The organism is Pyxidicoccus sp. M6, assembly GCF_055568925.1.
Genome location: NZ_CM145714.1, coordinates 12008813 through 12066111 on the forward strand (window position 1 = coordinate 12008813; position 57299 = coordinate 12066111).

48 protein-coding genes and 1 pseudogene (1 of these 49 cut by a window edge) are annotated in these 57299 nt (G+C 70.5%); 19 read left to right on the forward strand and 30 right to left on the reverse strand.

Going from position 1 to position 57299, the window contains the following annotated elements:
- Positions 1–4020 carry the 5' portion of a HAMP domain-containing protein gene (locus ACVTJA_RS47255; protein WP_465840690.1) on the reverse strand. The gene continues 3135 nt to the left of window position 1, outside the view, so only the first 4020 of its 7155 coding nucleotides appear in the window; the start codon lies at positions 4018–4020; the stop codon falls past the left edge of the window.
- A 461-nt stretch (positions 4021–4481) separates the two neighbouring features.
- The gene (locus ACVTJA_RS47260; RefSeq protein WP_465830808.1) at positions 4482–5369 is read right to left on the reverse strand and encodes a hypothetical protein; all 888 of its coding nucleotides are present in this window, start codon (positions 5367–5369) and stop codon (positions 4482–4484) included.
- 189 nt (positions 5370–5558) lie between these two features.
- On the opposite strand from ACVTJA_RS47260, the gene ACVTJA_RS47265 reads away from it, so the two are divergent.
- The 3 genes from ACVTJA_RS47265 (at position 5559) to ACVTJA_RS47275 (ending at position 8917) form a co-directional block, all read left to right on the forward strand.
- Positions 5559–7517 carry a TonB-dependent receptor domain-containing protein gene (locus ACVTJA_RS47265; RefSeq protein ID WP_465830809.1) on the forward strand — a complete coding sequence of 653 codons (1959 nt, stop codon included), beginning with the start codon at positions 5559–5561 and terminating at the stop codon, positions 7515–7517.
- A 39-nt stretch (positions 7518–7556) separates the two neighbouring features.
- Positions 7557–8315: a transglycosylase domain-containing protein gene (locus tag ACVTJA_RS47270; RefSeq protein WP_465830811.1), complete on the forward strand. Its 759-nt coding sequence runs from the start codon at positions 7557–7559 to the stop codon at positions 8313–8315.
- Positions 8316–8752: 437 nt separating this feature from the next.
- Positions 8753–8917 (forward strand): hypothetical protein, encoded by a 165-nt coding sequence (locus ACVTJA_RS47275; RefSeq protein ID WP_465825286.1) that lies wholly within the window; start codon positions 8753–8755, stop codon positions 8915–8917.
- Between the two features lie 62 nt (positions 8918–8979).
- On the opposite strand, the pseudogene ACVTJA_RS47280 reads toward ACVTJA_RS47275, so the two are convergent.
- Positions 8980–9168 (reverse strand): annotated as a pseudogene (locus ACVTJA_RS47280) (hypothetical protein); the annotation flags it as partial.
- 939 nt (positions 9169–10107) lie between these two features.
- Between ACVTJA_RS47280 and ACVTJA_RS47285 the strand changes: the two are divergent.
- Positions 10108–10758 carry a bZIP transcription factor gene (locus ACVTJA_RS47285; protein ID WP_465830813.1) on the forward strand — a complete coding sequence of 217 codons (651 nt, stop codon included), beginning with the start codon at positions 10108–10110 and terminating at the stop codon, positions 10756–10758.
- Positions 10759–10850: 92 nt separating this feature from the next.
- Here ACVTJA_RS47285 and ACVTJA_RS47290 read toward each other — a convergent pair whose 3' ends face one another.
- From ACVTJA_RS47290 to ACVTJA_RS47305, 4 genes are all read right to left on the reverse strand, one after another.
- Complete coding sequence (locus ACVTJA_RS47290; protein WP_465830814.1) at positions 10851–11156, reverse strand: cyclic-phosphate processing receiver domain-containing protein; 306 nt, start codon at positions 11154–11156, stop codon at positions 10851–10853.
- 91 nt (positions 11157–11247) lie between these two features.
- Entirely contained in the window at positions 11248–11583 is a 336-nt protein-coding gene (locus tag ACVTJA_RS47295; protein WP_465830815.1) for a TipAS antibiotic-recognition domain-containing protein, read from the reverse strand.
- 72 nt (positions 11584–11655) lie between these two features.
- A complete protein-coding gene (locus tag ACVTJA_RS47300; protein ID WP_465830817.1) occupies positions 11656–11889 on the reverse strand; it encodes a hypothetical protein in 234 nt (77 codons plus the stop codon).
- Between the two features lie 31 nt (positions 11890–11920).
- The gene (locus tag ACVTJA_RS47305; RefSeq protein WP_465830819.1) at positions 11921–12787 is read right to left on the reverse strand and encodes a 2-oxo acid dehydrogenase subunit E2; all 867 of its coding nucleotides are present in this window, start codon (positions 12785–12787) and stop codon (positions 11921–11923) included.
- A gap of 137 nt (positions 12788–12924) precedes the next feature.
- Between ACVTJA_RS47305 and ACVTJA_RS47310 the strand changes: the two genes are divergently transcribed.
- Complete coding sequence (locus ACVTJA_RS47310) at positions 12925–13860, forward strand: DUF1684 domain-containing protein (RefSeq protein WP_465830821.1); 936 nt, start codon at positions 12925–12927, stop codon at positions 13858–13860.
- 124 nt (positions 13861–13984) lie between these two features.
- Positions 13985–15280, forward strand: coding sequence for a type II toxin-antitoxin system HipA family toxin YjjJ (yjjJ, locus tag ACVTJA_RS47315; RefSeq protein WP_465830822.1), 1296 nt, complete (start codon positions 13985–13987; stop codon positions 15278–15280).
- A 2-nt stretch (positions 15281–15282) separates the two neighbouring features.
- Here yjjJ and ACVTJA_RS47320 read toward each other — a convergent pair whose 3' ends face one another.
- Both ACVTJA_RS47320 and ACVTJA_RS47325 read right to left on the reverse strand, forming a co-directional pair.
- Positions 15283–16458 (reverse strand): hypothetical protein, encoded by a 1176-nt coding sequence (locus ACVTJA_RS47320; RefSeq protein ID WP_465830824.1) that lies wholly within the window; start codon positions 16456–16458, stop codon positions 15283–15285.
- A 189-nt stretch (positions 16459–16647) separates the two neighbouring features.
- Entirely contained in the window at positions 16648–17229 is a 582-nt protein-coding gene (locus ACVTJA_RS47325) for a type 1 glutamine amidotransferase domain-containing protein (RefSeq protein ID WP_465830826.1), read from the reverse strand.
- A gap of 358 nt (positions 17230–17587) precedes the next feature.
- On the opposite strand from ACVTJA_RS47325, the gene ACVTJA_RS47330 reads away from it, so the two are divergent.
- The 3 genes from ACVTJA_RS47330 (at position 17588) to ACVTJA_RS47340 (ending at position 21550) form a co-directional block, all read left to right on the forward strand.
- Complete coding sequence (locus tag ACVTJA_RS47330) at positions 17588–18754, forward strand: PQQ-dependent sugar dehydrogenase (RefSeq protein WP_465830828.1); 1167 nt, start codon at positions 17588–17590, stop codon at positions 18752–18754.
- 79 nt (positions 18755–18833) lie between these two features.
- Positions 18834–20420: a cation:proton antiporter gene (locus ACVTJA_RS47335; protein ID WP_465830830.1), complete on the forward strand. Its 1587-nt coding sequence runs from the start codon at positions 18834–18836 to the stop codon at positions 20418–20420.
- Positions 20417–21550, forward strand: coding sequence for an NAD-binding protein (locus tag ACVTJA_RS47340; RefSeq protein ID WP_465830832.1), 1134 nt, complete (start codon positions 20417–20419; stop codon positions 21548–21550). The genes ACVTJA_RS47335 and ACVTJA_RS47340 overlap by 4 nt, the downstream gene beginning before the upstream one ends.
- 3 nt (positions 21551–21553) lie before the next feature.
- Here the strand turns inward: ACVTJA_RS47340 and ACVTJA_RS47345 are convergent, their stop codons facing one another.
- From ACVTJA_RS47345 to ACVTJA_RS47390, 10 genes are all read right to left on the reverse strand, one after another.
- Positions 21554–23341 carry a cation:proton antiporter gene (locus ACVTJA_RS47345; protein WP_465830834.1) on the reverse strand — a complete coding sequence of 596 codons (1788 nt, stop codon included), beginning with the start codon at positions 23339–23341 and terminating at the stop codon, positions 21554–21556.
- Between the two features lie 168 nt (positions 23342–23509).
- A complete protein-coding gene (locus tag ACVTJA_RS47350) occupies positions 23510–24679 on the reverse strand; it encodes a tetratricopeptide repeat protein (RefSeq protein ID WP_465830835.1) in 1170 nt (389 codons plus the stop codon).
- A gap of 67 nt (positions 24680–24746) precedes the next feature.
- Positions 24747–26465 (reverse strand): aldehyde dehydrogenase family protein, encoded by a 1719-nt coding sequence (locus ACVTJA_RS47355; protein ID WP_465830837.1) that lies wholly within the window; start codon positions 26463–26465, stop codon positions 24747–24749.
- Positions 26466–26548: 83 nt separating this feature from the next.
- Positions 26549–28861, reverse strand: coding sequence for a M56 family metallopeptidase (locus ACVTJA_RS47360; RefSeq protein ID WP_465830838.1), 2313 nt, complete (start codon positions 28859–28861; stop codon positions 26549–26551).
- A gap of 4 nt (positions 28862–28865) precedes the next feature.
- The gene (locus ACVTJA_RS47365; protein WP_465830839.1) at positions 28866–29249 is read right to left on the reverse strand and encodes a BlaI/MecI/CopY family transcriptional regulator; all 384 of its coding nucleotides are present in this window, start codon (positions 29247–29249) and stop codon (positions 28866–28868) included.
- 130 nt (positions 29250–29379) lie between these two features.
- Positions 29380–30045, reverse strand: coding sequence for a hypothetical protein (locus ACVTJA_RS47370; RefSeq protein ID WP_465830840.1), 666 nt, complete (start codon positions 30043–30045; stop codon positions 29380–29382).
- A gap of 30 nt (positions 30046–30075) precedes the next feature.
- Positions 30076–31506 carry a hypothetical protein gene (locus ACVTJA_RS47375; protein WP_465830842.1) on the reverse strand — a complete coding sequence of 477 codons (1431 nt, stop codon included), beginning with the start codon at positions 31504–31506 and terminating at the stop codon, positions 30076–30078.
- A gap of 221 nt (positions 31507–31727) precedes the next feature.
- Positions 31728–32135, reverse strand: coding sequence for a hypothetical protein (locus ACVTJA_RS47380; protein WP_465830843.1), 408 nt, complete (start codon positions 32133–32135; stop codon positions 31728–31730).
- Between the two features lie 157 nt (positions 32136–32292).
- Positions 32293–33894 (reverse strand): phospholipase D-like domain-containing protein, encoded by a 1602-nt coding sequence (locus ACVTJA_RS47385; protein ID WP_465830845.1) that lies wholly within the window; start codon positions 33892–33894, stop codon positions 32293–32295.
- A 64-nt stretch (positions 33895–33958) separates the two neighbouring features.
- Positions 33959–34198, reverse strand: a complete 240-nt coding sequence (locus tag ACVTJA_RS47390) for a chaperonin (RefSeq protein ID WP_465830846.1) — start codon at positions 34196–34198, stop codon at positions 33959–33961.
- A 1105-nt stretch (positions 34199–35303) separates the two neighbouring features.
- Between ACVTJA_RS47390 and ACVTJA_RS47395 the strand changes: the two genes are divergently transcribed.
- Together ACVTJA_RS47395 and ACVTJA_RS47400 are read left to right on the forward strand one after the other, a co-directional pair.
- Complete coding sequence (locus tag ACVTJA_RS47395; RefSeq protein ID WP_465830848.1) at positions 35304–35774, forward strand: hypothetical protein; 471 nt, start codon at positions 35304–35306, stop codon at positions 35772–35774.
- A 105-nt stretch (positions 35775–35879) separates the two neighbouring features.
- Positions 35880–36710 carry a hypothetical protein gene (locus tag ACVTJA_RS47400; RefSeq protein WP_465830849.1) on the forward strand — a complete coding sequence of 277 codons (831 nt, stop codon included), beginning with the start codon at positions 35880–35882 and terminating at the stop codon, positions 36708–36710.
- 79 nt (positions 36711–36789) lie between these two features.
- On the opposite strand, the gene ACVTJA_RS47405 is transcribed toward ACVTJA_RS47400, so the two are convergent.
- The 8 genes from ACVTJA_RS47405 to ACVTJA_RS47440 form a co-directional block, all read right to left on the reverse strand.
- Positions 36790–37236 carry a hypothetical protein gene (locus ACVTJA_RS47405; RefSeq protein WP_465830851.1) on the reverse strand — a complete coding sequence of 149 codons (447 nt, stop codon included), beginning with the start codon at positions 37234–37236 and terminating at the stop codon, positions 36790–36792.
- Positions 37233–37880 (reverse strand): anti-sigma factor family protein, encoded by a 648-nt coding sequence (locus ACVTJA_RS47410; protein ID WP_465830853.1) that lies wholly within the window; start codon positions 37878–37880, stop codon positions 37233–37235. Before ACVTJA_RS47410 ends, ACVTJA_RS47405 begins: the two co-directional genes overlap by 4 nt.
- Before the next feature lie 73 nt (positions 37881–37953).
- Positions 37954–38568 carry an RNA polymerase sigma factor gene (locus ACVTJA_RS47415; protein ID WP_206724052.1) on the reverse strand — a complete coding sequence of 205 codons (615 nt, stop codon included), beginning with the start codon at positions 38566–38568 and terminating at the stop codon, positions 37954–37956.
- A gap of 76 nt (positions 38569–38644) precedes the next feature.
- A complete protein-coding gene (locus tag ACVTJA_RS47420) occupies positions 38645–39550 on the reverse strand; it encodes an Immediate early protein ICP0 (protein WP_465830855.1) in 906 nt (301 codons plus the stop codon).
- Between the two features lie 594 nt (positions 39551–40144).
- Positions 40145–40687 carry a hypothetical protein gene (locus ACVTJA_RS47425; RefSeq protein ID WP_465830857.1) on the reverse strand — a complete coding sequence of 181 codons (543 nt, stop codon included), beginning with the start codon at positions 40685–40687 and terminating at the stop codon, positions 40145–40147.
- 8 nt (positions 40688–40695) lie between these two features.
- Positions 40696–41604 carry an oxygen-dependent coproporphyrinogen oxidase gene (gene hemF / locus ACVTJA_RS47430; RefSeq protein WP_465830859.1) on the reverse strand — a complete coding sequence of 303 codons (909 nt, stop codon included), beginning with the start codon at positions 41602–41604 and terminating at the stop codon, positions 40696–40698.
- 23 nt (positions 41605–41627) lie between these two features.
- Positions 41628–42026, reverse strand: a complete 399-nt coding sequence (locus ACVTJA_RS47435) for a TolB family protein (protein WP_465830860.1) — start codon at positions 42024–42026, stop codon at positions 41628–41630.
- A 14-nt stretch (positions 42027–42040) separates the two neighbouring features.
- Complete coding sequence (locus ACVTJA_RS47440; RefSeq protein WP_465830861.1) at positions 42041–42781, reverse strand: hypothetical protein; 741 nt, start codon at positions 42779–42781, stop codon at positions 42041–42043.
- A 112-nt stretch (positions 42782–42893) separates the two neighbouring features.
- Between ACVTJA_RS47440 and ACVTJA_RS47445 the strand changes: the two genes are divergently transcribed.
- Both ACVTJA_RS47445 and ACVTJA_RS47450 read left to right on the forward strand, forming a co-directional pair.
- Entirely contained in the window at positions 42894–44693 is a 1800-nt protein-coding gene (locus ACVTJA_RS47445; protein WP_465830863.1) for a hypothetical protein, read from the forward strand.
- Between the two features lie 156 nt (positions 44694–44849).
- Positions 44850–45593 carry a hypothetical protein gene (locus ACVTJA_RS47450; RefSeq protein WP_465830864.1) on the forward strand — a complete coding sequence of 248 codons (744 nt, stop codon included), beginning with the start codon at positions 44850–44852 and terminating at the stop codon, positions 45591–45593.
- A gap of 9 nt (positions 45594–45602) precedes the next feature.
- Here ACVTJA_RS47450 and ACVTJA_RS47455 read toward each other — a convergent pair whose 3' ends face one another.
- The gene (locus tag ACVTJA_RS47455; protein ID WP_465840692.1) at positions 45603–45896 is read right to left on the reverse strand and encodes a DUF3467 domain-containing protein; all 294 of its coding nucleotides are present in this window, start codon (positions 45894–45896) and stop codon (positions 45603–45605) included.
- 69 nt (positions 45897–45965) lie between these two features.
- On the opposite strand from ACVTJA_RS47455, the gene ACVTJA_RS47460 reads away from it, so the two are divergent.
- From ACVTJA_RS47460 to ACVTJA_RS47475, 4 genes are all read left to right on the forward strand, one after another.
- Positions 45966–46766, forward strand: coding sequence for an alpha/beta hydrolase (locus tag ACVTJA_RS47460; RefSeq protein WP_465830866.1), 801 nt, complete (start codon positions 45966–45968; stop codon positions 46764–46766).
- 66 nt (positions 46767–46832) lie between these two features.
- Positions 46833–47549, forward strand: a complete 717-nt coding sequence (locus ACVTJA_RS47465) for an ABC transporter ATP-binding protein (protein ID WP_465830867.1) — start codon at positions 46833–46835, stop codon at positions 47547–47549.
- Complete coding sequence (locus ACVTJA_RS47470) at positions 47546–50086, forward strand: FtsX-like permease family protein (protein ID WP_465830869.1); 2541 nt, start codon at positions 47546–47548, stop codon at positions 50084–50086. Before ACVTJA_RS47465 ends, ACVTJA_RS47470 begins: the two co-directional genes overlap by 4 nt.
- Positions 50087–50089: 3 nt before the next feature.
- Positions 50090–51358 carry a lipocalin-like domain-containing protein gene (locus ACVTJA_RS47475; protein ID WP_465830871.1) on the forward strand — a complete coding sequence of 423 codons (1269 nt, stop codon included), beginning with the start codon at positions 50090–50092 and terminating at the stop codon, positions 51356–51358.
- An 11-nt stretch (positions 51359–51369) separates the two neighbouring features.
- Here ACVTJA_RS47475 and ACVTJA_RS47480 read toward each other — a convergent pair whose 3' ends face one another.
- Positions 51370–53010: a tetratricopeptide repeat protein gene (locus tag ACVTJA_RS47480; protein WP_465830873.1), complete on the reverse strand. Its 1641-nt coding sequence runs from the start codon at positions 53008–53010 to the stop codon at positions 51370–51372.
- Positions 53011–53322: 312 nt separating this feature from the next.
- Between ACVTJA_RS47480 and ACVTJA_RS47485 the strand changes: the two genes are divergently transcribed.
- Positions 53323–54168: an AraC family transcriptional regulator gene (locus ACVTJA_RS47485; RefSeq protein ID WP_465830875.1), complete on the forward strand. Its 846-nt coding sequence runs from the start codon at positions 53323–53325 to the stop codon at positions 54166–54168.
- Here the strand turns inward: ACVTJA_RS47485 and ACVTJA_RS47490 are convergent.
- A complete protein-coding gene (locus ACVTJA_RS47490) occupies positions 54143–55108 on the reverse strand; it encodes an MBL fold metallo-hydrolase (protein ID WP_465830877.1) in 966 nt (321 codons plus the stop codon). The two genes, ACVTJA_RS47485 and ACVTJA_RS47490, sit on opposite strands and share 26 nt — an antisense overlap.
- Before the next feature lie 487 nt (positions 55109–55595).
- On the opposite strand from ACVTJA_RS47490, the gene ACVTJA_RS47495 reads away from it, so the two are divergent.
- Complete coding sequence (locus ACVTJA_RS47495) at positions 55596–57263, forward strand: ligand-binding sensor domain-containing protein (RefSeq protein ID WP_465830878.1); 1668 nt, start codon at positions 55596–55598, stop codon at positions 57261–57263.
- Positions 57264–57299: the final 36 nt, after the last annotated feature.

Genomic DNA, 57299 nt, shown 5'->3' on the forward strand with positions numbered 1-57299 from the left:
GGCGAAGGTGCCCAGCGTGTCCGTCATGTTGTTGATGGTGTCCGCGAGCGCCGCGACTTCACCCTTCGCGTCGACGATGAGCTTCTGGGTCAGGTCGCCGTTCGCGACCGCCGTCACCACGCGGACGATGCCGCGCACCTGCGTGGTGAGGTTGGACGCCATGAAGTTCACGTTGTCGGTGAGGTCCTTCCACGTGCCGGCCACACCGGGCACGCGGGCCTGACCGCCCAGCTTTCCTTCGACGCCCACCTCACGGGCCACCGTGGACACCTGCTCGGCGAAGGTGCCCAGCGTGTCCGTCATGTTGTTGATGGTCTCCGCGAGCGCGGCCACCTCGCCCTTCGCCTCGACGACGAGCTTCTGCTTCAGGTCGCCGTTGGCGACGGCCGTCACCACCTTGACGATGCCGCGCACCTGCGTGGTGAGGTTGCGGGCCATGAAGTTCACGTTGTCCGTCAGGTCCTTCCAGACGCCGGACACGCCGCGCACTTCCGCTTGCCCTCCCAGCTTTCCTTCCGTACCCACTTCGCGGGCCACGCGAGTCACTTCAGAAGCGAAGCTGTTGAGCTGGTCCACCATGATGTTGATGGTGTCCTTCAGCTCCAGGATTTCGCCCTTCGCGTCGACCGTAATCTTCTTGGACAAGTCGCCGTTGGCGACCGCCGTCGTCACCAGCGCGATGTTGCGCACCTGCGCGGTGAGGTTGGAGGCCATGCTGTTCACGTTGTCCGTGAGGTCCTTCCACGTACCGGCGACTCCCGGCACCGCGGCCTGACCGCCCAGCTTGCCGTCCGTACCCACTTCCTTCGCGACGCGCGTCACTTCCGCGGCGAACGCACGGAGCTGGTCCACCATCGTGTTGATGGTGCTCTTCAGCTCGAGAATCTCGCCGCGCGCCTCGACGGAAATCTTCTGCGACAGGTCGCCATTCGCCACCGCCGTCGTCACCTTGGCGATGTTGCGCACCTGGTCCGTCAGGTTGCCGGCGAGGACATTCACGTTGTCCGTGAGGTCCTTCCACACGCCCGCGACGCCGGGCACCGCGGCCTGACCTCCCAGCTTGCCTTCCGTGCCCACTTCCTTGGCGACGCGAGTCACCTCGGAGGCGAACGCGCGGAGCTGGTCCACCATCGTGTTGATGGTGTTCTTCAGCTCCAGCACCTCGCCCTTCACGGACACCGTGATTTTCTGCGACAGGTCGCCGTTGGCGACGGCCGTCGTCACCTTGGCGATGTTGCGCACCTGGTCGGTGAGGTTGCCGGCGAGGACATTCACATTGTCCGTGAGGTCCTTCCACACGCCGGACACGCCCTTCACGTCAGCCTGACCGCCCAGCTTGCCTTCCGTACCCACTTCCTTGGCGACGCGAGTCACTTCCGCGGCGAACGCGCGGAGCTGGTCCACCATCGTGTTGATGGTGCTCTTCAGCTCGAGCACCTCGCCCTTCGCGTCGACCGTGATCTTCTTGGACAGGTCACCATTCGCGACGGCGGTGGTGACCTCCGCGATGTTGCGCACCTGCGCGGTGAGGTTGTTCGCGAGCAGGTTCACGTTGTTCGTGAGGTCCTTCCACGTGCCCGCGACGCCCGGCACCTCCGCCTGGGCGCCCAGCTTCCCTTCCACGCCCACCGTGCGGGCGACGTCCGTCACCTGCTGGGCGAAGATGGACAGCGTCTGCGTCATCGCGTTGATGGTGTCCGCGAGGGCCGCGATTTCGCCCTTCGCTTCCATCGTCAGCTTCTGGCTCAGGTCGCCGTTGGCCACCGCCGTCACCACGCGGACGATGCCGCGCACCTGGCTGGTGAGGTTGGAGGCCATGAAGTTCACGTTGTCCGTGAGGTCCTTCCAGACGCCGGACACGCCCTTCACGTCGGCCTGACCGCCGAGCTTCCCTTCCGTACCCACTTCCTTCGCGACGCGCGTCACTTCCGAGGCGAAGGCGCGGAGCTGGTCCACCATCGTGTTGATGGTGTTCTTCAGCTCGAGCACCTCGCCCTTCGCGTCGACCGTAATCTTGCGGGACAGGTCGCCCTTCGCGACGGCCGTCGTCACCTCGGCGATGTTACGGACCTGGTCGGTGAGGTTGTTCGCGAGCAGGTTCACGTTGTTCGTGAGGTCCTTCCACGTACCGGCCACACCGGGCACCACCGCCTGGGCGCCCAGCTTCCCTTCCACGCCCACCGTGCGGGCAACGTCCGTCACCTGCTGGGCGAAGATGGACAGCGTCTGCGTCATCGCGTTGATGGTGTCGGCCAGCTCGGCCACCTCGCCCTTGGCCTCCATCTTCAGGCGCTGGGTCAGGTCACCATTCGCGACGGCGGTCACCACCTTGGCGATGCCGCGCACCTGCGTGGTGAGGTTGACGGCCATCACGTTCACGTTGTCCGTGAGGTCCTTCCATGTGCCGGAGACGCCGCGCACCTCGGCCTGGCCACCCAGCTTGCCGTGCGTACCCACCTCGCGAGCAACGCGAGTCACCTCCGAGGCGAACGAGTTGAGCTGGTCCACCATCGTGTTGATGGTGTTCTTCAGCTCGAGAATCTCGCCGCGCGCGTCGACCGTAATCTTCTTGGACAAATCACCGTTGGCCACCGAGGTCGTCACCAGCGCGATGTTGCGCACCTGCGTGGTGAGGTTGGAGGCCATGTAGTTCACGTTGTCCGTGAGGTCCTTCCACACGCCGGCAACGCCCTTCACGTCGGCCTGACCGCCCAGCTTGCCGTCGGTGCCCACCTCGCGGGCGACGCGCGTCACTTCGGAAGCGAAGGCTCGGAGCTGGTCCACCATCGTGTTGATGGTGTCCTTCAGCTCCATCACCTCGCCCCTCACGTCCACCGTGATTTTCTTGGACAGGTCACCCTTGGCGACGGCCGTGGTGACTTCGGCGATGTTGCGCACCTGGGCCGTGAGGTTGTTGGCCATCAGGTTCACGTTGTCGGTGAGGTCCTTCCACGTGCCGGCGGCGCCGGGCACCTGGGCCTGGGCGCCCAGCTTGCCCTCGACGCCCACCGTGCGGGCGACGCTGGTCACCTGCTGCGCGAACACGTTGAGCGTGTCCGTCATGTTGTTGAGCGTCGCGCCCAGCGCGGCAATCTCACCCTGCGACGGCACCATCAGCTTCTGGGTGAGGTCGCCGTTGGCGACGGCCGTCACCACCTTGACGATGCCGCGCACCTGGGTGGTGAGGTTGGACGCCATGAAGTTCACGTTGTCCGTCAGGTCCTTCCACGTGCCGGACACACCGGGCACCGCGGCCTGACCGCCCAGCTTTCCTTCCGTGCCCACTTCACGGGCCACGCGCGTCACTTCCGAGGCGAAGCCGTTGAGCTGGTCCACCATCGTGTTGATGGTGCTCTTCAGCTCGAGCACCTCGCCGCGCGCGTCCACCGTAATCTTCTTGGACAGGTCGCCGTTGGCGACGGCGGTGGACACCTCGGCGATGTTGCGCACCTGGGCCGTGAGGTTGTTGGCCATCAGGTTCACGTTGTCGGTGAGGTCCTTCCAGACGCCGGACACGCCCTTCACGTCGGCCTGGCCACCCAGCTTGCCGTCGCTGCCCACCTCGCGGGCCACGCGAGTCACTTCCGCGGCGAACGAGTTGAGCTGGTCCACCATCGCGTTCACGGTGGTACCGATGCGGAGGAACTCGCCCTTGACCGGCTGGCCGTCGATTTCGAGGGCCATCTTCTGGGTGAGGTCTCCCTCGGCCACCGCTACCAGCACGCGCGCGACTTCCGTGGTGGGCTGCACCAGGTCGCCGATGAGGGCGTTGATGCTGTTGATGCTCGTGGCCCAGTCGCCCCGGACGTCGCCCAGGGAGACGCGCTCGCCCATGCGGCCCTCTCGGCCGACGACGCGCTCCACGCGGACCATCTCCTGCGTCATCGCGGAGTTGAGCGTCACCACCGCGTTGAAGGCGCGTGCAATCTCGGCCATCACCGCGTCGGCGCCGCCGCCAGGCAGACGCACGGAGAAGTCACCGGCCTGCACGGCGCGGAGCGCGGTGAGCAGCGGCTGCATGGGGTGGCCGTTGCGCGTGCGCGCCCCCGTGGAGGGCGTGCGGCCGCCACGGCCACCGCCGATGGCGGGCTCCTCGGGCTTGGGCTCGGCGGCACGGGCGCGGGTCCGCTCGGCGCGCAGCCTGTTCGCCGCGACATTCTCTCGCTCGGAGCCGGCGCTGGCGGGCGACTCGGCATGGGAGGCCCCATTGTTGGGAGCCTTCCGCGAGGCGCGCTTGCGGCCGTTGGCGTTCGGGTTGGGGAGCTTGGTGTCGTCGTCCACGCGTGAGACCTCTGATCGGGATGAGCGCTGCAGCAGACTTCTGAGCGACGCCCGGCGGCCCGCGAATCTCCAAGGAGTTCGCGGGCTTGTCGATTCAAAGCCGGGTGCTTACGGGCCTGTCCGTCAAGTAGTGAACCCTGAGGGCCCACGTGCTCGGACGCCCCGTGAAGGCACGGTGCCCGGAGCCTTTCTCCAACACCTCAAGGGGCCGGAGCCGTGCACGGAAAACCGTCGCACCCCTGGACATAGAGGGCACGCCCGAGGAGCCGGCGAGCAGGCACCGTCGGCGTACTCGGCTTCGGGGCATGCGCCCCCGTGCGGACGTCCCAGGTGAAGGCCTGCGTCCCTTCGGGGGTACAGGCGATCAGCAGCCGGTCCGGCGCATCCAGCCACCAGAGGGTGGAGACGGGGCACGGGGGCTCGGCGGGCAGTGGGGCGAGCGTGCGGGCCTCGAAGAGGCGCACGTGCCCGTCGGAGAGCACGGCGGCCAGGGTGCCGGCGGCTCCCACGGAGAGCCGGGCACCGGCGCCCGGGACGGTGGCCTGCCCGAGCACGCCCCCCTCGGACGAGACGGAGACGAGCTGCCCGGCCTCGTCCAGCGCCAGCACCCCTCCGGCATGGCCCACGAGTGAAACCGGCGCGAAGTCGCCTACTGAACGAAGTGCGCCGTGCTCTTCGCGGAGGAGGCGGCCTCCGGCGGAGACCCAGAGCCGGTTGTCGCCGCCGAAGGTGGCGGCGAGCGCGCCCGTCACGTCCATGCGCGAGCCGGTGCCGTCGGTGCCGCACACGGCCACGGCGCGCGGGCCGTAGACGGCGGCGCGCGAGCCATCCGGCGACACGGCCCAGCCGAGCCGGGGCGCGGGCAGCGCGCGGGAGAGGCAGTGGTTGAGCGCGCCGAAGTGCGGGTCCGTGGTGGGCGAGGAGATGAGGTACGGCAGGCTGGTGGTGGCGGTGTAGACGAGCAGCCCGAGCGTGGCGGCGATGGCGATGGTGAGCGGCCAGGGACGGGCGCTGAGGGCGCGCACGGTCCTCGCGGAGGCCCGGCCTCCCTTCCTGCTCCCTGTCACCGGGCCTTCCCGTCCACCCACGGCGGGTCCTCCATCACGTCCCCTGCGCCACCCCAGGACAGCACAAAAAAGTCTCGCGCGCCTTCCGTGGGAGCCGGTGCCCATGGCCGGCTGGCCGCTTGCGTGTTTCGTGTAGCAACCGTGATGCAACGGTGAGGAATGCGCCCGGTGCGCGGGGGCACGCTCGCGGCTCGAGGAAGGGATTCGAGCATGCGCGTGAAGAAGATGTTCCGGGCCGTGGGAGTCCTGGCGGTGTTTCTGATGGCCTCGGCGTCAGGAGCCGAGGAACGCGGGGCCAGCTTCGCCGGGCTCGACCGCTACCGTGTCTTCGGCAGGACCTCGGGTTCTCGCGATGCGTTGCGCTCGACCGAGGACCTCGCGCCCTTCATCCCGGGAGTGCTGGAGGAGGCAGGAGGGCTCTCCATCAACGGCGCCTCCCCCTTCGAGAACGAGTACCAGTTGGACGGGCTGTCCCTGCGCGACGCGGTGCTGGGGCTCAACGCCCTCTCCCTGAGCACCGAGTTGATTCAGGACACCAACATCGTCTCGGGTGGATACCAGCCGATATACGGCCATGCCACGGGCGGAGTCCTGGAGGCGATGACCCGGTCAGGCGAGAACGCGCTGTACGGCTCGCTCTTCGCCTTCTGGACGCCGGGGCTGCTGGAGGGGCGCCGCGAGAGCGCGGGACTCGCGAGCCAGGATGCGCTCAAGCACCAGGGAGACTTCGGGGCCATCCTGGGCGGCCCCCTCCTCAAGGACAAGCTCTGGTTCTTCGCGGGAGTCACTCCGGTGCTGAGCCGGGTGGAGCGCACCCTCCAGGCTCCGGGCTCGGAGGAGAGCGCCCCGCGGACCTTCGACGACGCGCGCAGCCTCCAGGCCCTGGGCAAGCTGACGTACCTCATCAATCAGGACCACAACGTGTCGCTGGCGCTCGTCACCGCGCCGTCCTCGCAGGAGGGCGGGAGCCTCGATTCGAGGCTGACCTCGCTTCACTACTCCGGCGGGTTCATGGACAAGAAGCTGCTCCTCGATGTCAACGCGGGCTGGCTGTCACAGCAGGTGACGCCCCGAGCCGACGCCGCCGAGGAGCTCACGATGGACCGCTACCAGGCCAATGCCAGGGTCATCTTGCTGTCTCACTGGCTGGGCTTGCACGTGACGAGGGCGGGCGTGGACTCGGAATGGCTCGCCTACGAGCGCGGGGACGTGAGGACTCCCAGCCAGGTCTTCGGAGGCTACGTGCAGGACAGCATGTCCCTCTCCAACCGCTTCACCCTGAACCTGGGCACCCGCTACGACGTGCAGCGCATCGACGAGGCGAGCCGTGGCCGCATCACCAGCGCCCGGCTTTCGCCTCGCGTAGGGCTCATCATCGACCCGTGGGCCAACGGCCGGATGAAGGTGTTCGCCCACTATGGGAGGTTCCAGGGGCTGATTCCGCTGGGGTTCCTGGATGCGACGGCGGACGTGACGTTGGACGCGGACCTCGAGCCCCTGTCCTCACGCGAGGCCATCGCGGGGCTCGAATACGAGTTCCTGGCACAGAGGGTCTTCGCCGCGACGTATACGCACCGGACGCTGGAGAACGGGCTCGCGCTCGTGTCCAGTGAGGACGACAACGGCGTCGTGCTCGTCAATCCCGGCTCCGGGCTCGCCGCAGAGTCGCCTCGCGCGGCGCGCGACTACGACGCGCTGACGGTGGAGCTGCGCCACATCGTCGTGGGCCCCTGGCAGGGGCAGGTGAGCTACACGTGGTCGAAGCTGACGGGCAACTACGTGAGCCCGTTCGCCGCGTGGGATGGGCTCGAGTCCGGACAGCGGCTGCCGATGGACAGGCCCCATGTCGTGCGCGTCTACGTGACGCGGGAGTTCTACTTCCGCGCATTCCGTCAGTGGGGAGCCGATATCGGCGCCTCGTACCTGGGGGCGTCGGGCCTGTTGCTGGAGGACTCGGGGAAGCGCACGCCGTGGATGCATTCGTTGGATGCGTTCATCGACGTGCGGTACGCGCCAGGCAGGGGGCAGGAAGTGACGTTCCGCCTCGACGTGTTCAACGTCCTCAACTCGCAGGAGCCCATCCGGGCGGAGACGGGTGACACCGGCTTCGCGTCCGCGCGCTACCAGGTTCCGCGTCAGGTGCGCCTCGGCGTGCGGTACGACTTCTGAAGAGGCTGTTGGCCCGGAGACTGCACATGGGCTGCGGCCATGTCCTGGAGACGCGTTACGAAGTGGGTGATGTGGCTGCTGTGCCTCGGATGGATGGGGTTGGTGGCCGCATCGGAGTGTCTCCACCAGACCGCGCTCGCGCGAGTGCCCGTGCTTCCCCGTCCCACCGAGGAGGCTCCACTGCCTCCGTTGTATGTCCAGATGCGGTGGACGTCGCTCGAGGGGACGACGACCCGCCAGGTGGAGCCCATCTGGCTGGGAACGTACGTCGGTGACTGGGTGCGCTTCTCTCTGATGAAGCAGCGTCCCATGGGTACGTCGTGCCGGGGCTCGAGACTGGCGGACCGGGTCGCCTGGCAATGGTTCAGTCAGCTGAGCCAGATGGGGCACCCGCACCTGAAGAGGTTCGAGGAGTTCGGACTGCTCGTCTGGCTCACCCGGAGCTGGAGCGCGGAGGAGTTGCTCGCATTCGACGCGGAGCACACCTACCTCGGTCACCGTGTCGTTGGCATGAGAGCGGGTGCGAGGGTGTTGCTCGGGAATGAGTGGGCCCAGTTGGACGCGGCGGGCACCGCCTTGCTGCTCGCGGTGGCGGATGCGCCCGGCAGCAGGAGGGACCCCTGGTGTTTTCCGGACCCGATTCGCAAGAGGCGCGACTGGATATTGAAGCGGATGGGCGAGACAGGCGTCCTCTCCTCGGAGGAAGCGGACGCGGCGCTCCGGGCTCCACCGGTCCTGGCGCCACGGCCCATGGACTGGGAGCCCTGTCCCGTCCCGGGTCAGCAGACTCCCGAATGAGCACAGATGTCGCGGGAGCATGGACCTGGGACGCGAGGACGTGTTGCCCGGGTGCGCGGGCCTCGTGGCTCATGAGGTCCAGGGACTCTGACTGAACAGGGACAGACACAGCTTCGACCCGCTGTGAGCCAAGGGACTCTGACTGAACAGGGCCTGGAGGGACTCCGCCGCGCCGTGAGCCACCGGAGTCCTCCCTGGCCAGTGCGAGCCAGAGAGCCTCTCCCGACTCGGCGATATCCTCCAGGTACACCGGCTCGTTGCGCTCCGCCGACGCCCGCGCCAGCTCCGTCAGCGTGCCCCAGACCAGGGCTTCACCCGCCCTGACGCAGCCGGGTCTCAGCGCTTGTTCCTGCTCGCCGTGCTGGAGAACTTCGCGAACCAGCGCCCGCGCCGCGCCGCCGGGCACCTGCTGGCCGGGGACCCTCGGATGCAGGAAGGTGAAGCTGAAGGGGCCGGGCTTGCCCAGCGCCCACTTCGCCATCGCGTTCCAGAAGACGAAGAAGGCCTCGCGGAAGGTGACGCCCTCCGCCCCGTGCTTGCAGATGTACGCCCAGTCCACGTCCTGGCAGAAGACATTCTCGCTGAAGTCGCGCACCTCTTGAGCGAAGCGCGGCTTGCTGCCGTAGCGTCGGTACAGCGAGCCCACCGACATGCCCGCGGCCCGGGCCAACTGCTCGGCCTTCACGTGCTCGTAGCCGTGCTGGCCCAGCACCTCCGCCGAGCTCTGCATCATCCCCGACAGGAAATACTCCGTGAACCCCATGCCCCTGCCCCTTCCCGCCCCCTCCGGGGCGGCCGTCCCGTGGAAGGAACGTTCCTTCCATGAAACCCTTCTACCGGAGGGGGCTGACATGGGTTGGGATGCAGAGCCCCTCCTCCCGGGTAGGCACTCCTTCAGGTGGACCGGGCAGGAGGCGTGACCTGGAGCTTCAAGCCCATACCCGCTCACGTGGCGCTTTCCCGAAGCTCGGTTGACATGAGTGTGGCCAGGTTCGATCCACGATCCTGATAGCCGGCGGAGGGCAACGTCTCGTCCCTTCCTTCACTTCAATGGGATTGGGTTGTAGCCGGGCGAAGAAGGCGCGACGGGCACCAAACCGGGCCGCCTTGAAGTGCCTATGCATGCAGCGAGCTCTACGCCGCTGGATGGCTCCCGCTCCGGGTGCTGGCGTGCGGCCGTGCTTTCGCATGGCTCTGTCGCTCCGTGCTTGTCGCCTCGTCCTCGGACCTCACCTTTGCGTGGGGAAGGGAAAGGGAACCGACCATGCGACGCGCGATTACCACTGCTGCCCTGGCCTTCAGCTTCTTGCTCTCGACCGCGGGGCTCGCCCAATCAGCAGGCGGAGGCTCAGGCGGAGGCGCGGCGGCAGGCGGGGCCACGAGCGGCGGTACCACTGGTGCGCAGGGTGGCGCGGGGACAGCGGGCGGAGGCACGGGAGCTTCCCAGACGACGGGGACCTTCTCGCCGGGGACGACCGGGGGACAGCAGGGCACCACGGGCACGACGAATGAGAACGGTACCGGTGGTAGCGGACAGACGGGAACCGCGACGGGTGCGACCACCGGCGGAACCGGAAGCACGGGCGGCATCGAGACGAACACGGGTGCCACCACTGGCGCTGGGGGCACGGGTGGCTCCGGCACGACAGGTGCCACGACGGGTGGCACAGGCACGGCGACAGGAACGGGCACGACGGGGACCGGTGGAACCGGTGGCGCGAGCACGACTGGCACGGGTAGCTCGGGTGTTGGTGGCACCGGCGGCTCGGGCACGGGGGCCTCGAGCTCGGATGTGAGCGGCACGGGTGGCTCGGACGTAAGTGGCACCGGTACAGGTGGCGCGTCCGGCACGAACTCGATGGGCACGGGCACCGGTGGTGGTGGCACCGGCGGAGCGGGCGGAGGAAGCGCGAGCGCCGCGGGCGCGGGCACGGCCGGCACAACCCATGACGCTCAAGAGGTGAAGCGCCTCCGCGCGCAGGTCGAACAACTCCAGCGGGAAATCGCGACCCTGCGCCGCACCAGCGTCCCCATGGACAACACGGGTACGGGCGGCTCGGGCTCGGCGAGCTCGGCGCCGGCGGCGGACCCGAACACCACAGTCGTGGCGAGCGTCCTCATGCAGGGCCAGGTCACCGGCACCACGAAGGACCGCATCCAACTCCGGGACTCAGAGACCGGTGACCTCTACACGCTCTTCGTCGGCGACAGGACGCGCGCCACCCGCGGCAGCCAGAGCATCTCCGTGCAGAGCATCCCCGCGGGCACTCCCGTCGAGGCGGCCTTCAACCTCGCCGCCGACGGCGACGGCTACGCGACTCGCATCCAGGTCGTCCCCCAGCCTCCGCAAGCGTCGCAGGTCCGACAGCCCCAGCAGCAACAGCGGCAGCCTCAGCAACAGCAGCAGCAGCCCCAGCAGCAGGTCCAGCCGCGCACCCGCTGACGTGAAGCGCGCCCCACGCGCGTCCCACTCCGGGCCGCCAGGCGGGAGTCGTTGACCCTCCTGGCGCCCCGGAGGCTTCTTTCAGCACACCGTCATGTGCTGCCGCGCTCACGGGCGAAGCGCTCGATGCGCGCAATCGCCAGCCCCATCTTCTGGCGCGCGGAGCTGTTCGCGGAATGCACGCGCACGCGCGGCGGCACGAAGCCCCGCGTCGCCACCGCCTCCTCCAACCAGAGCAGGACGTGGTACCCCGTGCCGTGCGCGTCATCCCCGAGGTCATGGTCCAGGCTCAGGTCCGTCACCTGCCCGCCCTCGAGCAGCGAAATCGCCTCCTCGGGCCAACGCACCGCGACCCAGCCCTCGGGCGTGGGGCGCTCGTCGTCCAGGTAGACCTTCATCGCAGCCCGTCCTCCATCAAGGGCATCACGCGCCCGCGCACCAGGGACGTTTCAGCGTACAGGGGCTGACCCTTCGGGCCCGCGAGGCGCCCTACTCCGACTCATCCAGGCTCGCCATCGCCTTCCCGAGATACCCGAAGAGCTTCGGGTCCACCCCATGCCTCGCGTTCCCACCAGGCTCCCGCTGGTGCAGCGCGCGCAGCCAGGATTCGAGCCCGGGGTCGCCGCCAGTGAAGATTCGCACCAACTCCATCCACCGCTCGGCCAGGGAGCGCACCGAGGCATGCGAGGGGTCCGTGCCCCGGTCCATCTCCTCGCGGACGCTCGCGATGACCTGGGGCCACTCGGTCATCACCTCGTGCAGGGACGCTTCGTCCAGCACCTCGCCACGGGCCTCCCTCGCGGAGGCTTCGTGCTTCTCGAACATGGTCGCCACCTCATCCCGCCACGACTCGGCGGAATGACTGGCTACACCCTCACGTCACGTGAGGCGCAAGGGCTAGCGCTGCTCGTCGTCCGGTGGCGTACCGCCCGCGAGCCGCCGCAGCTTCGCGGCGAAGGGGCTCTCCTCGCCCGCCTTCACGGGCCCACCGGAAAGCCGCTGCCGGCGCGTCATGGCGAGCGCCCCCTCGGCCGGCCCCTCGACGGCTTCCTTCTCGTAGCGGTCCTGCCCACCCAGCGCGCGGCCCACGGGGCGGGCAGAGCTGATGCGTCGGTTCGTATCCACGGGCATGGCGGTACCTCCAGGAGCAGCGAGCCCCTTTCTACCCCACCGACGTGCCGCTCGCAGCCCCCGGGGGATTCGTCGGAGCCCCCCACGCCGCTTCCGGGTCCTCCAGCGTGGCGCCAATGTGGCGCAGGACACAGGCCACCAGGTCCACGTCGAGGAGGCGCGCGTCCCACGTGCAGGTGAGCGCGAGCTGCCGGCCCGGTATCAGCTCGCCCCCCTCCACCACGGGCACGCGCCGCACCGCGCCCGGGGCCAGCAGCAGGGGCACCCGTGTGTACGGCACCATGGCCACGTAACCGCGCTCCAGCCCCAGCGAGCCGAGGCTCGTCACCGCCACCGAGCCGAACGGGTCTCTCGGCATCCCCACCCACCGCAGGTCCACGTTCAGCGTGTACCAGACGAAGGAGAGCAGCCGCAGCGCCAGCCCCATGAGAATCCCAGGGATGCGGTACGAGCGGCGCTTGCCCCGCTCGATGACCGCGTCGCGGCGCGCTCGCACGTCGGAGATACGCGACTCCATCCCCTCCACGAACTCACCGAGCGACAGCGCATCCGCGCGGTGCACCGTGGCCGTGGTGAGGTCCGCGCGGCCCGTCTCCGCCGGCTGCACCACCAGCACGCAGACGCCCACGTCCCTGCGCAGGGAAGGACGGTTCCAGCGAAGGAGCACGTTGGCCTCGGGGTACTGGCGGAGCGCGTCCGCGGCGGCCTTGGCCACCAGGTGTGTCACCGTGAGGCGGCATCCGGTGCGCGCGCGGTACGCCTCGAGGTATGCGAGCGCCCGTTCCATGCGTACCTCCAGCGCCGCGTACGCGCTGGGGTCTCTTGGCGAGCGCCACGCGCCCAGCGCGAGCTTGCGGAAGGCGCCGGGCGGCGGCGCTGGCGTCAAATCGAGGTCCACGTCGGGGCCCGGCTTCGCACGGAGGGTGTGCGCCGTGCAACCGGGGCGGGCAACGTGCGCCTGCGCCGGGCGCCGTGTCCTGTTAGACAGGGGCCACCGGAGCCGACAGAGAGGCTCCCCCTTCCGAGGCATCCGACATGACGCCGTTCGCCCTGGCCCTGTCTCTCGCCCTCCACGCCACGCCGGCCGCCAAGGCCGCGCCCGCGCAGCCCCGTCCCGCCGACAAGAACATGACCTCCGCTGCCCCGAAGCCCGCCGCCGAAGACATCGCCACCGCCACCCGTGCCTGGCACGAGCAGCGCCTGAAGAACCTCCAGTCGGACGAAGGCTGGCTCACGCTGGTGGGCCTGTTCTGGCTGAAGGAGGGCGAGCAGACCGCCGGCTCCGCGCCGGAGAGCGACCTCGACTTCCCCGAGGGCACGCCCGCGAAGCTGGGCACCTTCACGCGCAAGGGGAGCACCGCCAGCTTCCAGCCGGCGCCCGGCGTCGCGCTGACGCTGGATGGGAAGCCCTTCACCGGGGGCGCGCTCAAGTCGGACGAGAATGGCGCGCCGGACGTGCTGAAGCTCGGCAGCCTGAGCCTCCAGGTGATTCTGCGTGGGGACAAGCTCGGCGTGCGCGTGAAGGACAGCCAGTCAGCGATTCGCAAGCAGTTCCACGGCATCCCCACGTACCCGGCGAGCGCGGCGTGGCGCGTCGACGCGCGCTTCGAGCCATCGGAGACGCCGCGCACCATCCAGGTGCCGAACGTGCTGGGCACCGAGGAGGCGATGAAGGTGCCGGGCACGCTGGTCTTCACGGTGAACGGCAAGGAGTACAAGCTGACGCCGGTGGAGGAGGGCGACAAGCTCTTCATCATCTTCGCGGACGAGACGAACCGCGACGCCACCTACGGCGCGGGCCGCTTCCTGTACGCGGATGCGCCGAAGGACGGGCACGTGGTGCTGGACTTCAACCGCGCCTACAACCCGCCCTGCGCCTTCACGCGCTTCGCGACGTGCCCCCTGCCTCCGCGAGGCAACCGGCTCGCCCTCCGCGTGGAGGCCGGCGAGAAGCGGTTCGGGGACCACTGAGCGCGCGATGAGAAATCACCAGCGCGTCACGGCCGGTTGGCTCCGGTAGATACGTACGTGCTGGTCCCGGGACATGCGTTCGTATTGGTTCCTGTAATACGTTTCGTATTACAGGAACCCGTACATGGTCTCCGTGGCGCAGCTCCTTTCCCTGCTGGGCCGTCAGGCCCTGGTGCCGGCCGATGCGCTGGCCCGCCAGTTCGGCGCCTCCGAGGCGGAGCTGGCGAGGCTCATTGTCGAGGCGGGTGACGCGGTCCTGCGAATCGGCCACGGTCCCGAGGCGCAATACGCGCGCACCCGTACGCTTCCTGCGCTGGGGACGCGGCTCCCCATCCATCAGGTGGATGAAGCGGGGCACGCGCGGAAGTACGGAGTGCTGCACCTGCTCGCGGCGGGCCGCCACTGGCTCGAACGCGAGCAGGGCGAGGGCGAGCTCTTCGAGGGACTGCCTCCATTCGCCGCGGACATGAGCCCGCAGGGCTATGTGGGCCGGAGCTTCACGCAGCGCTACCCGGAGCTGGGCCTTCCGGTCCGAATCACCGATTGGAACGATGACGACCGCCTCGTGGCCCTCGCGCGGCGGGGCGAGGACTGCGTTGGCAACTTCATCCTGGGTGATGAGTCGCTGAGCCGGTTCCTCGCGGAGGAACCAGGCCCCGTCCACCGCGACAGCTACCCGGAGCTGGCCCGGGCGTCCCTCGCGGGGCAGCCCGGCTCCTTGGCGGGAGGTGAGCAACCCAAGTTCCTCACGTACGCGGAGGGCCGTCACGTCCTGGTGAAGTTCGCGGAAGGCGATGACGGCTCGGCCTCGCGGCGGTGGATGGACCTGCTGACCTGCGAGCACCTCGCGCTCGAAGCGGTCCGCGCCGCGGGGATTCCCGCTGCATCCGCACACACGCTGGAAGTGGGTGGCTTGCGCTTCCTGGAGGTCGAGCGCTTCGACCGTGTCGGCGTGCGAGGCAGGAAAGCGCTGCTGTCGCTCGGTGCCATCGACGATGAGTCCTTCGGCCACCGCGATACGTGGACACGCGCGGCCCGGCGGATGCTCGAAGGCGGGCTCATCTCCGAGGAGGATGCCCGGCGCATGCGGTGGCTCGACACCTTCGGTCAGCTCACCGGCAACACCGACCGGCACTTCGGCAACCTGTCCTTTTTCGTCGAGGGCCCGAAGCAGTTCAGGCTCGCACCGGTCTACGACATGCTGCCCATGGTCTTCGCGCCCGTGGGCACGAATGTCATCGAGCGCATCTTCGAGCCGTTGCCGCCCACCCCGGACACCCTCGACGTCTGGCCCGACGCCGCCCGTCACGCGGTGGAGTACTGGACCCGACTCGCCCGCGAGCCATTGCTCAGCGACGCGCTTCGAGAGCACTGCGCACGGAATCGCGATGCGGTCTCGGTGCTCGCGCAACGAGCCTGACCTCACTTCCCGAGCCGGAGGATGAAGGCGTCGTAGTCCCCCTCCGGCGCCACCTTCCCGCCGCCGAAGTCCGTGGGCCCGCCGAAGGCTCCCACGATGACACCCTCTCCTTCACGCGTGACGGTGACGTCCAGCGCCAGGGCCGCCGTCGAGGGGAAGTCCTTCACCCACCGCAGCGTCCCGTCGATGCGGTCCAGCTTCGCCACGAAGACGTTGTCGAGCGAGCCCGCCGTCCCTGGCAACCCCCGGCTCCCCACGCGGTTGCCATGCACCGCGATACCCGAGCAGTCCCCGTCCTCCAGCGAGCGCGTCCACACCACCGCCCCCGTCTCCGCGCCGAGCCGCCGCAGCCCCGTCCGCGTCCCCGTGCTCGGGTCCTCCGGCGCTTCATCCGGCGCCGTGCCGCAGAAGTACGCCTCGCCCTGCTCGTCCAGCGCGACGCCGCCGCCCTGCGTGGACTCGGCCTCCGCGTGCAGCCACTTCAGCGTCCCGTCCGGCCCGTACTTCGCCAGGAAGGCCCGCAGCCCGTCCGCGTGCAACACCCGCCCGCCGAAGTCCAGGCGCCCCTCGAACAGCGAGCCGGACACGAACACGTTGCCCGCGCGGTCCGTCGCCACGCCATTCGCCAGGAAGGCGCCGTGCCCCTCCAGCGTCTTCGTCCACACCGTCCTCCCGGCAGAATCCAGCTTCACGAGGAAGGCCCCCTCCACCTTCGCGGGCGCCGCGCCCTCATTCGAGCGCAGCTCGGCGCCCCGCTCGCTCCAGCCCGCGAGCAGCACGTTGCGCTCGCGGTCCGTGCCCACCGCATTCACTGACAACAGTCCACCCCTGCGCCCCTGGAACACGCGCGTCCAGAGCAGCCGCCCATCCGGCGCATGCTTCGCGAGCACGACACCCGGCACCTCGGCATCTCCCGAGCCCAGCGGCCCCGTGCCGAGGTCCGCGCCTCCGGAGAAGAGCACCGTGGTGAGCACGTTGCCGTCCCTGTCGGACGTGACGGCCGAGCCGAGCTGATGGCCCGCGCCCCGGGCGAAGCGCACCCACGACACCGGGCCGCTCGCGCCTTCCGGCTGCCGCAGGGTGCCCAGCTCCTCCTCGTGCAGGGGAACTCCGTCCTCCTGCTGCGCCTCTCCGCACCCGGACAGCGCCAGCGCCAGCACCCACACCTTCGCCCGCATCCCGCTACCTCCCACCCGCACGAAAAGAAAATGCCGGCGGCCCGGAGAGAGCCGGGCGCCGGCGGGGCGAATGGGTGCACATGGCTCGCGAGGCCGGCCCCCTGTTCAGCAGGGCAGGCCCCGAGTCCCGCATCAACGGACGAGCGCACGGCGCCTCACCGTCTCACGGCGGAAGAGACACCCCGTCCGTCAGTGCACGGTGGGCGGCTGGTCCGACGCGGCTTCGGGCGCGAGCGGCGACTCCAGCCGCGGCGCGATGCCCTGGGACACCTGGCGCAGCAGCGCCTGGCTGAAGGCGGGCAAGTCATTCGGGTTGCGCGAGGTGATGATGCTGCCGTCCTCCACCACCTCGCGGTCCACCCAGCGCGCGCCCGCGTTGAGCAAATCGGTCTTGATGGAGGGCCACGACGTCACGGTGCGCCCGTCCACGACGTCCGCCTCCACCAGCAGCGAGCCCGCGTGGCAGACGGCGGCAATCGGCTTGTCCGCTCGGAAGAAGTCCCGCACGAAGCCCACCATGCCAATGTCCATGCGCAGGTGGTCCGGCGAGTAGCCGCCCGGAATCACCAGCGCGTCGAAGTCCTTCGCGGAGACCTCCTTCACGGCCTTCTCGGCCTTGATGGCCTCCTTGCCCTTCTTGCCCTTCAATTCCTTGCCCGCCTCCACGCCGATGATGACCGCCTCGTGCCCGGCCTTCCGCACGGCGTCGTAGGGGACGCGGAACTCCGAGTCCTCGAAGTCATTGGCCACGATGAACGCGATGCGCGCCATGGAATGTCTCCTTGAATCAATCTCGCGAGCTCGAATGCGATGTGCCCGTCCGGACAAGGTGCCCACGGTTCCGGTGCCGACCAATGCGGGGCGGACGGGCCTCGGCGGGGCCGCCCGCCTGTCCGCCCTCCGGGCCCCCGAGCTCGAACCTGGAGTCCCTCGGGCCGGTGCCCGGCGCACGAAGCAACCCAGGCCGATGACTTGGACGCCGGGAACAGGCCAACCCATGACGAGAACCCCAGGAGGGAGCCACACGTCAGGCCGACGACGTGAGCGCAAGGAGCGGGCCACGTCAGGCCCATGACGTGAACACAAAGAGGAACTGGCGCGCCCGCGCACGGCCTGACATCAATGCCGCATGCGTGCCTCCCGCCTGCTCCTCTCGTCCCTCGTGGTGCTCGCCGTGTCCGCGTCCGCCTGCCGCAAGAGCCAGGCCCAGGGCACCGCCTCTCCCCAGGACTGCATCCTCGTGGAGGACGGCTGGGGCCCCGACGGCACCGTGCCCTTCGACGTCGAAGTCGTGGCCGAGGGGCTGGAAGTCCCCTGGGGCATCGCCTGGCTGCCCGGCGGCGACGCGCTCGTCACCGAGCGACCCGGCCGCGTGCGCCTGCTCAAGGGCGGCGTGCTGCAGGCCGCGCCGGTCGCCACCGTGCAGACGACGCGCACCGCGGAGGGCGGACTGCTCGGCATCGCCGCGCACCCGGACTTCGCCAGCAACCGCCAGTTCTACGTGTACGTCACCACCGACGCGAGCGGCCACGACGAGAACCGCGTGGAGCGCTGGACGCTCTCCGAGGACCACACCTCGGCCACCTTCGACCGCGTCATCTTCGGCGGCATCACCTCCGCCACGTACCATGACGGCGGGCGCATCCACTTCGGCCCGGACGGCATGCTGTACGTGGGCACGGGCGACGCGCGCAGCCCGGACCGCTCGCAGGACCTCAATGACCCGGCCGGCAAGCTGCTGCGCCTGACGCCCGAGGGGCGGGTGCCCCAGGACAACCCCGTCCCCACCTCGCCCGCGTTCCTCACCGGCATCCGCAACCTCCAGGGCTGGGCCTGGAAGGACGACACCACGCTCTACGTCACGGACCACGGCCCCAGCGGCGAGACGATGCGCCGGGGCCATGACGAGGTGAGCGTCGCGCGGCGCGGGGACAACCTGGGCTGGCCCGGCATCTACTCGTGCGAGACGCGCCAGGGGCAGGTGACGCCGTCCCTCACCTTCAACGACGCCATGCCCCCGGGCGGCGCCGCGCTCTACACCGGCACCGCGATTGCCGAGTGGAAGGGCTCGCTCCTCGTCGGCACGCTGGGCTCGCGCCACCTGCACCGCGTGGAGTTCGCCCAGGACAACCCCGCGCGCGTGGCCCGTCACGAGGTGTACCTGCGCGACACGTACGGCCGGTTGCGGGAAGTCTCCATGGGGCCGGACGGCCACCTCTACGTCACCACCAGCAACTGCGACGGGCGCGGAGACTGCGGCCCGCGCAAGGACCTCATCCTGCGCCTGAAGCGCTGAAGGATTCCGCCAGGACAGGAGAAGCACTTCTGACACGGGCCCCGTGCACTGGCGCGTGGCTTCTGGAAGACTCCGGGCCGTGCACGTCGAGATGCCCCTGGTCATCGGGTTGATGGTGGCGGCCATCGTCCTGGCCGTCGCGGCCAAGCGCGCCAGCCTGCCGTACAACGTCGCGCTGGTCGTGGGAGGGCTCGTCATCTCCGTGGGGCACCTGCTGCCGGGGGTGCCGCCGCTCAACCCGGAGGTGGTGTTCCTCGTCTGTCTGCCCGCGCTCCTCTTCGAGGGTGGCATCACCGCGGACCTCTCCGGCATCCGCGCCAACGCGCTGCCCATCCTCCTGCTGTCCACGCTGGGCATGGTGCTGGCCATCGGCGCCACGGGCACCGCGCTGCACTACACCGTGGGCCTGCCCCTGTGGCCGGCGCTGCTGCTGGGCGCGCTGCTGTCCGTCACCGACACTGTCTCCATCCTCTACGCGTTCCGCCGCGCGCCCGTGCCGCCGCGCCTGTCCGGCATCATGCAGGGCGAGAGCCTCTTCAACGACGGCACCGCGCTGGTGGCGTACGCGGCCATCGCCAGCGTGGTGGCGGGGGCGGCCGCGCCGTCCGTGGCCACCATGAGCGCGCGCGTGCTGCTCGCCTCGGTGGGTGGCGGCGTGGTGGGACTGGCGCTGGGCCTGCTGGGCGGCTTCGTCATCCGCCGCATCGAGGACCCGCTGGCGGAAATCATGGTGACGACGGCGGTGGCGCTCTCGTCCTTCGTGGTGGCCGAGCAGCTCCACCTGTCCGGCGCCATCTCCGCCGTCGTCGCGGGGCTCGCGGTGGGCGTCACGCTGCGGCGCGAGGTGTCCCCCCAGAGCCAGGTGGCCATCCACACCTTCTGGGAGTACGCCACCTTCGGGGTGAACACCTTCCTCTTCCTCGCGGTGGGGCTCACCACGAATCCGGAGACGCTCAGCGGCTATGTGCCGGAGACGCTGGTGGCGGTGGCCTGCGTCTTCGCCGGGCGCGCGGTGGGCATCTACTTCCCCTTCCTGCTCCTGCGCTGGCTGCGCCCCGCCGAGGCCGTGCCCTTCCGCTGGCAGCACGTGTTCATCGCCGGCAACATCAAGGGCGCGCTGTCCATCGGTCTCGCGCTGGGCCTTCCGGAGGCCACGCCCGCGCGCGAGAAGCTGGTGGCCATCGCCTTCGGCGTCACGCTGGTGTCGCTGGTGGGCCAGGGGCTGATGCTCACCCAGGTGCTCAAGTGGCTGGGCCTCTTCCAGCAGGACGAGGTGGCCCTGTCCATGGCGGAGCAGCGCGGGCGCCTCATCGCCAGCCGCGCGGCGCACCAGGAATTGGAGGTGCTGCACGAGCAGGGGCTGGTGCCCCGCGCCGCGTATGACCACCTGCGCAGCGAGTACCAGGTCAACATCGCCCGCGCCGAGCGCGAGCTGCGGCGCCTCAGCGAGCAGCACCTGACGCAAGGGGCGAGGGACCTCATCTCCATGCGGCGGCGGCTCATCGACGCGGAGCGCACCGCGCTGCAGGGGGCTCGGAGAAACGGCCTCATCCCCGAGGCCACGGCGGAGCACATGCTGGCGCAGTTGGACGAGCGGACGCTCGCGCTGGAGAAGGTGCTGCACGGCGACACAGGGGACGCGAGCCACGGGAGGAAGGCGTCGTGAAAATCATCATCGCGGGAGGTGGCCGGGTGGGCAGCGTGCTGGCGGCGCGGCTGGTGGCCGAGCAGCACACCGTCACCGTCATCGAGAGGGACGCCGCCGTCTGCAACCGCATCTTCGAGGAGGTGGGCGCGGTGACGGTGTGCGGGGACGCCACCAACCCGCGCGTGCTGGAGGCGGCGGGCATCGCCTCGGCGGACGTGGCGGCGGGGGTGCTGGCGCGCGACTCGGAGAACCTCGCCTTCGCCATGCTGGTGCGCAGCACGTCCGGGGCGCGCGTCATGGTGCGCATGCTGGACACGAGCTACCGCGAGGCCTACCGGCTGGCCGGTGTGAAGGAGCTGGTGGCCGAGGCCGAGGTGGTGGTGGCGAAGATGACCACGGCCATCGACTTCCCGCAGGTGGCGGGCACGCTGCCGCTGGGAGACGGGGACACGCTGCTGTTCGAACTGGCCCTGCCGCTGCGCGCGCGGGTGGCGGGACAGACGGTGGCACAGGTGCGCGGCACGGCGGGCTTCCCTCGCGAGTGCGTCTTCATCGGCATGGTGGACCCGCAGGGCCGGGCGACGCTGCCGGAGGGGAGCACCGTGCTGCGCGCGGGGCACACCGTCATCCTGGTGTCGCGGCGCTCGCAGCTCGCGGCGGCGGTGGACTTCCTCAGCGCGGAGCCGCCGGTGGGCGAGCGCACGGGCTCGCTGCTGGCGGCCACGCTGCGCAAGGTGGACTTCCTCGCGCCGCTCAATGACGAAGAGTTGGAGACGGTGGCGCGCGGCGCGGAGCACCTGCATCACCCCGGGGGCGCGGAGCTGTTCCGCCAGGGCGACCCGGGGGAGACGTTCTTCGTGGTGTTGACCGGCGAGGTGAACCTGAAGGACTCGACGGGGCAGGTGGTGGCCACGGTGAAGCCGGGAGGTTTCTTCGGTGAGCTGGCGCTCCTGACGGGCGAGCCGCGCACGGCGACGGCGGTGACGGTCTCCGCGTGTGAGTTGGCGGCGGTGGGACGGGAGGACTTCCGCAGCGTCGTCATGGCGAACCCGACCGTGGCGCTGGAGATGAGCCGGATTCTGGGCGAGCGTTTGTCGCGCGCGCAGGGTGGGAAGCCGCAGAAGAAGCGGGGGTTGTTCGGGCGGTAGGCCTCAGTGCCGGTACTCCGTCCGCTCCGCCCCGTCCTTGCGCGGAGGAGGCGGCAGCGTCGGAGGTGACGGCGGTGGCTCGGGCGCCCCGTCGCCGTGCCGGTGGTCCTTGCGCAGGTCCTCCAGCAGGCGCTCCACGACATCCTCCGGAAGCGCCGCGGACTTCAGCACACGCGACACCGCCTCCAGCGCCGTCTCCAGCTCTCCCGCGAGCACCTCGCTGGCGCCGCGCTCTCGCAGGTCGGCGATGTCTCCCAGCCGCTGCACGCGCACCAGAATCGGTACGCTCGCGTGCAGCCGCCGGGCCGTGGACACCGCGCGCGCCGCGCCCACCGGGTCGTCCAGCAGGAGCACCAGCGCCCTCGCCCGGTGGATGCCCGCCTTCTCCAGAATCTCCGCGCTGGTGATGTCGCCGTAGTACAGCGACTCGCCGCGCCGCCGCGCCTCGGAGACGACCTCCGGGTCCAGGTCGATGCACACGTGCGGCACCTGGCTCTCCCGCAGTGCCCGCGTCACCAGTCGCCCCGCCGTGCCCAGCCCGCCGATGATGTAGTGGTCGCTCAGCCCATCGCTGTGCGACTCCTCCAGGTGGTGCGGGCCGTGCGCGCCGATGAGCGCCTCCAGCCGCTTGAGGTGCGCCGCCCCCGCCGCCAGCCTCGGGCCGAAGTGCAGCGCCAGCGGCGTCACCGCCATCGTCAGCACGCTCATGGTGATGAAGAGCCGCTGCTCCGCGTCGCTCAGCAGCCCCGCCTGCGCGCCCTCGTGCGCCAGCACGAAGGAGAACTCTCCAATCTGCGCCAGCCCCAGCCCCGCCAGCACCGCCACCCACGGAGGGAAGCGCATCACCATGGCGCTCACCGCGCCCACCAGCGCCTTCAGCACCAGCACGCCCAGCACCAGCACCGCCACCAGCAGCGGCCGCGCCATCAGCACCCGCACGTCCAGCAGCATGCCCACGGAGATGAAGAAGAAGCTGGAGAGCGTCTCGCGCAGCGGCAGCACGTCCGCCAGCGCCTGGTGCCCATAGTCGCCGTCCGCCAGGGCGAGTCCCGCGAGGAAGGCGCCCAGTGCCAGTGAGAGTCCCGCCAGCGCGGAGAGCCAGGCGATGCCCACGCACAGGCCCAGCACGGCGAGGATGAACACCTCGCGCCGCCGCGTGGCCGCCACGTCCTTGAGGAAGCGGGGCACCACCGTGCGGCCGAGCACCACGGTGGCCACCACGAGCAGCGCCGCCTTGAGGAGCACCCCGAGGAGCGCCGCCGCTCCGCCCCGCTGGCCGGCCAGGAGCGGAATCGCGAGCATCATCGGCACGACGCACAGGTCCTGGAAGATGAGGGCGCCAATGATGAGCCGGCCATGAGGCGCGTCCACCTCGTGCCGCTCGGTGAGCGCGCGCAGGACGATGGCGGTGCTGGACAGCGCGACGAGGAAGCCGAAGAAGATGCCCCGAGTTGGAGGGACGCCGAGCGCCGCCGCGCCCACCGACACGCCGAGCGTGGTGAGGCCGACCTGAAGGCCACCGCCCAGGAGCAGCACACGCCAGAGCCGCCGCAGCCTCGCCAGGGAGAACTCCAGGCCGATGCTGAACAGCAGCAGCACCACGCCAATCTCCGCGAGCACGGTGATGCGGGCCGCGTCGTGGACGAGCCCCAGGCCACCGGGGCCGATGAGCGCACCGGCCGCGATGAGCCCGGCGATGGTGGGCAGGCGCAGGTGACTGAGCGCGAGCACCACCGCCACGGCGACGCCGAGCACCAACACCAATTCCTGGAGGACCGCCGGAACCTCCATGGCGGAGGGCCCCCTCGTGCCCCGAGCGGGAGGCCCGCGCGTCCCTCACGCGCGACGCGGCGGAGCTCTCCCCTTCAAGGGGTAACACGCCCCGCGCGCGGAGCCCGCCCCGGGGGCAGCGTCCCTCGACTCGGGGGCAGGCCCGCAGGAGCGGAGCACCACCAGGGCTCAACCGCCAAGCTGCTTCAACAACCGCTCCGCCTGTTCGCGCACCGCACCGTCGCCGTGGGTGAAGGCCTGCTGCGCGTGGCGGACGCAGGCCGCCTTGTCCGTGGGGAACCAGGACACCGCCAGGTTCAGGTGCGTCACCGCGTCCCGCGGATGCGCCGTCAGCACCGGCTCCAGCACGGGCCGCACGCGGTCATGGGCCTGGTCCTGCAACAGCAGCAGGGCCAAATCGTTGGCGGGCCCCGGCTCCGTGGGCACCAGCGCCACGGCCTCCTCCAGCCGCTTCCGGGCCAGCCCCCGCTCCATCAGCGCGAGGTGCGTCTGGGCCAACGCCTGCAACGCCTGCCAGCTCTTCGGAGCCATCCGCAGCGCCTCCTCGAAGAGGCCCGCGGCCTCTCGGAACGCCCCGGAGCTCATCTCCGCCAGCCCGTGCAGGTACACGTAGTTGGCATTCGCCGGCACCAACTGCCGCAGCTCCATCACCGAGCGCTTCGCCGCGTCCGGATTGCCCGCCGTCAGGTACAGCCGGAACAAGTCCTCCAGCACCGAGCGCCGGATGCCGCCCTGCGCCTGCTCCAGCGCACGGACGGCCGCCTGGATGGCCAGCCCCAGCGCGCCCCGCGTGAAGTGCGCGCGCGACAGCATCAGCAGCGGCATGGGCTCCGTCGAGGCCAGCTCCGACGCCTTCTGGAAGTGCGCCACCGCGCCGTCCGCGTTCCCCTGCTGCAGGTGGATGCGGCCCAGCTCGAAGTGCACGTGCGCGCTGCCCGGCGCCACCTCCAGCGCGGACTCGTAGGCCGCGCGCGCCCCGGCCAGGTCGCCCCTATCCAAGAGCAGCCCGCCCAGGTTGAAGCGCTCGAAGTAGCCAGCGGTGGGCGCCGAGGCCAGCGTCTTGAGCGCCTCCAGCGCATCGGCGTCACCGGCCTGCGCGCGCAGCATGGCCAGGTGCGCCTGCGCCTCCGCGTGGTCCGGCTTCACCTTCAGGAGCCGCAGCGCGGCGGCCTCGGCCTCGCCCGACGCGCCGGTGCTCAGGTGCGTGCGGACGAGCCCCAGGAGACAGTCCACGTCGTCCGGGTCGACGGCGAGCCCCTTCTGGAAGCTCCTCACTGCCTCCTCGGGGCGCCCCTGCTGGAGGAACTGCCCACCTTCCCGTGCGTGCGTGGATGCCATGCGCCCGGGTCTACCATGGCGCACCGCCTCCACGCAGCCCGCCCGGCCTCCGCGAGGCCTTCAGGCCCTACCGCTTCAGCGCGGCCGTGGCGATGCCCGGCACCTTCAGCCAGGACGGCCCCAGCTCGAACTCCACCAGCTTGCGCGCCAGCTCGCGCACGCCCCGGTGGCCCGGCACCCACGGCGGCGCCGGCAGGTGGGTGAGCGGCGCGCGGACGACGGCCTTCTCGATGTCCTCCAGCATGAACGTGTTGTGCACCCAGCCCAGGCCGCTCTGGATGTCCTGGGGAGTCGAAGTCGGGTGGCCGCCCCACGGCAGCGACACGAGCGCGTACCCGGCGGCGGGCCACGTATTCACCGCCACCGTGCCGTAGCGAAGCTCGCGGATGGCGCGCTCCACGGCGGCGTTGACGCCCGGGTCCTTGAGAGACTTCGGGTGGACGATGAGCGTGGCATTCAGCGTGCCCCACACCTTCTCGTTGAGGAAGGGCACCACCTTCTCCAGGAAGGCCACCGGGTCATCCGAGCCGGGCAGCCCCGTCTCCGACAGCACCGTGCACCACGGCTCCTGCCGGAAGACGCGGTCCTGCGCCTCGCTCGGGTCCACGTCCGGAATCAGCGCGTAGGGCAGCTCGCCCGCGCTCGCGCTGCCCACGAGGCGCAGGTGCGCGCGCCCCTCGGTGAACTGCTTCCAGCGCTGCTCCGCGCCCGGGTAGTACGCGCGGCGCACCGCCGCCCTCCCCAGCCCGGTCTGCACGCCGTCCATCACCTGCGAGCGGCGCGCCCAGTCCTTCGGCTGCACCAGCAGCTTGGCCGAGTTGCAGTTGAAGGACGCGTTGTTGGCCACCATGCCGGCGATGTTGTCCGCCTGGAAGCGCAGCTCGCCGTCCGAGTACGGCCCCGGCACCACCACCACGGGGGAGATGTTGCCCAGCTCGCTGGAGAAGGGCTTGCGCAGCAGCGGCTCGTTGCGAGCGCGGCGCGCGTCCGCCTCGGGGCCGGGCGGCCCCCACACCAGCGCGTCGTGCGTCCTGTCGCTGCCGGTGACGTGCACCTCGTCCACCAGCGGGTGGTTGACGAGCGCCGAGCCCTCCTCCGTGCCGCCGTACACCACCGCGAAGACGCCGTGCTTCGCGAGCGGCGCGAAGGCCTGCTCCAGGAAGGGCCCGAGGTAGGCGTTGACGGGGTTCATCTTGAGCACGCACGCGGTGCCCTCGACGAAGAGCTTGTAGAGGCAGTCCGCGGGCGGAATCGAGTTCACGTTGCCACCGCCCAGCACCGCGCAGACCTTCCCCTCGTGGGGCTTGCGGTAGAAGGAGGCCTGGTGCTCGCGGAGGTTGGACGCGGTGACGCCGGGGAGGAAGTAGACCTCGCCCACGTTGCGCGGCAGGAGCATCCCGTCCAGCGTGTCCTTCGGGTAGATGCGCGCCGCGAGCCGCCCGTCCTCCAGCGTGCGCAGGTGCGAGGCGGGGATGTGCGGCACGCCGTGCTTCTCGATGTCCTTCAGCGAGTCCACCAGCAGGCGCATGTTGCGCAGCACCACCAGCGGACCGCCCAGCCACTCCTCGCCGGCCAGCGGGCTGTCCGGGTCGATGCCCTTGGCCTCGCAAGCGGCGCGGACGCCAGGCTCGGCGACAGAGGCGAAGGCGCGGCGCAGCGTCTCCAGCAGGGCGATGCGCTCACGCAGGCTCAGCTTCACCCAGGCGCGTGAGCCCTCCTTCACACGCTGCACCACCGAGTCGAGCGTGCTGCTGGGAGTGGCCTGAGGCACGGCGGCGAGGCTCATGTGCGACCTCCGAGGGGTGGGGAACTCCTCAAGTTAGAGGAGCCCTACCCTCGGCGTCACGGGCCCCGCGGGGCGATACGTCCTCAGGTGGGCAGCGGCTGGCCGAGGCCCTTGCGGAGCGCCTCGTCGATGAGGCCCTTCACCTTCTTCTCGGCTTCCGTGGAGCGGGCCTCCTGCTGCTCACCGAGCTTCTCCTGCTCGCGGCCCAGCGCCTCCTGCTGCTCGCCGAGCTTCTCCTGCTCACGGGCCAGCGCCTCCTGCTGCTCCTCCAGCGCCTCCCGCTGCTTGTCCAGGGCCTTCTCCTCGTCCTCCAGCGCCTGCTCCTTCTTTCGCAGCTCCGCCTCGCGGCGCTCGCGCTCGGCCTCGGGGAGGGAGTCCAGGCGCATCTCCTCCAGGTTGAGTCCGGCATGCTTGTGCGCGAGCTCGGCCTGCTTCATGCCCAGCTCGGCCTGCTTCATGCCCAGCTCTCCCTGCTTCGCGCCCAGGTCGCCCTGCTTCGCACCGAGCTCGCCCTGCTTGCCGCCCAGGTCGCCCTGCGCCTTGCCCAGCTCACGCGTGGGCTCGAGCGCCGTGCGCACGGCCTTCAGCGTGGACGGGTCGCGGATGATGAACGTCTCGCCCTTGCGGCGCACGTAGAGCAGCTCCTTGCCGGGCTGCTTGAACATGCCGGCGAGGTTCAGGTCCACCGAGCTGCCGTTCATCATCGCCATGTTGTCCGCCAGCAGCACGTAGCCGCTGTCGTCGTCATCGCCGAAAGCGTAAGGCACTGGCGGGACGGGAGGCACGGGCGGCACCGCGCCCATCGCCACGCGAGGAACGGGAGGCACGGGCGGCACCGCACCCACCGCCATGCGCGGAGCGGGCGGAGCCGGCGGCACGGGCACGGGCGGCGCGCCCGCGATGCGAGGAGCCGGAGGAACCGGGGGCACGGCGAGCGTGCGCATCACCCCCCCCCTCACGGGAGCAGAGGACGCACCATCCACGCCCGCCTTCGCGGGAGCAGCAGCCGGAGCCTGGGCCGCCTTCTGCGAGCCGCTGGCCGAGGTCGACGCGGGCGCGGGCGTGGCGCTCTTCGCCGGAGCCGACGCCGGAGCAGCGGGCTTCGCCTGCGCCGCCCCCGAGGACGTCCCGTCCTTCGCGGCGGACTCCTGCGCGACGACCTGGAAGGGCACCAGGGCCGCGAGGCCGAGGGCGGAGAGCGCCACCTTCAACAGGCGCCGGGACGAAGCGGGGACGACATCGACGTGCTCCAACATGCTCAACCTCCTGTGCAAAGCGTGAATGTGGGCGGACGCGCCCAGCGCGGCGGCGGTGCCGGCGCCTCGGGCGACACCGAAGGCAATCAGCAGCTCGCCGTAGTCGGCGGGCTCGGCGCCGGTGAGGCGGAGGGCCTCCGCGTCACAGGCCTCCTCCCGAGCCAGCGAGTATTCCCGCGCGGCCCGGCGCGCGAGCGGGTGGAAGAAGAGGAGCGCCTCCGCGAGCGCCGGCACCCAGCCGAGCCAGAGGTCTCCGCGACGCAGGTGCGCCAGCTCGTGCGCGAGCGCCATGCGCAGGGCCTCCACCGGCAGCCGCCGCACCGCCTTCGCCGGCAGCACCACCACCGGGTCCAACAGCCCCGTGGCCAGCGGGCTCGCCACGGACTCGGACACGAGGAGCCTCGGCGGGTGGCGCAGCTTCGCGGCGGCGGCGAGTTCCTGGACTTCCGACTCCAGCACCGGGTGCACGAGCGGACGCGCGCTCTGGCGCAGGCGCCGCATGCTGGCCCAGCCCTTCACGTGGCTCCGGAGCTGCCACAGCACGCCCGCGGTCCACACGGTGAAGAGCGCCCACGCGAGCACCGGGCCCCAGGGAAGAGCGCGCACCGTCGTGAAGAAGGACCGCGTGGTGGGCACGGTGACGACACTGGCCCGGTGCAGCGTGTTCTCGTGAGACGTGCCGACGACGACCGGCACCTGCGCCGGATACAGCGATTCACTCGTGGCGCGCACGGATGCAGACGTCCCCGTATGCGCGGCCTCGCCCGACACGGCGGCCTGGCCCATGGAGGTCTGCTCGGAAGCCACGACGTGGAGCACGGGCTCCACGACGGGCACCTCGCTCCGCGCGCCCTGCCCGTCCTCCGCGACCGCCGGAGCCTCGACACCCGGCAACAGCGCGGCGAGCGACGCGGGCAGCACCGGAAGCGGCACGGGCGGCAGCCAGCCCAGCGACACCACGAACTTCAGCGCCACCAGCCACCACAGTCCGGCGCGCAGCGAGGCCGGCATCCTCGGCCACGTCCTCGTCAGCGCCCACGCCAGCGCGGCACACAGCGCGCCCTGCCACGAGGCCCGCCACAGCCCCGAGGGCCACGCGGACGCCCACTCTCCCACGTGAGACAGCCAGCCCGTTCCCATGTGGCTACTCCTTCCGCTTCTTCGAGCGAAGCCGCGCCACCACGTCCTGGAGCTGCGCCAGCTCCTCGTCGGTGACGTCCTCCGCCTCGGACAGGTATGCGGCGAACGGCGACAGCGAACCGGACAGCTGCCGCTGCACGAAGTCCCCCACCACGTCCCGCAGCAGCTCCGACGCCGGCACCGGCGAGGCGTACTGGTACACGCCCTCCACCTTGTGCCGCGTCAGGTAGCCCTTCAGCCGCAGCCGCTCCATCACCGTGAGGATGGTGGAGCGCGCCAACCCCTGGGGCTCGCCGAAACGCTCGGCCACCTCGCCCACCGTGGCCGGGCCGAACTCCGCCACGTACCGCAGTACCACCAGCTCCTGGTCTCCTACCGGCTTCTTCATGCGACCGCCCGCGTGACGACAACTGTAGTCACCAAGCAAGGTACGCGTGACTACAGCCGTAGTCAAGTCGACGTGGGCAGGAGTGTCGTGCGGGTCGGAAGGGCACACGCTCGCCCGCAAAGCAGCGGCTTCAGCCCGGCTGGCAGCGGAAGCGGAAGTCGCTGGTCCCCGCGCGCACCTGCTCCAGGCGCGCGCGCACACGAGGGGCTACGGGCGAGCGCGGGAATGATTTCAGGAAGCGCTCCAGCCCGGCCTCCACTGAGTCGCGGTCTCCACAGGCGCAGGTGCTCCGGGTGAGCAGGTCCTCCATCGCGGCCACCTCGCGCTCCACGGCCTCCGTGTACGCGCGAGGGGACGTGGCCCAGAGACGCGTCCAGTCCCGGTAGAGGGACTCCAGCTGCGGGTGGTCGAAGGCGTCGCAGCCGCCGGGTGCGTGGTACAGCCGCGTCACGCCGTCCCGCGCGTAGGTGCGGCCGAGCAGCGAGAAGAACTCCCGGTCCACGTCCGTGCCCCGGCGCTTCGCCAGGGCGAGGAAGAAGCGCGGGTCGGGCCGGAGGTCTCTCGCGTCGTCATCCCTGACGATGAAGCCCGGCAGCGGCTCCGGCGGAGTCCCCGGTTCCTCCCGCAGCGCCCTCGCGGCGGCGAGGCCGGAGTCGAAGACGTGCTCCAGCGAGAAGCCCCAGCCCTGCTCGTAGCGCTCCAGCGTGTGCAGATAGTCCCCGCGCGCGTCCCTGGCCTCAGCGGCCCCAACGCTCGCGAGCAGTACACCCAGGAGCACCGCACCGTGAGCCTTCACCACCCACCTCGGCGCTGAAGGCCCGGTGACTCAGCGCTGGAAGTCCACGCCCACGCCGGCGCCCGCGGTGACCCCGGGCACGAGGGTCCCGTCCGGCTGCGGGAAGTGCACCGTCCCGCCGGAGCCCCAGGCATAGAAGTGGTTGAGGACACGCTGGCGCACCTCCAGGCCCAACGAGTAACGAGGCCTGTCCCCCAGCGCCGTCAGCATCGCGCGAGCCAGGACGCGCGTGCGAGCGCCTGGCAGCTCGAAACCCATGGACACGTCCAGGTCCGTGCGGCCAAAGCCGAAGTACTGCGCCGCCAGGCTGCCGAGCAGCATCAACTGGTCCGGCCCACCCTTGGCCATGCTCAGCTCCAGGTAGCCCGCGTAGCCCGACTCCAGCAGCTCATCCGCCAGCGGCACTTCCGACAGGCCCACGCCGGAGAAGCGCCCCAGCTCGTAGTCCGGACCGAATATGCCGAAGCGGAAGGTGCCTCCCTGCTTGCGCCCCTGCAGGGTGACGCTGAGCTGCGTGCCGCTCGACGTCTGTCCTTCCATGGCGATGCCGAGCAGCCCGCCGAAGTCCGGCGTATGCCCTTCCGAGAAGCGCGCGCCGCCCGCGAGCAGTGCCCACGTGCGCAGCCTATCGCCCTTGTAGAGCGCCACATCGCCGCCCACCGACGCCAGCGTCATCTTCGGCGACGTCCCACCCGCGCGGCCCGCCTCGTGCGCGGCGGACAGGCGCACCAGGTACCGGTCGAAGCGCTTCGTGTCGTCGCTGGCCATGCGGCCCAGGTCCAGCAGCGCCTCGCCCGCGAAGATGCGCGCGGCGAGCACGTCGCTGGCCAGCACCTCCGCGCGCACCGCGCCCTTGACGAACGTCACGGAGCCGCCCGCCGGGTGGTAGTCCGGCGACAACATGTTGCTGTAGCGATTCATGAGGTAGCCGCGCCCCAGCGTCTCCTCGGAGAAGCCCTCCACGCGCAGGAGGAACGGCCGGCCCTCCTGGCCGATGCGCAGCATGCGCACCACCTGCCCGGCGTCGCTCAGCTCGTCCCAGTCCTCGCGGCGCAGGTGCGCGCCGTAGTCCGTCTCCGTCTGCTTCGGCTCTTCATCAATCACGCGCAGGCGCAGGTTGGCGCCCAGCCGCAGCACGAAGGTCTCGCCCTTCGTCAGCCCCAGCGCCGGGTACACCCGCGCGAACAGGTCCTGCCCACCGCCCGGCGTGCCCGAGGGGAAGCTCAGCGCGCCCGCCTCCAACTGCGCGCTGAAGCCGAAGCCCTCGCCGCCGGTGTACGCGCCCGGCGGAGCGGACTCCTTCAGCCGCGCCTTCTCCACGGACGAGGCCTCGCCACCTCCAGAGGTCTCACCGCCTCCAGAGGACGACGACTCGTTGGGGACTTCCTCGACGGTGGAATTGGCCGAGGGTTCCTGGGTGGAAACGAGAGCAAGCAGAACGAAGAAGGGGGCACCAGTCATCGTCCCCCAACTCTACCCGGCCGCGCCGTCAGGCGAAGCAACCAGCCTGCGCAACGTGTGGGTGACACTGGGCCGCGTCGGCACACGCGTGCCCGCGGCGCCGCCACCCGAGCCGCTGGAGCCACACCAGGCCGTGCCCGCGGCGCCGCCGCCCGAGCCGCCGGGCCGCGCCTGCCTGCCCGCGGCCGCTCATGGCTCCGGTGCTGTCACTCGCGACGCCGTCAGGGTTGGGGCTCGGCTTCGGAGCGACTCGTCGGGGTGTCTTCCTGCTTGGTGTCGTCGCTGCGCGGCTCGCGGTCCGCGCCGGGCTCTTCCTGCACGTCCCACTTCTGACCATCGCCCGTCGTCACCGTGGTGTCGCTGCCGCTGCCTCCCGTGGCCTCGCCGTCATAGACGGTGGGCGCGCCCATGCGGTCCCTGCGCTCCTTGGCCGTCACGTCGGAGCTCTGGAGGGGACTCTCCCGGGCCTCCTCCTGCTCCTTGGCCTGCTCGCGCGCGGCGTCCTCGCTCGAGGAGCTGGCCGTACCCGCGCTGCCCGTCGCGCTGTCGTCCTCCCGCGTGTTCGCGGACTGGCTCGAACATCCGCAGAACGTGAGGACGGCCAGCGCGCCCATCAGTGGAAGCTTCATGGGGGAATCTCCTTGGCGAGAGTGGTCCTCCCGACAAGTTGGCGACCCCCGGAGCACGAACAACCCGACGGACAGGCCCGTGGACTCGGGCCCGTCCCCGAACGGGCGGGTGCACGGGCGCCCGTGGCCGGCGCGCTCGCCGCGATAGCTGGGGGCCTCAGCCGCTGGAGCGGCCGTCCTCCGCGTTGGTGGGGCAGATGGCGCGGTGCGGGCGCTCGGTGCCCGTGCCCACCAGCCAGCGGGACAGCAGGCGGATGCCGGAGGCGAAGAGGCCGTCCTCCGCGCGGTGCAGCGCCTCGAAGAGGGACTCGTCCAGCACGGAGTCCTCCGGGTCGATGATGAGCTCCTCGGGCTCCAACTGCTTGAGCAGCGGGCTCTGGTCGAACACCGTCTGCATCGGGTGACGGCGTAGCCGGTGCTGACCCGCGGCCGCCACGCCATTCAGCCAGTCCACGAGGTCGCCATCGGCGCGCGCCAGCACGCGCACGGGCGCCACGCCCTCGAGGCCCGCGTGCTCCGCCATCAACGACACGCGGATGCGGCGGATGGCGCGAGCCACCGCGTCGCCGGGCTCCTCCGCCTCCCAGCTCAGGTTCAGCTCCGAGTCCAACCCGAGGCTGCGGTTGGTGGTGTTGGCCGAGCCCAGCGTGAGGAACCGGTCATCCACCACCATCACCTTCGAGTGGATGTACGTGTACACGTCCGCGCCGCTCTGCGCGTCGCGCCCGGCGGAGCAGTACACGCCGAAGTCATGGCCATGCTCCCGCGCCACGCGCTCCAACGAGCGCAGCAGGCGCACCTGGGCCACGCCCATGGCCAACTGCTCGCGCAGCGCCTCCGGCTGCTGCGGCAGCACCAGCATGACTTGCAGCCGGCCGCGCCCGGGCTCGCGCATGCGCCTCACCAGGGACTGGTAGATGGCGCGCGAGGAGAAGTACTGGTTCTCGATGTAGATGAAGCGCTCGGCGGAGGCGATGGCGTCCAGGTACAGCGCGCGCACCTCCTGCACGGCTTCTTGAGGAGGCAACAGCGTCTTGCCGAAGGTGCGGCTCACGGCCACCGGCCCCGGAGGCGCCGGCACGCTCGCGGTGAAGGAGACGTCGTCGCGCATCACCTTCGGCAGCTTCAGCTCGCCGCCGCCCGAGTGCGCCCAGCGCGCCTCGAACAGCTCCGCGAGCTTGTCCACCACCGGGCCGGTGAGCACGGTCTGCACGTCATGATAGGGCCCGTGCGGGTCCCTTCCGCTGTCACAGCGCAGCGGCGAGCGCGCCGGGTGGTCCCGGTCATCCCAGCGGCAATCACAGACATCCATGCCGCCGGTGAAGGCCACCTGCCCGTCGATGACCACCAGCTTCTGGTGGTGCGCGCCGTACAGCGGGCTGGACGCGTCGAAGCGGAAGCGCACGCGCTCGTTCGTCGTCCAGTTGAAGATGAGGTGCTGCATCCACTCGCGCTCCATCGCGAGCAGCAGGCTGAAGTCCCACGCCAGCACGTACACGTGCAGCTCCGGGTTGGCGCGACACAGCTCGTCCAACATGGGCAGGAGCCTCGCCTCGCCGCGCGCCTCGCCGAGGTCATCACCTCGCAGCAGCGCCACGTCGCTGTCGAACTGCCAGCCCGTAATCGCGATGTAGCGTCGGGCCTTCTGGGCGGCCCGGTACAGCTCGCGGTAGTAGGAGCGCGCGTCCACCAACACGCCCGCGTCGCTCGTTTCCTCGACCGTCCAGCAATTCCTTCCGGGAATGATGATGCGTCTCACCCGTGAAACCCCTTGCCCTCCCCCACACGCCCTGGCGCCACGGGGTGGCGCATGTCCACCCGCGTCAGCCGACGAAGACGATGTGCTTGCCGGTGGCGAGCGTCATGTCCTTGGAGGACACCACCTGGGCCACCTTCTTCACCTCGCCGCCCACCGTGTCGAACGCGGCCGCGATGAGGTCCCCCAGCGTCACCTGCACCTGCCGCGCGCTCCGGCTCGCACCCTTCACCGCCCGAGCCGTCGTCACCTGCACCTGACGAGCCTTCCGACGGATGACCTGCCCACGCTGAGTCGTCTTCGCCATGATTCCATCTCCAAGGTTGAGGGTCTGCCTGTCCTGCCTTCAGCCCGCCGCCACCGCCCTGCACGCCCCTCTCTCAGAGCAACGCGCATGCCGAGAGCTAAACCCTTGGGACTACGAGGGCCGCCCGCCTGCCTGGCCCCTCTCAGGGACGGAAGTCCTGGCATTTTTTCAGTCCTGGCCCGGGGGGCCGGACGAAACGTCTTCAACCCGTCCGGAATCCGCCCACCCCAGCGCCGTGAAGGGCCCTGGGAGCGTCCCAGCAGCGCGCACCCGCTCCCACGCATGGAACGCCGCCGGGCGGTCCCAACACGCCCCAGCGGCCCCGAGGCGCGGGGCATCCTGCCCCACGCGTGAGCGCCCTCCGCCGGGAGTGGCGGCGACAGTCGCACATGGCGACTGCGAGAACCGCACGCCCGGCCTGCGGAACCCGCATGCGTGCCCGGCCGCACGCGGAGCTCGCACGACACGGCCGCCATCATCCGCGTGGCTCGCGCAGCCCACATGCACGACACGACCGCCCGATGTCGCACGCGTGGCGATGTCGCATGCTCGGCGATGACACACGCTCGGCTCGCGAAGCGCGTGTGCACGGCCGTCCGGCACCGGGTGCCGGAGCTCCGACACCCACGTGCATGGAACTCCGACACGTGACGTACGAGCCCTCCATGCCGCGGCGCGAAACACGGTAACACCTGCATCAACCCCCCACGTTTCTCGCCTGGACGCAACCCGGCTGCACGCGAGTGACTGTCACTGAATTCCCAGCCAAAGACAGCGCAACCCACCGACATACCCAGACATGCTTCACCCGTATCACCCGCAGGCCCGCCCCTCGCGCCGCGCGGCTCGTGTGAGCACGTCCACACAGAGGGGCCGAGTCATAAATACACCTGAGGGATACCCCTTAGTCACCTTGCCGGAAAATTACAGACATCTCAGGCAATTTGAAAATATTGGAAAAAGCCGGTTCAATGTCTCGCACTCCCCCCGAGGACGCACACGTATGGATTTGAAGACCCCCCCCGTCACATCCGCAACACTGCAGCCCATGGCCTACCAGGGCGTCGAGGTCATCGGGCAGTCCATCCTGGCCATCGTTAATGGAATGGAGCTCGCGCAGTCGCGAGCGCTGCGCATCCTGGCGGAGAACGGCATCACCCCGCTGAAGGCGGACACGTGGTACCCGATGCCGGCCCTGCTGAAGTCCTTCCAGCTCGTCTTCGAGAAGATTGGCCCGAGCACCGTGAGAACGATTGGCCGGAAGATTCCCGACAGCGCCCACTTCCCGCCGGACATCGACACGCTGGAGAAGGGCCTGCGCGCCGTCGACGTGGCGTACCGCATGAACCACCGCGGCAAGGGCGCCATCGGCGGCTACCGCTTCGAGCCCGTCGACAAGCGCAACGCGCGCATGGTCTGCGACAATCCCTATCCGTGCGACCTGGACCTCGGCCTCATCGAGGCCATCGGCGACAGGTTCCGTCCCAAGGATTCTCTCTGGGTGCGTATTGAACATGACCCCAAGAGTTGTCGGCGCCGGGGAGACGGTGCCTGCACGTACACCGTCAACTGGTAGCGCACGCCGCACGCCTTGACGCCCGCCCTGCTCCCCGCGGCGGGTGGTAGCGCACTGACACCTCCGCCTGGCCGGGGCGGAGCACCACAACCGTGAGGCCCCATCATGAAGGCCGTGCTGCAACACATCGCAGTCCGTGAGGCGCGGTTCGCCTCACATCCGTTCTTCTCCGACTTGAGGATGGACCGCCCGATTGAGCAGGTGATGGCCTTCGCGCCACGCCTGACATTCTGGGTGATGACGTTCCAGGACGTGCTGCGCCTCAACGCGCACTTCATCCAGGACGCGCACCTCAAGGCGCTCGCCACGCGGCACCACTCCGAGGAGAGCGGGCATGACCAGTGGTTCGAGGAGGACATCGCCGCGCTCACCGGTGGCTCGCTGAGCATCGGGACGATGTACGGCAGGGCCCACGCGAAGACGCGTGACGCGGCCTACGCCATCATCAGCGAGGTGTACCGCCCGGTGGATGACCGGCTGCGCATCGTCCTGCTGTGGGCGCTGGAGTCCACCAGCCACGTCTTCTTCAGCCGCACCGCCGTCATCTCCGCGGCGCAGGGCGCGGATGAACGGCTGAAGTACTTCTCCGACCACCACATGCAGGCCGAGGCGCAGCACGCCATGTTCGAACAGGAGCTGGCGGCGGAGCTGGAGGCCATGGAGCTGTCACCGGAGGTCCGCGCGGACGCGCTGGCCATGGTGGACCGCATCTACTCCGCCTTCGACCTGATGTTCGACGGGCTGCGCGTCAACCTGGAGCGCGAGCGCGCCGAGGAGCCGGTGGCCGCGAGCGCCGCGCCGCTGCCCGCGGCGGAGGCGCTGGATGCGGACGACGACGCCCACGACGTCGAGCTCGACGTGGACGTGGACATGACGGACGACGACGAGCCGGGCCCCCGGCGCCTGGACGTCTCCGTCCACCACCGCGCCGCCTGAAGCGAGCAGCACGCTGAAACGAGAACGCCGCGTCACCTCCGAGGAGGGGACGCGGCGCGCGGGCAGGAAGCGGCAGCGGCTACTTCGACGGCGGGGACAGGACGAGGATGAGGTCCCCGCCCACGTGACTGCCGGCAACGAGGTTGACGGAACCCTTCCGCCCCAGCTCCACCTCCAGGGTCGCGCTGCGCGGAATGGACACGCGCACCGTGGCGGTGCCTTCCTTGATGCCCAGCAGCTGCATGGACACGTTGGTGCCGTTGGGCAGCTTCAGCTCGGTGGACTTCTTCGCCGTCACCTCGAGCACCTGCTGCGACAGGCGCTTGAAGGACGTGTAGTTCATCTTCGGCTGGAACTCCTGCTTCATCTTCGCCAGCTCGGGGGGATTCACCTCGGTGCCCTTCTGCGAGGCGAGCACCACCTCCACCTGGACCTGGACCTTCTCCTCCTCGGCACGGGCCGATGAGGGCAGGAGCAGCCCGAGTCCCAGCACGGCCAGCGTCACGGCTACAGCCTGAATTCTCACAGGGAACCTCCAGACGGCCGAGGGGCGTCCTTCACCGGGCGCGCGGGGCGGTGGGCCCCATCGGCGTCCGGAGACATGCCGCCGCCAATCTCCTCCTCCAGCTCCTCGTCCTCCGTACCAGACTTGGAGTCCTGCGTCTCCTCGTCCACCGTCCAGACGATGGTATTCCCGCTCTCCGTCTGCATCACCACCGGCGCGACGCGGGCATCCTGGTACGGCTGGATGGACTTCACCGTCATGCGCTCGGCGGCGTAGCCCACCGGGGCGTTGTCGCTGAGCAACAGCGGCAGCGCCACCAGCACCAGCACGGCCGCGGTGGCCAGCGACGAAATCATCGCCGTGCGCTGGTAGAGGAACATCTCCGACAGCGCCAGCTTCATGCGCTCCAGGAGGGGCGGCTTCTCCGGCGTCACCCGGGCCATGACCTTCTGGGCGAAGTCCTTGAAGTCGACGTCGTCCACCGCCATGTCCAGGCCCACCCGGAGCAGGCCCGACTCGGCGCGCAGGTCCGCCGCGCGCCCGGTGCAGTCGCGACACGCGGACAGATGACGCTCCACGTTGACGCGCTCGGCGGGCGTCAGTTCCCCGTCGACGTACGGGGAGAGCATCGGGACGAAACGCTCACACGCGGGATTTCCGGCCATATCCTTCACCCTGCTTCCTGGAGGGGAGTGCGGAAATTGGGACGAAGGGTTCCCTCAGATATTCGAGGCCCGCTCACTCGTTCCCCACTCCACTCTTCGCCTCGTCCAACTCCAGGTATTCACTCAGGATTTTCTGAACCTTCGCCCGGGCATGGAAGAGGCGGCTCATCACCGTGCCCTTCGGAATATCGAGCGTGCGGGCGAGGTCCTCGTAGGACATTCCCTCGATCTCCCGCAGCAGGAGGATGGCGCGGTGCTTCTCCGGCACGGTGGCCAGGGCCTCCTGGATTTTGTCCGCCAATTCGCGGCGCAGGGCGCTCTTCTGGGGGTTGGTGCCCAGGCGGCTGCCGAGCGCGCCGATGCGGGCCTCGGACAGGTCCATGTCCTGCGTCTCGTCGAACTCGACGGCTTCACCGCCTCCGCCGCGCTTGCGAATCACGTCGATGCAGATGTTGACGGTGATTCGGTAGAGCCAGGTGTAGAAGGACGAGTCGCCCTTGAAGTGGTCCAGGTACTTGTAGACCTTGACGAACGCCTCCTGGGAGACGTCCATCGCTTCCTCCTTGTCCTTCAGCATGCCCAGGGCAACGGCGTACACCTTGCGCTGGTAACGCTCGACGAGGAGTTTGAATGCGCGCTGGTCGCCGCTCCGGACGCGCTTGACGAGTGTGAGGTCGTCGGTTGCCAATGGGTGCGGCACCGTACCACAAGCCGGCGCCCTGCATGGAGTTTCGCGCTGGCGGGGGGTGCGCCGCCGGGCGGCCCTAGAGGCTCACGAGCGCGGCGACGATGAGGGCGATGGCGGCCAGGGCGAGCACGGCTCCAAAGGTCGCCCGGTCCCAGTTGGCCTCGGCCACGGCGCCGTCCTCCGGGTCCGAGCGGAAGCGGTGGAGCACGTTCCACAGCATCATCTTCCCCAGGCGCCGGTTCGTCTTCTTCTTGCGGACGTCCTCGGGGTCCTCCTCCTGGCTGACCTCCCGGTTCTCCAGGGCAATGGGGACGTGCATGCCCCGCAGGGCCTCCGAGTGGCGGGCGCCGGACGGGAGGGAGAGCGCCTGCTCGCTCGACGGGTTGTCCTGACGGGAGGCGGCCTCGGAGTGGCGGACGTCCGGGGGCGGCTCCAGGCGGACGGCGGCGGCGCGCTCGCGGACCTCGTCCGGGGAGCGGGCATTGAGCACCCATAGGCCCCGGTCCACGCCGTTCTCCTGGGTGTGCGCGTCGCGCAGCTCGGCGAAGCCGTGGTTCTCCAGCGACTCCTTGAAGGCGGCCTTGGCCTCCTCTTGAGGAGGCCTGGCGGCGGCGGCCTCGGCGTAGGCGGCGAAGAAGGCCCACAGGCGGGTGGCGCGCTCGGAGCCGGAGAGCTGTGAAGGCTTGAGGTGCGCGGCGAGCAGGGCCGCGTCCGAGCCGAAGCGGGTGCCCAGCTCCTCCTGGGTGGCGGTGTCCTCCAGGCCGGGGGGCACCAGCTCCTCCACGGACTTCACCGGAGGGCGCTCGTCACCGGCCAGCGGGGGACGGCCCGCCGGCGTGGGCTGCGGGTTGCGGAAGATGTCGCCCTGGCGCGGGCGGGGTACGGGCTCCTTCGGCTGGGGAGTGCGCTGGAGGCCCTCGCCCCCACCCAGAGACGAGGGGAGGAGGCGCGCGAGGGCCGAGGGGATTCGGAAGGAGGACATGGGAGATGCCTCACCAGCCGTCGGGGAAGGAAGCTCCAGGGAGGGCGCGGTGTCCGCCCCTGGCGCTTCCGAGCCTAACGCGGGCGGAAACGGCTCGCCGTTACCGGACATTTCGCCCGGCTCGGCGGGAGGTGCACCGGGCGGGGCATCCGGATTGCCACCGCGCTGTGCGTCGGAGAGCGGGAGCGGAAGGCGGACGATGCGCGAGCCCTCGCCGCGCGGGGCGTCGGCGAAGACTTCTTCGCCCTGCATGTCGACGTCACCTTGCGGTGCGTCGTCGGAGGGAGCCGGTGCCGTACGCGTCTGCTCACCTCGAGGCGCGTCGGGCATCCGCGTGACGCGCGTGCCCTCCATGGGACTGGCGAACGGAGAGCGGACGATGCGCGTCCCCTCTCCACGGGTGATGGCCGGCTCCATGCCATCCGCCTGGAAGGCGGTGCCGGCCGGGGGCGTCCGAGGCCCCTCCCGTGACGGCCCCTGGGGACGCGGACCGATGCGGGTCTCCCCGGTCCGTCCGCGCGGGCCCTTGATGTCGCCGATGTGCCCCATTTCCCGGATTCTCGGATGGATTGAATCCGGGGTTGCGCCAGCGGGCTACTCGCCTTCGTGCTCCACTTCGACGGGCGTCGTCATTCCGTTCGAATCCAGACGAACGCGGTACACGGAGTTCTGCCCGTCCCCGTCGAAGTCGCCGCGGGCGAGGCAGGACACCTCGGGCTCGCCCACGGGGCCCTCCTGCACCACCACCTCATATTGGAAGCGCACCTCCTCGCCCGGCTCGAAGCCGATGCGCTGGAAGGCCTCCTCCTTGGGGAAGGCCACCGGCACGCCGCCCTTCGGCACCTCCTTGGGCGTGGGGCCCGCGACGACGTACGCGCCGTGCTCGTCGCGGTAGCTCTGCACCGCGTCACACAGCGCGAGCACGTTGACGCGCGCCTCCGTGTCCGTGGGCTTGTCCGCCTTGAAGATGCCCTGGCCCGCCAGGCCCTCGCCCAGCGCGCGCATGCCCCGGTAGTAGAGCCAGCCCCAGACGGCGAGGCCCAGCACCACCACCCCGGCGATGAGGAAGACCCACTTCTTCCGCGAGCCCGTCCGCGAGGGCTCCGGTGTCGGCTCTGGTGTCGTCGGCGTGGACATACCGGCGCTCAGCCTCCCTGCCCCGCCCAGTCGCGCGGATTGCGGAGCACGTCCACCAGCTTCGCCTCCCACGAGCCCGGCTCCGGGTGGTGGTCATAGCGCCAGCGCACCTGCGGCGGCAGCGACATGAGGATGGATTCCGTACGGCCGCGCGTCTCCAGGCCGAAGACGGTGCCCCGGTCATAGACGAGGTTGAACTCCACGTAGCGCCCGCGCCGCACCTCCTGCCAGAAGCGCTGCGCCTCCGTCACGGGCACGTCCTTGCGCCGCTCGGCGATGGGCAGGTACGCGGCGAGGAAGGCCTTGCCGCAGTCCTGCACGAAGGCGAGCTCCTTCTCCAAATCACCGCCCATGTTCTCGAAGAAGATGCCGCCCACGCCGCGCGACTCCTCGCGGTGGCGCAGGTGGAAGTACTTGTCACACGCGGCCTTGAAGCGCGGGTAGTACGTGGCGTCGTGCCTGTCGCACGCGGCCTTGTGCACGCGGTGGAAGTGCGCCGCGTCCTCTTCATAGAGGTAGTACGGCGTCAGGTCCGCGCCGCCGCCGAACCACGCCTTCCCGCCCTGGTGGATGAAGCGGTAGTTGGCGTGCACCGTGGGCACGTGCGGGTTGCGCGGGTGCAGCACCAGGGAGATGCCGCCCGCCCAGAACTGGCGGCCCTCGCCCTGGAGCTTCTGGGCGAACTGCTCTTCCAATTCACCGAAGACGACGGACGTGTTGACGCCGGCCTTCTCCAGCACGGCGCCGTCCTCCAGCACGCGGCTGCGCCCGCCACCGCCGCCGGGGCGGCTCCACGGGTCCTCGCGAAAGCGCGCCGTGCCATCCAGCCGCTCCAGCGCGCCGCAGATTTCGTCCTGCAGCGTCTGCGTGAAGGCGGCCATCCGCTGCTTGAGGCTCTCCACGTCCACCGTCGTCATGCACCCTCCAGAGGGCCGGCCGCTCAGAAGCCCGTCAGTACGAAGAGGTTGGCCTGCCCGTTGATGGCGTACACCATCTTCTTGCCGTCCGGGGACACATCCAGCTCCTTCGCGGCGAACTCGTCGCGCACCAGGCGGCCCCGCGGCGTGGCGCCGGACAGGTCGAAGAGGGTGATGCCCTCCTCGGTGATGGCGGCGAGCCGCCCGTCGGGCAGCCAGTCCACCGTGGACAGGGAGTTGGCGTCCTTCGTCACCAGTTGGCTGTTCCCCGGGGTGGCGAGCTCGAGGATGCGAATCTCATACACGCCGGCCTCCGAGCTCTTGATGAATGCCAGGCGCTTGCCGTCCCGCGAGAAGGCCGGGGCCGCGCCGTCGTCGTTCATCTCCCGGGACGTGTGGGCTCCCAGGTCGGACAGGCTCACCTCCCCCGCCCGCTTCAGTCCGCGGGCGCCTCGAAGTCCACGGGCGGTGTGGACGGAGCCACCTGGCCCGCGGAGTCGAAGGCTTCAATCCTGGCGCGGTAGCTGCGGCCGTCCTCCATGGCGAAGGTGCCGCTGCACGCCTCGTGGCCGATGAAGGCGGTGTTGTTGTGCACCGGCACCACGTACTGCTGGACGCTGGGGCCCGGGCGCCGGGGCTCCAGCTTCACCACGAGGTACGCGGGGCTCTCCTCGCGCAGGGACAGGTTGAGCCGGACGAAGCGCGCGGTGCCCTGCGCCGTGCGGCGCAGGATTCCCTCGGACACGGCGGGCCGCTTCAGCCACTTCGGGGCGAACTTGTCGGGGCCCTTGCCGGTGCGCCACTCGGGCAGCACGGTGCTGGGGCCGTTGAGCACCATGACGTTGGGAATCGCCTCGTCCACGCGCAGCGTGTAGCGCGTGTCCGGCTCCAGCTTCCCATTCACCTTGAGGATGACGGTGGCCCGGCCGAGGCTGCTCTCCCAACCGCGCTGCGCCTTCACCTCCACCACGTGCTTGTCGGCCACCAGTCGCAGCTTCTTGCCCACCAGCGCCGTCACCTGCGGGCGCGCGGTGCCCACGCCTTCCAGGAGGAAGCGCGTGTTGGTGGGCACGATGGCGCCCGGCGTGGGGAAGAGCTGCACGCCATCTCCCAGGCACTGGGCGGACGCGGAAGATGCGCACAGCAGCACGAGCAGTGACACGAGGACTCGGAGCACGGTGCCCCGAGTCTGCGCCGGCCCGCGCCGTGCCGCCAGGGGTACCCGGGAAGTTGTGCGGGCCACCATTGCTTGGCGGCCCCCGGGACATGGGATAGGAGGGCCACGCCCCGTGCAGGACACCCTCGAATCGCAGCCCACTCCGCCCCAGACGGTGCGCCCTCGCGGGCTCGGCCCGCTGTGCTTCCTGCTGCTCTCGTGGCTGTTGCCCGCCGTCCTGGCGAGCGTGCTCCGGGCCGCCGTCGGCGTGCCCCTCTGGGTGGGCGCCGCCGCCGGAGTCCTGGGCGCCGGATTCCTCACGTGGAAGGTGCTGTCGGCCTGGCGCCCGTGGCCCGACCACGTGCCACTCGTCCTCGTCCAGGTGGTGAATGTCGCCGTGGCGCTGGGGCTGACGTGGCGGATGCTGGGCATCCCCGTCATGAGTGGGCTGGTCAGCACCGGAGGCGGTGACGCCGGCAACCATGCCGCGCTGCGGGCGGACTTCGCCACGCGCGCGCCCGGCACCTACCAGGGCTTCACCGTCTTCCATACGGTGACGTATGGAGTGGAGAAGCTCTTCGGTGGAGATGCCTTCACCAGCTTCCGCGCGGGCTTCTACCTCGTGCCCTTCGTGCTGGCGTTGGCGCTCGTGGCGGGGCTGGAAGTCGTGGCGATGCGTCGGTGGCGCACCGGACGCACGGCGGTGGCGGCGCAGGTGGCGCTGCTGGCGGCCTTCGCCTTCGTGTGGCCCTCCCTGCTGCTACGACTGCTGCACTACCACCAGGCGGAGGGCTTCTACGCGCACCTCTTCGGGCTGGTGCCGCTGGTGCTGGCGTGGCTCGCGTACGGGCTGCCGCGCTCGGCGTGGGTGCGGTGCGCGGCGCTCGCGCTGTTCACCGTGTTCTACCGGTACACGTACGGGCTGAACCTCGGGGACGTCCTCTTCACCTGCGGCGTGCTCCTCGTCGTCGAGGGGCGCGGGGAGGGCCGCGGGCTGCCGCCGAAGTGGCGGCGCGCGGCGTGGCCGGTGGGGCTGCTCGTCCTGGGCGCGGCCGCGTATGCGTACTGGCGGCTGCTCCCGCTGGCGCACATCACCGGCGGCTTCATTCCCCACGGGTACGAGCGCGCGCTGCGCACGCAGGGCTGGACGGTGGTGGGGCTCCTCGTGGTGCGCTTCCTGCCGCCGCGCGGGGAGGAGGCCGTGGAGCGGCGGCTGCTCGACTTCGCGCTGCTCTTCGCCGGCATCAACGCGGCCATCCAAATGGCCTACCTGTCGGCTCGGCTGCCCATCGACTACTACTTCCTCAAGTACGGCCTCCACGCGCTGGTGCTGCTGCTGTGCGCGCTCATGCTCGTCGCGAGCAACCGCTTCGGAGCCGTGCTGCTGCCGGCGCAGGCGCCCCGTGCGCGCGCCCTGGGCGTCGGGCTCGCAGTGCTCGTCGCCGTCATGCTGGTGGAGGTGACGCGCGGGTGGGGCCGGGCCTTCCGCGTGTACGAGGCGAGCTACGAGGAGCGCGTGCGGGGCCAGCCGCCCTTCCAGTTCCTGGAGCCGCTGGAGGACCGGGGCGCGACCGCGCTCGTCCGCGAGGTGCTGCGCGGCAACGGCAAGCGCTTCGGCGGACTGCTGAGCCCGTCCTGGCCCCAGGTGAACTTCACCAACGTGGACCTGGGCTGGGTGCCGGATGATTGGCAGGCCAACAACGGCCACTGGCCCCTCTTCGAGAACGGCGCTGTGCGTGAGGGCCCGGGCACCTGCGTCTTCTGGCAGGCCTCCGAGGCGGACTGGGAGGGCTACCGGCGCACCGGCGCGGACTACCCCCGCCTGGAGGCGCGGGTCCGTCAACTCCAGGAGCGCGCCGACAAGGTGTGCCGGGAGTACGCCGCCCCCTGGGCGCCGGGTGGGGTCCGCACGCTCTGCCATCGCTGCGACTGAAGCGCGCGGCCCCGAGCGGCGCGGCCCCGAGCAGCGCGGCCCCCTGATACGATATGCGCCCAGCGGCCGAGCGTTCTGCTCAGGACATCCGGCACTGCTTCCCCAGGCCGCCGGATGCATTTCCGACCCAGGGCCGGGGACCAAGGTGGGTGTGCAATGAAGCGGCGTCTCGCATTGCTGGCGGCTATCGGGCTCCTGCTGGGAGCTTCCGGCTGCGCCACCATGGGAAATCCCCGCAAGGAGCTGCTGGAGGGGACCAGCAGCCACGCCGTCTACAAGCTGCCGCCGGAGAAGCTGCTGCAGTCGGCGCGGGAGATTCTCGAGGAGGGCGGCTACCGGCTGTTGCCCAGCGCGGACAGCAACTACGTGCACACCACGTGGAAGATCAACGGCCCGGTGGAGATGGGCGCGCACTGGTCTCGCATCCTGGTGCAGGCCATTCCCCTGCAGAACGGCCGCACGATGATTCGCGCGTACCGCATGGTCTACATCACCAACGGCCTGGCTCCGTCGCACCCGGGCAGCTTCGCGGGCACGAGGGAAGGCAAGGAGGCCGGCTCCGAGGGAGGCGGCACCAAGAGCAATGCCGGCACCTCCGGGCAGGCGGGCTCGTACGTGCTGGGCGAGCCCCTGTCCCCGACGAAGCCCAACCTCTACCGCGCTGGGGACTTCGAGTGGGCCCTGCTGTCCCGCGTGGCCCCGAACATGGCCACCTTCCTGGAGCGCCGCGTCGACGCGTACCTCGCCGAGCAGCGCAACCCGGCCGTGCGAGAGGAGGACGCGGAAGGGGTGCACGAGGTGTCCGCGCCGGAGAACCTGCCCGACGCGCCGCTGCCCACGCACCCGTCGTCGGAGGCTGGGACGCCCGCGCCCCAGCAGCCGGTGGCGCAGGGCTCGTAGCCGCGCGCGTCAGTGCATGCCGCTGTCGTCCTCGCGCACGACGATGGGGCCGTACTTCGCCTCGTAGCGGGCGATGTTGTCCTGCATGGCGGCCACCAACCGCTTCATGTGCTTGGGGTTGGTGATGATGCGGGAGCGGACCCGGGCCTTGGGGACGTTGGGCTGGACGTAGATGAAGTCCAGGGTGAACTCGGTGTCGGAGTGGTTCACCAGCGCCATGTTCACGTACTGACCATTGGCCACGTCCTCGTCTATCTGTATCTGCAGTTGCTGCATGTCCGGGGGCTTCGGAGTGTCCGCCATGAGGCAGAGGGCATAGCGCCTGCGCCTTCGCGTGGCCAGCGTCACGGCGTGAGCGCAATTCCAGGAGCCATGGACCCGCGCAAGACGGCACCCTTCGACTTGGGGCAGGGCGAGGATGTGTGTCTGCTGCTGCACGGCTTCACCGGCAGCCCCTGGGACGTGCGCCCGCTGGGCGAGGCCCTGGCCTCTCGCGGGGTGCGCGTGGTGGCGCCCCGTCTGCCGGGGCACGGCACCACTCCGCAGGCCCTGCTGCACGTCACCTGGCGCGACTGGCAGACCGCGGCGGAGCGCACGCTGCTCGAGCTGCGCGGGCACCGGAACATCTTCGTCGGTGGCCTGTCCATGGGCGCGCTGCTGGCGCTGGGGCTGGCGGCGCGGCACCCGGAGACGGTGAAGGCGCTGGCGCTGGTGGCTCCGGCGGTGCGCTTCCGGGGGCCGCGCATGTTCCTCATCCGGCAGCTCGCTCGTACCCCGGTGCTGGAGTGGACGCGCCCCTGGGTGGAGAAGACGGGCACGGACCTCTCAGACCCGAAGGCGCTGGCGGAGGCGCCCGTGCTTCCGGCCTTCCCGGTGGCGCGGCTGAGGGACTTGTGCACGCTGCAGGACCTGGCGGTGCGGGACGTGGCGCACGTGCGCTGCCCCACGCTGGTGGCGGTGGCGGAGCAGGACCACGTGGTGGACCCTGAGGGCGGGCGATGGCTCGCCCGCAGGCTCACGGCGTCGCCCGCGGTGCGCGTCCTCTCGCTGCGCGATGGGTTCCACATCATTCCCCGGGACACCGCGGGCCCGCTGCTGGCATCGGAGGTGGCGGGCTTCCTGGAGCAGTGGCGCTACTCGCAGGCATCGGACGCTCACTCCGCGGGCGCCTGAGCGGCGGCACGCACGGGCACAAAACGCGGCGGCACGGCGGGCACGCGTGTATCTCAAGACGCGCCCATGCCTCCGTCCGACACCCCGCCCCTGGTCGAGCTGCGCGACGTAACGAAGGCCTATGCCGAAGGCGACACCGTGCGAGAGGTGCTCTCCGGTGTCCGCCTCTCCCTGCACCGAGGTGAGTTCGTCGTGCTGCTGGGCCGCAGCGGCTCGGGAAAATCCACCCTGCTCAACCTCATCAGCGGCATTGATGTGCCCAGCCAGGGAGAGGTGCGCGTGGATGGCAAGGACCTCGGGAGGCTGAGCGAGCGCGAGCGCACGCTGCTCCGGCGCGAGCGGATTGGTTTCATCTTCCAGGCCTTCAACCTCCTGCCCACGCTGACGGTGGAGGAGAACGTGCGGCTGCCGCTGGAGCTGAATGGGCATGCGGCCGCGGAGTCCGGAGCGAAGGCGCGAGCGCTGCTGGAGCGCGTGGGGCTGGCGCAGCGTGCGCGCAGCTTCCCGGACCGACTCTCGGGTGGAGAGCAGCAGCGCGTGGCGGTGGCGCGCGCGCTGGCGCATGCACCGCCGCTGCTGCTGGCGGACGAGCCCACGGGCAACCTGGACGAGAGCACGGCGCGGCAGGTGCTGGATTTGCTGGAGGGGCTCACGCGGCAGGGCAATGCGTGCGCGCTCGTGGTGACGCACGAGCCGGGACTGGTGTCCCGCGCGGACCGCGTGCTGCACATGGAGGGCGGGCGGCTGGTGGAGCGCGAGCATGCGCGAAGGGAGGCACCGTGAAGGGGCTCCTGGTCCGCTCCAGCCTGCGCCACCTCGGCGGTCACCCGTGGCTGACCGCACTGTCGCTGCTCGGCATCGCCCTGGGCGTGGCGGTGGTGGTGTCGATTGATTTGGCGAGCGACAGCGCACTGCGCGCCTTCGAGCGCTCCACGGACGCGGTGGCCGGACGCACCACGCACCAGCTCGTGGGCGCTGGCTCCCGGGGCGTGGACGAGCACGTGTACCGCGACCTGCGTCTGCGCCGTGACGCTCCCATCTCCGCCCCCGTGGTGGAAGGCCACGTGCAGGCGGCCGTGGGCGACAAGCGCACGCTCACCGTGCTGGGCGTGGACCCGTTCGCGGAAGCTCCGTTCCGCGACTACGCGAAGGGTGATGCCGTGGGCGACGTGGGCGCGCTGCTCACCGAGCCAGGCTCGGTGCTGCTGAGTGCCCGGGCTGCCCGGGCGCTGGGTATCCCCGCTGGCGGCGAGCTCCCCGTGCGCGTGGACGGCATGGACAAGCGGCTGCGCGTGTCCGCCCTGCTGGAGCCGTCCGACCCGGACACCGCGCGTGCCTTGGAAGCGTTGGTGCTCACGGACATCTCCACCGCACAGGAGGTACTGGGCCAGGTGGGACGCCTGACGCGCGTGGACCTGCGCATGCGCGACGAGGCGGAAGCGAAGCGCCTGGAGTCGACGCTGCCCGCGGGCACGGAGCTCGTACGCGCCTCCGCGCGGGCCGGTACCGTGGAGCAGATGACGCGGGCCTTCCGCACCAACCTCACCGCGCTGTCGCTGCTGGCGCTCGTGGTGGGGATGTTCCTCATCTACAACACGATGACGTTCTCCGTGGTGCAGCGGCGCGGACTCCTCGGCCGGCTGCGCGCGGTGGGGATTACGCGCGGCGAGCTCTTCGCGCTGGTGCTGGGGGAAGCAGCGGTGCTCGGCGCCGTGGGCACGGTGGCGGGACTGCTGCTCGGCGTGCTGCTGGCGCGCGGGCTGGTGGGGCTCGTCACGCAGACGTTCAATGACTTGTACTTCGTGGTGAGCGTGCGCGGCCTCGCACTCGAGCCCTTCACGCTGGCCAAGGGCCTGGCGCTGGGCCTGGGTGCCACGGTGGTGGCCGCGCTGGTGCCCGCGTGGGAAGCGGCGCGCTCTCCGCCGGTGACGACGATGCGGCGCTCCACGGTGGAGGACGTGTCGCGCAGCCGCGCGCCGAAGCTGGCGCTGCTGGGCCTCGTGGTGCTGGCCGCCGGCACGGCGCTGCTGATGTGGCCCACGCAGGCACTGCTGCCCGCATACGGAGGACTCTTCTCCGTGCTGCTGGGCGCGGCGCTGCTGGTGCCGTGGGTGACGGAGCGGCTGTCGGTGGGCGCGGCGCTGCCGCTGGGCGCGGGCTTCGGCATGCTGGGGCGCATGGCGGCGCGCGGCGTGCGCACCAGCCTCAGCCGTACGGCGGTGGCGCTCGCGGCGCTGATGGTGGCGGTGGCCACCACGGTGGGCGTGGGCCTCATGGTGTCCAGCTTCCGCGGCACGGTGGTGTCGTGGCTGGACACGTCGCTGCAGGCGGACGTGTTCATCTCTCCGCCCTCGATGGTGGCACGGCGCGGAAGCGCCACGCTGGTCCCCGGGCTCGCCGAGCACCTGCGCTCCACGCCCGGCGCGGTTGGCAGCAGCAGCATCCGGGTGACGACGACGCGCGCGAACGGCATGCCCACGGACCTGGTGGCCATCGACTTCTCACGCACGAAGGCGCGGCCCTACCGCTTCAAGCAGGGCGACCCGGCCACGGTGTGGCGAGAGTTGGAGTCTTCACCCGACGCCATCCTCGTCTCCGAGCCCTTCGGCTTCCACCGCCACGTCGGCGTGGGTGACACGGTGCAGCTCGCCACCGACAAGGGGCCGCACGACTTCCGCGTGGTGGGCGTGTACTTCGACTACGGCTCGGACGTGGGGACGGTGCTGATGCCGCGCACCACCTACGAGCGCTGGTACGACGACCGGGGCGTGACTGGCGTCGCGCTGTATGCCGCGCCCGGGCAGGACGTGGACGCACTGGTGGCTTCGGTTCGCGAGCGGGCCGGTGACACGCAGGCGCTGCTGGTGCGCCCCACCCGCGCGCTGCGGCAGGCATCTCTGGAGGTGTTCGACCGCACCTTCACGATTACGCAGGTGCTCCGGCTGCTCGCCATCGGCGTGGCCTTCGTGGGCGTACTGAGCGCGCTCATGTCGCTGCAACTGGAGCGGGCTCGCGAGCTGGCGGTGCTGCGCGCCACCGGGCTCACGCCGGGACAGCTCTGGGGACTCGTGTCCCTGCAGACAGGCCTGCTCGGGCTGCTCGCGGGGCTGTTCTCCGTGCCGCTCGGCGTGGCGCTGGCGTACGTGCTGGTGCACGTCATCAACCAGCGTTCCTTCGGGTGGACGCTGCAGCTCGCGGTGACACCGGCGACGCTGGTGCAGGCGGTGGTGCTGGCGCTGGTGGCCTCGGCGCTGGCCGGGCTGTATCCGGCGTGGAAGATGGCGCGCGCCAACCCCGCGCTCGCGCTGCGGGAGGAGTGACGCATGAGCGGCGGCCGAGGGCTCGTCATCGGGACGGCGGTGGTGCTGGTGGGACTGGCGGTGGCCGTCGCCATCGTCACGCGCGAGTCGGCGCCTCCCGCGCTGCCGCGGGGCGGAACGCTCACGGTGAGCAGCGCGCTCGGAGGCGGAGGCTCCGCCGACGCGGGCTCGGAGGGCTTCGCACGCGCCTTCGAGCCTCGCGCCTTCCACTTCCCCGAGGACCACGGCCCGCACCCGGAGTTCCGCACCGAGTGGTGGTACTGGACGGGCAACCTCGAGACGGAGGACGGACGCGCCTTCGGCTACCAGTTCACCCTGTTCCGCAGCGCGCTCGCACCCGAGGCGCCACAGCGCGCCTCCGCGTGGGGCACGCGACAGGTGTACCTGGGGCACTTCACCGTGTCCGACGTGGCGGGCGGCGCCTTCCATGCCTCGGAGCGCCTCAGCCGCTCCGCGCTGGAGCTGGTCGGAGCGAGCGCTCAACCGTTCAAGGTATGGCTGGAGGACTGGGAGGCCGCCAGCGTGGGCGAGGCCACGTGGCCCGTGCGGCTGCACGCGGAGACGGACGAAGTCGCGCTGGAGTTGCTGCTGGAGCCGGGCAAGCCGCCGGTGCTCCAGGGTGACAGGGGCCTGAGCCAGAAGGGTCCGGAGCGGGGCAACGCGTCCTACTACTACTCGATGACGCGGATGCCCTCGCGAGGCACGGTGCGCGTCGACGGCCAGACGTACACGGTGAAGGGCGAGAGCTGGATGGACCGCGAGTGGAGCACCAGCGCGCTCGGCGCGGACCAGGTGGGCTGGGACTGGTTCTCGCTCCAGCTCTCCGATGGGAGCGAGCTGATGTACTACCAGCTCCGCCGCAAGGACGGCTCGGCGGACCGGTTCAGCTCGGGCACGTGGGTGCCTCCGGCGGGCGCGGCGTCGAGCGAGCCGGTGCGCGTGTCGCGCGAGGACGTGCGCATCGACGTGCTGGACACGTGGAAGAGCCCGCGCAGCGGCGGGCAGTACCCGTCGCGCTGGCGCCTGCGTGTGGACAAGTTGGGGTTGGACGTCACGGTGACGCCGAGGCTCGCGGACCAGGAGCTGCCGGTGAGCGTGCTGTACTGGGAAGGCGCCGTGAGCCTGGAGGGCACGCGTGAAGGCAGGCCGCTCACGGGCCGGGGCTACGTGGAGCTGACGGGCTACGCGGACTCGCACGGCCCGCGTCGCGCGGAGACGCGGGCTCGCGGCACACCAGAAGCCGAGGCCGCCGCGAGCAGCCCGGTGAAGTAGCCCGCGTCCCGCTACCGCAGCCGCGCACAGGCGCTGCTGTCGCCCGCGTCGCAGGCCTTCCGGTACAGCTCCGTCGCCGAGGGCGCGTCGGGCTTCAGGCCGAGCCGCCCCTCCTCCTGGACCTCACCGAGCAGCGAGCAGGCCTTCCCCGTCCCGGTGTCGCACGCCTTGCGCAGCAGGCCGAGCGTCTGTTGAGGCGAGACACCGGGCAGCTCCTCGTTCGTGAGCTTCTCCAACATGGGCACGCAGTCCTTCACGGCCCGAGTGCAATTCGACTCCAGCAAGGACAGGCCCCTGGCGGGCTCGCGGATGGAGCTCGCGCCGGTGAAGAGCACCTGGGCCAGCTTCACGCAGGACTCCGCGCGGCCCAGGGCACAGGCCTTGTCGAGCGTCGCCTTCGCGTGCGCCCAGTCGGGGGATTGGGACGTGGCGGGCTTGCTCACCCAGAACAGCGGCTCGAGGTAGTCCTCGGCCAGCGCGTCGCACGCCTCCGCACTTCCCTTGTCGCAGCTGGCGCGCCGGTCCTGCACGGCCTTCACCACGGACGTGGAGAAGGACCCGGCGCCCGCCTTCAGGGCCTGCTCCTGGTACCCCAGGGTGCGGTGGAGGTCCGGCTCGAAGCCCCATGTCGCCGACCCGAAGAGCTCCGCCAGCCGAAGGCATGCCGAGGACTCTCCCCGCTGACAGAAGCGCTCCAGGAGCTTCAGCCCCCGCTCCTGGTCACCCGGACTCGCCGGCTTGTCGAGCAGGAAGTCCGCCATCCTCCGGCACTCGGCGGGCACGTTCGCCGCGCACCCGGACTGGATGGCCGCGTACTGCTTCTGCTGGGCGCACCCCTCCACGTTGCCGAGCTTGCACGCGCGTGCATACGACTGGATGACCGAGGCCAGCGAGCGGTCCTGCCCGCGTCCGTCGACGGACGCCTGGGCCAGCGCCATGCACCCCGCGGCCTCTCCCAGCTCACAGGCCCACTGGTACGCCTTGCTCACCGCATCCCAGTTCGCCGCCGTCATCACCACGTCGCGCGCGTCGATGAGCCCGCCGAGCCAAAGGCACTCCTTGGCGGAGCCCTCCTCGCACGACTGGGAGTAGGTCCGGAAGTCCACGAGGGCGTCAGCGCAGTTGTTGGGCTGGAGCTCGCACTGCCGTGCGTAGGGCTCGAGCGCCGCCAGCCGGTTCCGCTCGACACCCCGGCCCTCCCACCACGCGCGGCCGAGCGCCTCGCACGAGTCCGCATGCCCCGCCTGGCAGCCGCGCTCCAGCAACTCCACGGCGCGCTTCGGGTCTCCATTCCGCTCGTCCTCGAGGAGCAGGACGGAGAGCTCCTCGCAAGCATCGGCCCGCGACGGGTGCTCGGTGGCGCAGCCCCGCTCGAGGAACGCGCGGGCGGGCTTCATCCACTTCGTCGAGGGGCCGGGGTCCTTCACGTGCAGTTCCCTCGCGGCCTCGATGCAGCCCCTCGCATCCCCCAGCTCACAGGCGCGGGCCCACGCTCCGCGCCCCTGCCGGGCCAGCGCGACACAGGCCTCGGACACGTCGCCCTGACAGGCCGCTTCGCGCACCTGCGTGCGGCGCTTCATCGACTCCTCGTCCTTCACCTGGACCGCCCCGAGCCGGCGGCACGCCACCGCCTGCCCCTGACGGCAGGGCACGAGGAAGGCCTCGCCGCACGCGGCCTCCTCCCCCGCCGTGCACGCGCGCGTGAGGAGGGATGTGGCACGGATTCACGAAGGTGCGGGTGGCACGGTCCGAGATACAGGCGGGCACGGCCAGGAGGAGTACGAGAGTGTGGAGCAGGCGCATGGGGCTTTCGGATAAGGAGCGCGGGCGCGAGCCGATAGAGGAGGCGGCACCCTAGCGGAGACCCACTCCCCGCGGGCTGGCCACGCGGGACGCGGCCATTGCCTGGCCACGGGCTTCCAGGTACGCACGGACACCGCTTGCACTGGGAGGACGGAGGAGCCGTGCCCAAAGCCCTGGTGGACGTGGACGCGGTGCCCGCGTCCGCCTTCTGCCTCACGGATGAGCTGACGCCCTTCGCGTCTGGCTGGCATGCGCATCGCCGGCACCAGCTCCTCTACGCCGCGAGCGGCGCGCTGCATCTGGAGGTGGCGGACGCGCAGTGGCTGCTTCCGCCGCAGCGCGCGGCATGGCTCGCGGGAGGCACCCGCCACCGCGTGCGCGCCACACAGCCCGCCACGCTGTGCACCGTGTACCTGGAGCCCTCGCGCGTGCCCGCCGCGCCGGAGGGTGAGTGCCGCGTCTTCGTCCTGCCGCCGCTCGCGAGAGAGATGCTGCACTACTCCACCCGCTGGGGCCCGGAGCGCCCGCCCCGCGACGCGGTGGCGGAGAGCTTCTTCTCGGCGCTCGCGCACCTGCTCGCAGAGTGGGCCGCGGAGCCTCGTGAGTGGAGGCTGCCTCGCGCCCGCACGCCGGAGCTGGAGCGTGCAATGACATACACCCTGTCCCGGCTCGCCGGCCCCGTCACGCTCTCGGGCGCGGCGAAGGCGGCGGGACTGTCCCAGCGCACCCTCGCGCGCCGCTTCGAGGACGAGGCCAGCACCTCGTGGCGTCGCTTCCTGCACGACGCCCGCATGCTGCGCGCCATGGAGCTGCTCGCGGAGGACGGCGCCCGCGTCACCCAGACGGCCTACGCGGTGGGCTTCGAGGGCCTCGCCGCCTTCACCCACGCCTTCACCGGCTTCACCGGCGAGCGCCCCCGCGACTTCCGCCAGCGCGTGGCCCGGGGCGTGACGCTGCCACCCCGGGCCGGCCGTGCTTCGACTACCCGCCGCAGGCGAGGCGGTTGACCAGCCCGTACACGCTGTAGCCCACCATGTACTTCAGCGAGTACTCGGGGAAGGCCGCCGCCGCGCGCTTCTCCAGCTCCGCGTAGTGCGGCGCGGCCGCGTCACCGCACAGCTCCGCCTTGCGGCCACCCAGGTCCGCCGCGTACGCATTCACCAGCGTCACCATGCCGTCCAGGTACTGCTTCTCCGCGGCGATGGCCTCCGTCACCGGTGCGGCCTCGCCCCGGCCGCCGTACACCCTGGCGTCCGGCCACGCGGCCAGTTCATCCAGCGCGGCCTTCCACGCGTCCACGTCCGGCACCGCCTTGCCGTCGCGGATGCCGCCCTCCAGCCACGCGTGCGCCTTGTGGTGCACGAGGTCGCCCACGATGAGCGCCTTGCGGCCCGGCACGTACGCCACCGTCTGCGTCGTGGCGACGCCCGGGTGCTTCAGCTCGGACAATTCCACCTTCGCCCCGCCCTCCAGCGGCAGCGCGTACGTGCCGCTGAACGTCACGTCCACCTTCGGCTGCGCGGGGTACGTATCCTCGTTGAAGGCCTTCACCACGTTCACCCAGTAGTACTTCTTGTACGCGTGCACGGCGGGGATGGCGGCGGCGGTGGCCTCGCTCGCCACCACCTTCGCGCCCTCGCGCTGGAAGACGCCCACGCCGTTGAACTTGTCCGGGTTCGGATGCGTCACCACCACGTAGCGGATGGGGTTGCCCGTCTTCGCCCGGATGGCGGCGAGCACCTTCTCCGCCTGTGCCTCGGTGAACTGGGCGTCGAACACGACGACCTCCGCGCCCGTGTCATAGAAGAACGAGTGCGTGTCGAAGCCGCTCGCGTCGCTCGTGTACGCGGCGACGTCCGCGTCCACCAGGTTCGCCTTCGAGCCCGCGCACCCCACCGCCAGTACCGCGCCCAGCGACAGCACCACCTGCTTCATCGTGAGAGTCATTTCCGTCCGTCCTCGTGTCGAAGTGCCGGGGCCGAATGTCCCGGCGAGCGAGGCGGAAGATGCCTTCACGGCCCCTGGCTCGCTTGCGCGCATCCGCCGTGGATTTGTTCCCATCCGCCAACGTGCTCCGGCGCTCTCCGGACGCACCGCGGGCGCCGCCCCATCGCGCGTACCCACCGGGAGCCCCGGCTCGCCTCGCAGCGGCCGCTGGATGCCCTCATCGCGCATCCCTACTGGACGCTTCGCTCGCCCCGCCGGGTCAGGCGTTGAACTGCTCCGCGTGGGAAACGCGGCGCCCTGCTCCACCCCGCGCGCTTCCCTCCGTGCAGCGCCTCATGCCCTTTCACCCGGCGTCAATCCCTGGCACCCCGCTTGCCTCTGGGCTCACTGGCTACGAGTGGAACGTCCGCCGTAGGACGTTGGAGGCAGACCCGGGATGCGCTGGCTGGGACGAGGCAGGTGGTGGGCTGGGTTGTTGGGAGCTGCGTTGTGGGCAGCGTGTGGAGGGGGCGGCACACCGGAGACCCGCCCCGCGGTCGAGGACCCCTCGGGGACCATCGATGACCCCTCGGGAGAGGACACGAATCCGCCTCCCGAGGAGGAAGAAGAGGACCCTCCGCCCAAGGAGGAGGAAGAAGAGGACCCTCCGCCCAAGGAGGACACGGATGCCGGCACGCCCGACTCGGGCACTCCAGACTCCGGCACGCCTGACTCGGGCACGCCCGACGCCGGCACACCGCCGGACGGCGGCCCCATCGGCAATGGCGAGCCCGTGCCGCCCAACGCGAAGAGCTGGCGCTTCCTCGGGGCCGCCGAGGGCGCTCCGCGCGAGGTGCTCGGCGTCACCGAGGACGAGGGCGGCAACCTCTGGGTGGCAGGCGGCGAGGACGGCCTGTGCCTGCTGAAGCCGGGCGCGTCCACCTTCCGCTGCTACACCCTGGCGGACGGCCTGAAGCCCTGGGCACCGTGGAAGGGCAAGGACCCGGTGCCGGAGAAGCGCTACCTCAAGGTGATTGCCGTGACGGGCGGCCCCGCGGGCTCCGTCTGGGTCGGCTACCAGGGCCAGCCCAACTGCGAGAGCGAGTTCTACAAGGCGCCCGGCCAATATGAAGACCCCGCCATCTTCAAGAGCGGCGACGCGGACCGCGTGCTGCTCCAGCCCGACGACACCCTGCGCGTGGTGCACTACGACATCCACTCGGTGGAGCACACGGTGCCCGGCTACGGCCACCGCGAGAAGCTCTGCACGGTGAATCGCATCGTCTGGGACAAGCAGCGCAACAGCCTCTGGTTCGCCTCCAACCACGGCCTGGCCTGGGCCGAGCCCAACTACGAGGGCGGCACCGAGTGCCAGGACCCGGCCATCCGCACCGCCAACGAGTGGGTCTACATCTACAAGGACGCGCAGGGGAACGAGACGGGCCGCGAGACGCGCCAGCGCTGCAAGTTCGGCGTCATGGAGCACGTCCACCCGCACATCGCGATGAGCGATGACGCCAGCGAGGACCACCGGCTCGCCGGTGACGTGTGGGGCGTCGCCGTGCGCCCCGACGGCGACGTCTGGATGGGCACGCACATCCGCTCTTCGCGCTTCAAAATCATGACCAACGCGGTGGGCCACGTCGGCACCGGCGAGCCGTGGGACTTCGAGATGGCGCGCAAGCAGACGGAGGAGAAGAAGTACCGGGCCAACCGCATCGACCTCTGGCCGGACGCGGTGGCCGAGCCGCAGGTGCCCACGCAGGGGCAGCGCAAGGACGACCTCGTCAGTGATTTGGTGCTCATGCCAGACGGCACCGTGTGGTTCTCCAGCTTCGCGTGGGGCCTGGCGAAGATGACGGACGCGGGCCAGGTGACGGCGTACTACCTGGCCGGCGACAATGACCGCTTCATCTCCTCGCTGGAGCGCGACACGCGCGACGGCAGCCTGTGGATTGGGCACCGCTGGGGCCGCGGCCTGATGCGGATGCACAAGGAGGGCGAGTTCGTCAGCCACAACAGCGTGCTCGGCAACCTCGCCGGCCTGCCCATCTGGGACATCCAGACGGTGGGCAGCGGGGACAGCCGGAAGGTGCTGGTCGCCTTCAGCGCCTACCGTGACGCGGCGGGCAACATCGTCCACCGGGGCGCCGTGGGCATCTACACCGGCAAGTGAGGCTGGCCGCCTGCCTCCGGGGCCACCAGCGGGCCT

Coding starts and splice junctions, on each gene's coding strand:
- ACVTJA_RS47350 (WP_465830835.1), bottom strand. CDS start 24,679: ATGGCATCCACGCACGCACGGGAAGGTGGGCAGTTCCTCCAGCAGGGG.
- ACVTJA_RS47320 (WP_465830824.1), bottom strand. CDS start 16,458: ATGCGGGCGAAGGTGTGGGTGCTGGCGCTGGCGCTGTCCGGGTGCGGA.
- ACVTJA_RS47465 (WP_465830867.1), top strand. CDS start 46,833: ATGCCTCCGTCCGACACCCCGCCCCTGGTCGAGCTGCGCGACGTAACG.
- ACVTJA_RS47310 (WP_465830821.1), top strand. CDS start 12,925: ATGACGCCGTTCGCCCTGGCCCTGTCTCTCGCCCTCCACGCCACGCCG.
- ACVTJA_RS47300 (WP_465830817.1), bottom strand. CDS start 11,889: ATGCCCGTGGATACGAACCGACGCATCAGCTCTGCCCGCCCCGTGGGC.
- ACVTJA_RS47395 (WP_465830848.1), top strand. CDS start 35,304: ATGGAGCTCGCGCAGTCGCGAGCGCTGCGCATCCTGGCGGAGAACGGC.
- ACVTJA_RS47475 (WP_465830871.1), top strand. CDS start 50,090: ATGAGCGGCGGCCGAGGGCTCGTCATCGGGACGGCGGTGGTGCTGGTG.
- ACVTJA_RS47390 (WP_465830846.1), bottom strand. CDS start 34,198: ATGGCGAAGACGACTCAGCGTGGGCAGGTCATCCGTCGGAAGGCTCGT.
- ACVTJA_RS47295 (WP_465830815.1), bottom strand. CDS start 11,583: ATGTTCGAGAAGCACGAAGCCTCCGCGAGGGAGGCCCGTGGCGAGGTG.
- ACVTJA_RS47375 (WP_465830842.1), bottom strand. CDS start 31,506: ATGACTGGTGCCCCCTTCTTCGTTCTGCTTGCTCTCGTTTCCACCCAG.
- ACVTJA_RS47425 (WP_465830857.1), bottom strand. CDS start 40,687: ATGTCCACGCCGACGACACCAGAGCCGACACCGGAGCCCTCGCGGACG.
- ACVTJA_RS47290 (WP_465830814.1), bottom strand. CDS start 11,156: ATGAAGGTCTACCTGGACGACGAGCGCCCCACGCCCGAGGGCTGGGTC.
- ACVTJA_RS47265 (WP_465830809.1), top strand. CDS start 5,559: ATGCGCGTGAAGAAGATGTTCCGGGCCGTGGGAGTCCTGGCGGTGTTT.
- ACVTJA_RS47380 (WP_465830843.1), bottom strand. CDS start 32,135: ATGAAGCTTCCACTGATGGGCGCGCTGGCCGTCCTCACGTTCTGCGGA.
- ACVTJA_RS47330 (WP_465830828.1), top strand. CDS start 17,588: ATGCGTGCCTCCCGCCTGCTCCTCTCGTCCCTCGTGGTGCTCGCCGTG.
- ACVTJA_RS47325 (WP_465830826.1), bottom strand. CDS start 17,229: ATGGCGCGCATCGCGTTCATCGTGGCCAATGACTTCGAGGACTCGGAG.
- ACVTJA_RS47490 (WP_465830877.1), bottom strand. CDS start 55,108: ATGACTCTCACGATGAAGCAGGTGGTGCTGTCGCTGGGCGCGGTACTG.
- ACVTJA_RS47410 (WP_465830853.1), bottom strand. CDS start 37,880: ATGGCCGGAAATCCCGCGTGTGAGCGTTTCGTCCCGATGCTCTCCCCG.
- ACVTJA_RS47420 (WP_465830855.1), bottom strand. CDS start 39,550: ATGTCCTCCTTCCGAATCCCCTCGGCCCTCGCGCGCCTCCTCCCCTCG.
- yjjJ (WP_465830822.1), top strand. CDS start 13,985: ATGGTCTCCGTGGCGCAGCTCCTTTCCCTGCTGGGCCGTCAGGCCCTG.
- ACVTJA_RS47270 (WP_465830811.1), top strand. CDS start 7,557: ATGTCCTGGAGACGCGTTACGAAGTGGGTGATGTGGCTGCTGTGCCTC.
- ACVTJA_RS47455 (WP_465840692.1), bottom strand. CDS start 45,896: ATGGCGGACACTCCGAAGCCCCCGGACATGCAGCAACTGCAGATACAG.
- ACVTJA_RS47355 (WP_465830837.1), bottom strand. CDS start 26,465: ATGAGCCTCGCCGCCGTGCCTCAGGCCACTCCCAGCAGCACGCTCGAC.
- ACVTJA_RS47460 (WP_465830866.1), top strand. CDS start 45,966: ATGGACCCGCGCAAGACGGCACCCTTCGACTTGGGGCAGGGCGAGGAT.
- ACVTJA_RS47400 (WP_465830849.1), top strand. CDS start 35,880: ATGAAGGCCGTGCTGCAACACATCGCAGTCCGTGAGGCGCGGTTCGCC.
- ACVTJA_RS47365 (WP_465830839.1), bottom strand. CDS start 29,249: ATGAAGAAGCCGGTAGGAGACCAGGAGCTGGTGGTACTGCGGTACGTG.
- ACVTJA_RS47360 (WP_465830838.1), bottom strand. CDS start 28,861: ATGGGAACGGGCTGGCTGTCTCACGTGGGAGAGTGGGCGTCCGCGTGG.
- hemF (WP_465830859.1), bottom strand. CDS start 41,604: ATGACGACGGTGGACGTGGAGAGCCTCAAGCAGCGGATGGCCGCCTTC.
- ACVTJA_RS47450 (WP_465830864.1), top strand. CDS start 44,850: ATGAAGCGGCGTCTCGCATTGCTGGCGGCTATCGGGCTCCTGCTGGGA.
- ACVTJA_RS47345 (WP_465830834.1), bottom strand. CDS start 23,341: ATGGAGGTTCCGGCGGTCCTCCAGGAATTGGTGTTGGTGCTCGGCGTC.